This window comes from Synechococcus sp. H55.10 (genome assembly GCF_047502715.1).
In the GTDB taxonomy this organism is placed as follows: domain Bacteria; phylum Cyanobacteriota; class Cyanobacteriia; order Thermostichales; family Thermostichaceae; genus Thermostichus.
The window spans coordinates 1-55,733 of the sequence record NZ_JANSJJ010000306.1 but is presented as its reverse complement, the minus strand read 5'-3'; the positions used below and the strand labels follow the sequence as shown (position 1 = coordinate 55,733).

49 protein-coding genes and 2 tRNA genes (1 of these 51 running past the window's edge) are annotated in these 55,733 nt (G+C 61.4%); 28 read left to right on the top strand and 23 right to left on the bottom strand.

Annotated elements, in window-relative coordinates:
• Together NW858_RS13785 and NW858_RS13780 are read left to right on the top strand one after the other, a co-directional pair.
• Positions 1–1,137, top strand: the 3' portion of a protein-coding gene (locus NW858_RS13785) for a cysteine desulfurase family protein (protein ID WP_414336038.1). The gene continues 84 nt to the left of window position 1, outside the view; only the last 1,137 of its 1,221 coding nucleotides appear in the window; the start codon falls outside the window, past its left edge; its stop codon occupies positions 1,135–1,137.
• Between the two features lie 33 nt (positions 1,138–1,170).
• Complete coding sequence (locus tag NW858_RS13780) at positions 1,171–1,770, top strand: CPP1-like family protein (protein WP_414336036.1); 600 nt, start codon at positions 1,171–1,173, stop codon at positions 1,768–1,770.
• 271 nt (positions 1,771–2,041) lie between these two features.
• On the opposite strand, the gene NW858_RS13775 is transcribed toward NW858_RS13780, so the two are convergent.
• From NW858_RS13775 to lysA, 3 genes are all read right to left on the bottom strand, one after another.
• Positions 2,042–2,788 carry an isoprenyl transferase gene (locus NW858_RS13775; protein ID WP_414348939.1) on the bottom strand — a complete coding sequence of 249 codons (747 nt, stop codon included), beginning with the start codon at positions 2,786–2,788 and terminating at the stop codon, positions 2,042–2,044.
• Positions 2,789–2,793: 5 nt separating this feature from the next.
• Positions 2,794–3,717: a diadenylate cyclase CdaA gene (cdaA, locus tag NW858_RS13770; protein ID WP_414334907.1), complete on the bottom strand. Its 924-nt coding sequence runs from the start codon at positions 3,715–3,717 to the stop codon at positions 2,794–2,796.
• 212 nt (positions 3,718–3,929) lie between these two features.
• On the bottom strand, positions 3,930–5,306 hold the full coding sequence (gene lysA / locus NW858_RS13765; RefSeq protein WP_414334906.1) for a diaminopimelate decarboxylase: 1,377 nt from the start codon (positions 5,304–5,306) through the stop codon (positions 3,930–3,932).
• Between the two features lie 185 nt (positions 5,307–5,491).
• Between lysA and NW858_RS13760 the strand changes: the two genes are divergently transcribed.
• Together NW858_RS13760 and NW858_RS13755 are read left to right on the top strand one after the other, a co-directional pair.
• A tRNA-Tyr gene (locus NW858_RS13760) sits at positions 5,492–5,577 on the top strand.
• 8 nt (positions 5,578–5,585) lie between these two features.
• Positions 5,586–5,657, top strand: a tRNA-Thr gene (locus NW858_RS13755).
• Here the strand turns inward: NW858_RS13755 and miaB are convergent.
• Positions 5,657–7,018: a tRNA (N6-isopentenyl adenosine(37)-C2)-methylthiotransferase MiaB gene (gene miaB, locus NW858_RS13750; RefSeq protein ID WP_414348938.1), complete on the bottom strand. Its 1,362-nt coding sequence runs from the start codon at positions 7,016–7,018 to the stop codon at positions 5,657–5,659. The genes NW858_RS13755 and miaB overlap by 1 nt on opposite strands.
• Positions 7,019–7,130: 112 nt before the next feature.
• On the opposite strand from miaB, the gene NW858_RS13745 reads away from it, so the two are divergent.
• From NW858_RS13745 to NW858_RS13730, 4 genes are all read left to right on the top strand, one after another.
• Positions 7,131–7,565: a BlaI/MecI/CopY family transcriptional regulator gene (locus NW858_RS13745; RefSeq protein WP_414334904.1), complete on the top strand. Its 435-nt coding sequence runs from the start codon at positions 7,131–7,133 to the stop codon at positions 7,563–7,565.
• The gene (locus NW858_RS13740) at positions 7,562–8,440 is read left to right on the top strand and encodes a M56 family metallopeptidase (protein WP_414334903.1); all 879 of its coding nucleotides are present in this window, start codon (positions 7,562–7,564) and stop codon (positions 8,438–8,440) included. Before NW858_RS13745 ends, NW858_RS13740 begins: the two co-directional genes overlap by 4 nt.
• 83 nt (positions 8,441–8,523) lie before the next feature.
• Positions 8,524–9,471: an acetylglutamate kinase gene (gene argB / locus NW858_RS13735; RefSeq protein WP_414334902.1), complete on the top strand. Its 948-nt coding sequence runs from the start codon at positions 8,524–8,526 to the stop codon at positions 9,469–9,471.
• Positions 9,472–9,490: 19 nt separating this feature from the next.
• Positions 9,491–11,335 (top strand): ABC transporter ATP-binding protein, encoded by a 1,845-nt coding sequence (locus tag NW858_RS13730; protein ID WP_414520710.1) that lies wholly within the window; start codon positions 9,491–9,493, stop codon positions 11,333–11,335.
• Here the strand turns inward: NW858_RS13730 and NW858_RS13725 are convergent.
• Positions 11,332–11,538, bottom strand: coding sequence for a hypothetical protein (locus NW858_RS13725; protein ID WP_414334899.1), 207 nt, complete (start codon positions 11,536–11,538; stop codon positions 11,332–11,334). The genes NW858_RS13730 and NW858_RS13725 overlap by 4 nt on opposite strands.
• 179 nt (positions 11,539–11,717) lie before the next feature.
• Here NW858_RS13725 and NW858_RS13720 point away from each other — a divergent pair, with 179 nt between their 5' ends.
• The 3 genes from NW858_RS13720 to NW858_RS13710 all read left to right on the top strand — a co-directional run bounded on the left by NW858_RS13720 (position 11,718) and on the right by NW858_RS13710 (position 14,255).
• Entirely contained in the window at positions 11,718–12,089 is a 372-nt protein-coding gene (locus tag NW858_RS13720) for a hypothetical protein (RefSeq protein ID WP_414334898.1), read from the top strand.
• Between the two features lie 187 nt (positions 12,090–12,276).
• Positions 12,277–13,788, top strand: coding sequence for an AAA family ATPase (locus tag NW858_RS13715; RefSeq protein ID WP_414520709.1), 1,512 nt, complete (start codon positions 12,277–12,279; stop codon positions 13,786–13,788).
• Positions 13,789–13,904: 116 nt separating this feature from the next.
• Positions 13,905–14,255, top strand: a complete 351-nt coding sequence (locus NW858_RS13710) for a DUF1257 domain-containing protein (protein ID WP_414334896.1) — start codon at positions 13,905–13,907, stop codon at positions 14,253–14,255.
• Between the two features lie 120 nt (positions 14,256–14,375).
• Here NW858_RS13710 and NW858_RS13705 read toward each other — a convergent pair whose 3' ends face one another.
• The gene (locus NW858_RS13705; protein WP_414348941.1) at positions 14,376–15,614 is read right to left on the bottom strand and encodes a phosphoglycerate kinase; all 1,239 of its coding nucleotides are present in this window, start codon (positions 15,612–15,614) and stop codon (positions 14,376–14,378) included.
• 178 nt (positions 15,615–15,792) lie between these two features.
• Between NW858_RS13705 and pds the strand changes: the two genes are divergently transcribed.
• The 3 genes from pds to NW858_RS13690 all read left to right on the top strand — a co-directional run bounded on the left by pds (position 15,793) and on the right by NW858_RS13690 (position 19,075).
• Complete coding sequence (pds, locus tag NW858_RS13700) at positions 15,793–17,205, top strand: 15-cis-phytoene desaturase (protein WP_414334909.1); 1,413 nt, start codon at positions 15,793–15,795, stop codon at positions 17,203–17,205.
• A gap of 116 nt (positions 17,206–17,321) precedes the next feature.
• The gene (locus NW858_RS13695; protein ID WP_414334895.1) at positions 17,322–18,200 is read left to right on the top strand and encodes a phytoene synthase; all 879 of its coding nucleotides are present in this window, start codon (positions 17,322–17,324) and stop codon (positions 18,198–18,200) included.
• Positions 18,201–18,274: 74 nt separating this feature from the next.
• Complete coding sequence (locus NW858_RS13690) at positions 18,275–19,075, top strand: ABC transporter permease (protein WP_414334894.1); 801 nt, start codon at positions 18,275–18,277, stop codon at positions 19,073–19,075.
• Here the strand turns inward: NW858_RS13690 and NW858_RS13685 are convergent.
• The 4 genes from NW858_RS13685 to NW858_RS13670 all read right to left on the bottom strand — a co-directional run bounded on the left by NW858_RS13685 (position 19,072) and on the right by NW858_RS13670 (position 32,075).
• Entirely contained in the window at positions 19,072–24,117 is a 5,046-nt protein-coding gene (locus tag NW858_RS13685) for a DEAD/DEAH box helicase (RefSeq protein ID WP_414520708.1), read from the bottom strand. The two genes, NW858_RS13690 and NW858_RS13685, sit on opposite strands and share 4 nt — an antisense overlap.
• A 157-nt stretch (positions 24,118–24,274) precedes the next feature.
• Complete coding sequence (locus NW858_RS13680; protein WP_414520707.1) at positions 24,275–24,463, bottom strand: type II toxin-antitoxin system VapB family antitoxin; 189 nt, start codon at positions 24,461–24,463, stop codon at positions 24,275–24,277.
• Between the two features lie 65 nt (positions 24,464–24,528).
• Positions 24,529–29,193 carry a DUF559 domain-containing protein gene (locus tag NW858_RS13675; protein WP_414520706.1) on the bottom strand — a complete coding sequence of 1,555 codons (4,665 nt, stop codon included), beginning with the start codon at positions 29,191–29,193 and terminating at the stop codon, positions 24,529–24,531.
• Complete coding sequence (locus tag NW858_RS13670) at positions 29,190–32,075, bottom strand: helicase-related protein (RefSeq protein ID WP_414520705.1); 2,886 nt, start codon at positions 32,073–32,075, stop codon at positions 29,190–29,192. The genes NW858_RS13675 and NW858_RS13670 overlap by 4 nt, the downstream gene beginning before the upstream one ends.
• A gap of 613 nt (positions 32,076–32,688) precedes the next feature.
• On the opposite strand from NW858_RS13670, the gene NW858_RS13665 reads away from it, so the two are divergent.
• From NW858_RS13665 to gap, 3 genes are all read left to right on the top strand, one after another.
• Positions 32,689–33,024, top strand: coding sequence for a hypothetical protein (locus NW858_RS13665; RefSeq protein WP_414336710.1), 336 nt, complete (start codon positions 32,689–32,691; stop codon positions 33,022–33,024).
• A gap of 129 nt (positions 33,025–33,153) precedes the next feature.
• A complete protein-coding gene (locus tag NW858_RS13660) occupies positions 33,154–33,669 on the top strand; it encodes a Crp/Fnr family transcriptional regulator (RefSeq protein ID WP_414334241.1) in 516 nt (171 codons plus the stop codon).
• Between the two features lie 179 nt (positions 33,670–33,848).
• Entirely contained in the window at positions 33,849–34,868 is a 1,020-nt protein-coding gene (gap, locus tag NW858_RS13655) for a type I glyceraldehyde-3-phosphate dehydrogenase (RefSeq protein ID WP_414336712.1), read from the top strand.
• Here the strand turns inward: gap and NW858_RS13650 are convergent.
• Positions 34,853–35,455: a 2'-5' RNA ligase family protein gene (locus tag NW858_RS13650; protein ID WP_414520704.1), complete on the bottom strand. Its 603-nt coding sequence runs from the start codon at positions 35,453–35,455 to the stop codon at positions 34,853–34,855. The two genes, gap and NW858_RS13650, sit on opposite strands and share 16 nt — an antisense overlap.
• A gap of 177 nt (positions 35,456–35,632) precedes the next feature.
• Between NW858_RS13650 and NW858_RS13645 the strand changes: the two genes are divergently transcribed.
• On the top strand, positions 35,633–36,064 hold the full coding sequence (locus NW858_RS13645) for a (2Fe-2S) ferredoxin domain-containing protein (RefSeq protein WP_414371711.1): 432 nt from the start codon (positions 35,633–35,635) through the stop codon (positions 36,062–36,064).
• Here the strand turns inward: NW858_RS13645 and NW858_RS13640 are convergent.
• Both NW858_RS13640 and NW858_RS13635 read right to left on the bottom strand, forming a co-directional pair.
• The gene (locus NW858_RS13640) at positions 36,033–36,665 is read right to left on the bottom strand and encodes a lysophospholipid acyltransferase family protein (RefSeq protein WP_414520703.1); all 633 of its coding nucleotides are present in this window, start codon (positions 36,663–36,665) and stop codon (positions 36,033–36,035) included. The genes NW858_RS13645 and NW858_RS13640 overlap by 32 nt on opposite strands.
• Before the next feature lie 133 nt (positions 36,666–36,798).
• Positions 36,799–37,509 (bottom strand): Uma2 family endonuclease, encoded by a 711-nt coding sequence (locus NW858_RS13635; RefSeq protein WP_414334250.1) that lies wholly within the window; start codon positions 37,507–37,509, stop codon positions 36,799–36,801.
• A 151-nt stretch (positions 37,510–37,660) separates the two neighbouring features.
• On the opposite strand from NW858_RS13635, the gene NW858_RS13630 reads away from it, so the two are divergent.
• From NW858_RS13630 to groL, 3 genes are all read left to right on the top strand, one after another.
• Complete coding sequence (locus NW858_RS13630) at positions 37,661–38,782, top strand: NAD(P)/FAD-dependent oxidoreductase (protein ID WP_414520702.1); 1,122 nt, start codon at positions 37,661–37,663, stop codon at positions 38,780–38,782.
• Between the two features lie 77 nt (positions 38,783–38,859).
• Positions 38,860–39,189: a 30S ribosomal protein PSRP-3 gene (locus NW858_RS13625; protein ID WP_414334283.1), complete on the top strand. Its 330-nt coding sequence runs from the start codon at positions 38,860–38,862 to the stop codon at positions 39,187–39,189.
• 185 nt (positions 39,190–39,374) lie between these two features.
• Positions 39,375–41,003: a chaperonin GroEL gene (groL, locus tag NW858_RS13620; RefSeq protein WP_414520701.1), complete on the top strand. Its 1,629-nt coding sequence runs from the start codon at positions 39,375–39,377 to the stop codon at positions 41,001–41,003.
• 37 nt (positions 41,004–41,040) lie between these two features.
• Here the strand turns inward: groL and NW858_RS13615 are convergent, their stop codons facing one another.
• Together NW858_RS13615 and NW858_RS13610 are read right to left on the bottom strand one after the other, a co-directional pair.
• Positions 41,041–41,436, bottom strand: a complete 396-nt coding sequence (locus tag NW858_RS13615; protein WP_414334255.1) for a DUF4346 domain-containing protein — start codon at positions 41,434–41,436, stop codon at positions 41,041–41,043.
• Positions 41,437–41,560: 124 nt separating this feature from the next.
• Positions 41,561–42,193, bottom strand: coding sequence for a DUF4384 domain-containing protein (locus tag NW858_RS13610; RefSeq protein ID WP_414520700.1), 633 nt, complete (start codon positions 42,191–42,193; stop codon positions 41,561–41,563).
• Positions 42,194–42,451: 258 nt separating this feature from the next.
• Here NW858_RS13610 and NW858_RS13605 point away from each other — a divergent pair, with 258 nt between their 5' ends.
• On the top strand, positions 42,452–42,889 hold the full coding sequence (locus tag NW858_RS13605) for a tetratricopeptide repeat protein (protein ID WP_414334259.1): 438 nt from the start codon (positions 42,452–42,454) through the stop codon (positions 42,887–42,889).
• Here NW858_RS13605 and NW858_RS13600 read toward each other — a convergent pair.
• From NW858_RS13600 to NW858_RS13580, 5 genes are all read right to left on the bottom strand, one after another.
• Positions 42,870–43,349: a TerB family tellurite resistance protein gene (locus NW858_RS13600; RefSeq protein WP_414520699.1), complete on the bottom strand. Its 480-nt coding sequence runs from the start codon at positions 43,347–43,349 to the stop codon at positions 42,870–42,872. The two genes, NW858_RS13605 and NW858_RS13600, sit on opposite strands and share 20 nt — an antisense overlap.
• 234 nt (positions 43,350–43,583) lie before the next feature.
• On the bottom strand, positions 43,584–43,919 hold the full coding sequence (locus tag NW858_RS13595; RefSeq protein WP_414510208.1) for a BolA family protein: 336 nt from the start codon (positions 43,917–43,919) through the stop codon (positions 43,584–43,586).
• A gap of 4 nt (positions 43,920–43,923) precedes the next feature.
• Positions 43,924–44,901, bottom strand: a complete 978-nt coding sequence (locus tag NW858_RS13590) for a DNA adenine methylase (RefSeq protein ID WP_414349178.1) — start codon at positions 44,899–44,901, stop codon at positions 43,924–43,926.
• A 282-nt stretch (positions 44,902–45,183) separates the two neighbouring features.
• Positions 45,184–46,596, bottom strand: coding sequence for an aspartate ammonia-lyase (locus NW858_RS13585; RefSeq protein WP_414368911.1), 1,413 nt, complete (start codon positions 46,594–46,596; stop codon positions 45,184–45,186).
• 28 nt (positions 46,597–46,624) lie between these two features.
• Complete coding sequence (locus NW858_RS13580) at positions 46,625–46,864, bottom strand: hypothetical protein (protein WP_414336724.1); 240 nt, start codon at positions 46,862–46,864, stop codon at positions 46,625–46,627.
• 287 nt (positions 46,865–47,151) lie between these two features.
• Here NW858_RS13580 and infC point away from each other — a divergent pair, with 287 nt between their 5' ends.
• The 4 genes from infC to raf1 all read left to right on the top strand — a co-directional run bounded on the left by infC (position 47,152) and on the right by raf1 (position 51,539).
• A complete protein-coding gene (gene infC, locus NW858_RS13575; protein WP_414334268.1) occupies positions 47,152–47,709 on the top strand; it encodes a translation initiation factor IF-3 in 558 nt (185 codons plus the stop codon).
• A gap of 14 nt (positions 47,710–47,723) precedes the next feature.
• Positions 47,724–48,188 (top strand): thioredoxin-dependent thiol peroxidase, encoded by a 465-nt coding sequence (gene bcp, locus NW858_RS13570; RefSeq protein ID WP_414334270.1) that lies wholly within the window; start codon positions 47,724–47,726, stop codon positions 48,186–48,188.
• 121 nt (positions 48,189–48,309) lie between these two features.
• Positions 48,310–50,208, top strand: a complete 1,899-nt coding sequence (locus NW858_RS13565; protein ID WP_414520698.1) for a serine/threonine-protein kinase — start codon at positions 48,310–48,312, stop codon at positions 50,206–50,208.
• A gap of 233 nt (positions 50,209–50,441) precedes the next feature.
• Entirely contained in the window at positions 50,442–51,539 is a 1,098-nt protein-coding gene (raf1, locus tag NW858_RS13560) for a RuBisCO accumulation factor 1 (RefSeq protein ID WP_414334273.1), read from the top strand.
• Between the two features lie 14 nt (positions 51,540–51,553).
• On the opposite strand, the gene proB is transcribed toward raf1, so the two are convergent.
• Positions 51,554–52,669, bottom strand: a complete 1,116-nt coding sequence (gene proB, locus NW858_RS13555) for a glutamate 5-kinase (RefSeq protein WP_414334274.1) — start codon at positions 52,667–52,669, stop codon at positions 51,554–51,556.
• 123 nt (positions 52,670–52,792) lie between these two features.
• On the opposite strand from proB, the gene psb29 reads away from it, so the two are divergent.
• A complete protein-coding gene (gene psb29, locus NW858_RS13550) occupies positions 52,793–53,512 on the top strand; it encodes a photosystem II biogenesis protein Psp29 (RefSeq protein WP_414510211.1) in 720 nt (239 codons plus the stop codon).
• Here the strand turns inward: psb29 and NW858_RS13545 are convergent.
• Both NW858_RS13545 and NW858_RS13540 read right to left on the bottom strand, forming a co-directional pair.
• The gene (locus tag NW858_RS13545) at positions 53,509–54,213 is read right to left on the bottom strand and encodes an esterase/lipase family protein (RefSeq protein ID WP_414334277.1); all 705 of its coding nucleotides are present in this window, start codon (positions 54,211–54,213) and stop codon (positions 53,509–53,511) included. The two genes, psb29 and NW858_RS13545, sit on opposite strands and share 4 nt — an antisense overlap.
• Before the next feature lie 3 nt (positions 54,214–54,216).
• On the bottom strand, positions 54,217–54,741 hold the full coding sequence (locus NW858_RS13540; protein WP_414334279.1) for a GNAT family N-acetyltransferase: 525 nt from the start codon (positions 54,739–54,741) through the stop codon (positions 54,217–54,219).
• Positions 54,742–54,902: 161 nt separating this feature from the next.
• Here NW858_RS13540 and NW858_RS13535 point away from each other — a divergent pair, with 161 nt between their 5' ends.
• The gene (locus tag NW858_RS13535) at positions 54,903–55,622 is read left to right on the top strand and encodes a DUF554 domain-containing protein (protein ID WP_414334281.1); all 720 of its coding nucleotides are present in this window, start codon (positions 54,903–54,905) and stop codon (positions 55,620–55,622) included.
• The last annotated feature ends 111 nt before the right edge of the window (positions 55,623–55,733 follow it).

The following is a 55,733-nucleotide window of genomic DNA, read 5'->3' as shown; positions in this document are numbered from 1 at the left end:
GCGATGCAGGAGAGTTGGGGCAACCCCTCCAGCTTGCATGGGTGGGGAGAACGGGCGGCCATGGCCATGGAACGGGCGCGGCAGCAGGTGGCCGAGCTGCTCAACTGTGAGCCGGAGACGCTGCTGTTTACCTCTGGCGGAACGGAGTCCAACAACCTGGCCCTGTTTGGGGTGGCGCAGCGCTACTCCACTCCCCAGCATCTCATCATCTCCAGCGTCGAGCACGCCTCGGTGGAGAATGCCGCCCGTCGGTTGCAGGCCCAGGGCTGGGAGGTAACCCGTCTGCCGGTGAACTCCGCCGGCCAGGTGGATCCCCAAACCTTGATCCAGGCGTTGCAGCCCAAGACCGTTCTGGTCTCCATCGTCCACGGCCAGAATGAGGTGGGATCCCTGCAGCCCATTGCCGAGCTGGGCCGCCTCTGTCGCCAGGCTGGGGTGCTCTTCCACACCGACGCGGTGCAGACGGCGGGGCGGATCCCCCTGGATCTGGCGCAACTGCCTGTGGATCTGCTCTCCCTGTCTGGGCATAAGCTTTACGGGCCGCAGGGGGTGGGGGCGCTCTATGTGCGCCCAGGGGTGGAGCTGCAACCGTTGCTGCGGGGGGGCGGGCAAGAACGGCGGCTGCGAGCCGGCACCCAAGGGATCCCTGCCATTGTCGGCCTAGGGGTGGCGGCGGCTTTGGCAGCCCAAGAGCTGGAGCGGGAGACGGCCCGCCTGCGGCAGTTGCAACGGCAGCTGGCCCAGTTGCTGGCCTCTGTGCCGGGTTTGCGGCTGATCGGCCCCTCGGATCTGGAGCAACGCCTGCCCCACCACCTCAGCTACTGCACTGCCGCGATCCCGGGGCACGTGCTGGTGAGGGAGATGAGCCGCCAGGGAATCGCCATCAGCGCCGGCTCTGCCTGTAGCAGCGGCCAGCGGATCCCCAGCCGCATCCTTTTGGCCATGGGCTATTCCGAGGTCGAGGCCCTGGGATCTATCCGCCTCAGCCTGGGCAAGGCCACCACCCAAGCCGCGGTTGAGCAGGTGGCCCGCTCCCTGCAGGCTCTCCTCCGCTCTGCTGCTGGATCCCTTGAGGAGAAGGCAACCCAACCCCTGCCGTCGGCTCCTGCCGCTGAATTGGCGGCTGGGTTAAGGTGATAGAGAGTTACAGGGCTGGTCGTCATGGCTGAGATGAGTCCGTATCAGGTCTTAGGGGTCAGCGAAGAAGCCTCCTTTGAGGAGATCCAATCGGCGCGGGCCCGGCTCCTGGCCAGCTTGGGTGCGGATGAACAGCAGCAGGAGCGGGTGGAACAGGCCTACGACGCCATCCTGATGCAGCGCCTGCGCCTGCGCAAGGAGGGCAAGATCGCCGTCCCCGACCGCATTCGCTACGCCGAACAACGGGCTAGCCGTCCAGAGACAGAACCGAGTTTGACCCGTCCTGCTGCCCAAAATCCCCCCTGGATCAGCCGTTGGCTGGATAGCCCTTCTGCCCCGGATGTGCTCTGGCCCGCCGTGTTGCTGGGAGGGCTGGTGGGTTGGGTTGTCTTGGCCCCTGATGAGTATCCCTCCCTGCAACTGGCGCTGGGGCTGATGACCTGCATCTATTTCCTGTACCGCAAGGAGCGCCGCTTCCTGCGCGCTTTTCTCTTGGCGCTGGCAGGACTGAGCCTAGGACTGATGTTGGCCTACGGCATTGCCCTTCCCCTCACCGGCGGCGATGCCCCCGGCGCCCTGTTGGTGGGGATCACGTTTGGGGTGATGTGGCTGATAACCAGCTTTTTGCGCTAGTTGGGGAGCTTCAGGTATACATTTGTGCTGCCTGTTCATTCAAGTCGTCCCAAGCCGGCTTGAGATACAGCCACTTCAAACAGCAACGAAACGGTTCGTTACGTCGTTCCCTAACTCCCCTCTCCCTGAGGGAGAGGGGTTGGGGGTGAGGGCCCTGAGGGAGAGGGGCTGGGGGTGGTCGCGTGAGCGGCGCGGAGCGCTTGGGCTAGCTCCCTGAGGGAGAGGGGTTGGGGGTGAGGGTCTGGTTTGATTGAACCAGGCGGGCATCCTCTCATCTGCCGAAGCGCCGCTGCCGCGACTGATAGCTGAGCAGGGCTTGGTGAAAGGCGGCGCGGTCGAAATCCGGCCAGAGGATGGGGGTGAAGTACTGCTCGGTGTAGGCCATCTGCCAGAGCAGGAAGTTGCTGATGCGCATCTCGCCGCTGGTGCGGATCAACAGGTCGGGATCGGAGAGGCCGGTGGTGTAGAGAAATTGGGAAAAGAGGGCTTCGTCGATCTGATCCGGTTGCAAAAGTCCCTGTTGCACCAGGGTGGCAATCGAGCGGCAAGCCTGCAGGATCTCCTGTCTGCCGCCGTAGTTGAGGGCCACCGTCAGGCAAATGCCCTCGTTGTGCTGGGTGCGTTCCACCGCATGCAGGATCGTGTCCTGCAAAGACTGGGGCAGGGCCGACAACTGGCCGGCAAACTGGATGCGCACCCCCTGCTGCACCATTTCCGCCAGCTCCTGCCACAGCACCTGCTCAAACAAAGTCATGAGAAAATCGACTTCTTCGCGGGCGCGGCCCCAGTTCTCGGTGGAGAAGGCGTAGGCGGTGAGGGCGGGGATCCCCCAATCATCGCAACAGCGCAACAGCTCCTTCAGGGCCGCTACCCCGCGCTGATGCCCGACACTGCGGGGCAAACCCCGTTTTTGCGCCCACCGCCCGTTGCCATCCATGACCACTGCCACATGGCGGGGCAACAACTGCGGATCCAGGTCGGCAGGCAACTGCAGAAGATGGACAGGAGAAAGGGTCATGCGGCTCAGTCTTTGGGAAGGGTTTTCTCGGGTTTGCGAAAGCGTTTGGCCAGATCGAGCAGGGATCCCCACCAGCGCAGCAGTCCATTGCGCAACCACGGGTGGGCCCACAATCCCTGCAGCGGGGCATCTCGTTTTTTAGCATCGCGGGGATTGCGCAACCGCTGCACCAGCAGTTTGTGTAGCTCGGCACTGGTCAGGGGTCGCTCCAGGCGTCCGCCTTCTGCCAGCGAAATGGATCCCGTTTCTTCTGAGACCACAATACACAAGCAGTTGGCTTGTTCGGTGATCCCCATGGCGGCGCGGTGTCGTGTGCCCAGTTGTCGGGAGGCGGCCCGCTCCGAAACCGGCAGGATCACCCCCGCTGCGCGAATGCGATCCCGGTGAATGACAACGGCCCCATCATGGAGCAAAGTTGAAGTCTGGAAAATCGTCTGCAGGATCTCCCGCGACACCCGCGCCTGGAGAGAGACCCCTTTGTCGGTAAACACCCGCGAGTCAATGGGCTGATCTGGCTCGATTACAATCAGCGCCCCTGTCCGGTTTTGGGAAAGCTCTCGCACCGCCTGCACCAATTCTTCCACCAAATCCTCCTCAGGGTCGTCCTCGTCATTGCCTGCGTTGCCCGGCCACTCAACGCGGATGGCCCTCGCCAGTTGCTCCAGCAGCCGCCGAAACTCCGGCTGAAAGAGCACGCCCATGGCTACAGCTGCGGCCAGGAGCAGGCGATCCAAAATCAGGTGCACCAGCGGCAAGGAGGCTGTGGCCAGGTAGAGCACCAGGAGCACCATAAATCCCCGCACCAGCACCCCGGCCCGGCTCTCGCGGGTGTAGTAGAGGGCCAAAGCCAATAGCAAGACAGCCAGAGCCCAGTCCAAGAGGCTGAGAAAGGTAAATTGCTGTAGCCAAGCCCATAAGGCTGCCAGCATGCCAAAAAACCCCGTTCACGCTCCCCTCATTGCAGACCTTCTGCCTGTGCCGCTCTCAGAACCCTTGTTGACTGCGGCCCCCAGACCAGCCTACCACCCACCTCCTATCTGTTTTCCAGTCTCGCCCGCCCAAGACCGATGTGAGTTGCCCTTGCGGGACAAGCGGTACCCCCTTCCTCAACTGAGACGGCTGTGGTCAACCAACCTCCGCCTCACCGCCGCAGCCGCTCCGGTAAAACATCTTGACGAATTAGGTCGGCATAAGTTTCTCGCCGCAGGATCAGCTGGGCCTCTCCCTCATTGACCAGCACCGCGGCTGGTCGAGGAAAGCGATTGTAATTGGAAGCCATGCTGTAGTTATAGGCCCCCGTTGCCAAAACCACCAGCACTTCCCCTGCCATTGGGGCCGGCAGAAGCACATCCTTCAACAGCACATCTCCCGACTCGCAGTGTTTGCCGGCAATTGTGACCCGCTGCGTGGCCTCGGCCTCAGGGCGGTTGGCCAGAAGGGCGGTGTAGCGGGCTCCGTAGGTGATAGGGCGGGGGTTGTCGGACATGCCGCCGTCGATGGTGATGTAGAGACGTCCTTCGGGCAGGCCATCGCCCGGCGGGATCCGCTTTTGCCCCCCCAGGGTATAGGCGGTAACAGCAGCCGGCCCAATCACGGATCGTCCAGGCTCGCAGAGCACCTTGGGCAGCGAGATCCCGGCTTCTGCAAAAGCCTGTTGCACCGCTGTCGCCACTGTTTCCACCCACTCCGGAATGGAGGGGGGATCGTCGGATTCGACATAGCGGATCCCCAGGCCCCCACCCACATTCAGCTCTTGCAGAGGCAGCCCTCGCTCCAGCCCTTGCCGCCAGATCTGAGCCAGCACCCCTGCCAGATCCCGGTGTCCTTGCAGATCAAAAATCTGGGATCCGATGTGGGCGTGCAGCCCGACGCACTCCAACTGGGGATGGGCAGCTATCCGATCCATCGCTTCCGGCAGTTGCCATCGCCCGATGCCGAATTTGCTATCGGTTTGGCCGGTGCGGATGTACTCGTGGGTGTGGACATCGATACCGGGGTTAACCCGCAGCAACAGGCGGGCTGGTCGTTCAGAGGTGGCCAGGGCAGCCACCTGCTGCAGCTCGTAGAGGCTATCCACCACCAAAGTACAGCCCGTTTCCAGAGCCAGGTTCAGCTCCTCAACAGACTTGGCGTTGCCGTGCAGGTAGAGATCTTCGCCTTTGGCTCCTGCCTGCACAGCCGTGTACAGCTCCCCGCCGGAAGCCACATCTAGTCCCAGCCCCTCCTGCAGGGCCAAAGCACAAATGGCCAAGCAATTCCAGGCTTTCGTGGCGTACAAAACCCGGAATTCCCCCGCGTAGCAGCGGGCCCAGGTGTGGCGGTAGAGCCGGCACGCCTGCCGCAGAGTCCACTCGTCCAGGATGTAGAGAGGGGATCCAAACTGGCGCACCAGCTCCACCACGTCGCAGCCGCCAATTTCTAGGTGCCCCCGGCTGTTGATGCGGCTGGTCAGGGGGCGCAAAGACTGGTTGGGAGAAACTTGTTCGACGGGGGTGGGGGTGCCAAGGGTTGAAACCATAGTGACGAGCAAAAAGACTGTCCTACACCCTATCAAGTTTTCTCTCCAGTTTGGCCGAGGAAAGGCCCTCAAGCCCGCGCTTGCCAGGGGGATGGCTGCCTGCCCGGCCCCGCTAGGGCACGTTCCTCACAAGTGGATTCGATCTTGGCTGGCACTTTCTGCTACTATAGAAGGCCAGTGTCTGGGGGTCGATGCCCGAGGGGTTAAAGGGGGCGGACTGTAAATCCGCTGGCTTACGCCTACGTTGGTTCGAATCCAACTCGGCCCACCATCGGGTTTGCCCACGTGGCTCAGTGGTAGAGCACCCCCTTGGTAAGGGGGAGGTCACGAGTTCAATCCTCGTCGTGGGCTTACAGGATGTGGGTGGCCCCTGTTGGCTGGGGCAGAGTCTCGCCTGGCTTGCAGACCTCGCCGCTGAGAGAGAAGGCCCGTGTAGCCGTGATGCGCACCGGCACCAGGGATCCCTTCAGTTGTTCCGGATCCCCTGCGAAGAACACCAAGCGATTGCCGCGGGTGCGCCCCATGGCCTGGCGGGGGTTTTTCGGGTTGGGGCCTTCCACCAGCACCTCCTGCACTTGGCCCAGGAGTCGAGCGCTGCGGGCGGCAGCCACCTCGGCCACCAGTCGGTTCAGCCGTTGCAGGCGATCGCTTTTTTCCTCTTCCGGCACTTGGTCAGGCCACTCCGCCGCAGGGGTGCCGGGACGGGGGGAGTAGGCGGCGGTATTTAACAAGTCAAAGCCGATATCCCGCACCAGTTGCAGGGTTTCTTGGAACTGGGCTTCTGTTTCGCCCGGAAAGCCGACGATGGCATCGGCGCTGATGGCCGCTTCCGGCATGTATTGGCGGATGAGCTGGATGAGTTGGCGATAGCGCTCCTGGGTGTAGCCGCGCCGCATCCGCTTGAGCACGGCGTTGCTGCCTGCCTGGAAGGGGATGTGGAAGTGCTCGCAGACTTTGGGCAGCTCGGCGCAGGTGGCGATCAGCTCCTCGGTGAAGTAGCGCGGGTGGCTGGTGGCAAAGCGGATCCGCTCGATCCCTTCCACCGAATGGACGAAGCGCAACAGGCTGGCCAGGTTGGTCTTGGGATCCAGATCCCGCCCGTAGGCGTCGATGTTCTGGCCCAGCAAGGTCACCTCGCGGTAGCCCGCCCGGGCCACGTCTTCGATCTCGGCGCGAATGGCCTGAGGTTGGCGCGACTGCTCTTGTCCCCGCACCAGCGGCACGATGCAATAGGTGCAGCGTTCGTTGCAGCCGTAGATGACGTTGATCCAAGCGGTTACCTGGCTGTCGCGGCGGGGCTTGGTGATGTCTTCTGGGATCTCGATGGGATCGGTGGCCACCACCTGGTTGCCGGCCTCCACCTGCGCCAGCAGATCCCCAAGGCGGTTCACGTACTGGGGGCCCATGACCAGATCCAACTCGGGGACGCGGCGCAACAACTTTTCTCCCTCTTGCTGGGCCACACAGCCGGCCACGATGAGCTTGATGGCCGGGTTTTTCCGTTTGCGCTGCGCCTGGATGCCCAGGTAGGAATACACCTTCTGCTCAGCATTGTCGCGGATGGTGCAGGTGTTGTAGAGAACCAAATCCGCCTGCGACTCATCTTCGGTGGCCACATACCCCAGCGACTCCAGGATCCCGGCCATGCGCTCGGTGTCGGCGCGGTTCATTTGGCAGCCGAAGGTGATGGTGTGGTAAGTGGGAGCAGCCATGGGAAGAACAGCACCAAAAGCCATCATTTTGAGCTTAGCGGATCCCTGACGGTTACGGAGTTTGCGACTGCATCGGCTAATCTGGAAAGGATCCTTACCCTGGCAAAGGTGCATGTTGCCAAAGCATCGTCCCAAGCAACTGTCGCTGGGCCCTCTGGAATCGGAAATCCTGGATATCCTTTGGGATTTGGGCAGTGCCAGCACCCGGCAAATCCACGAGCGCATCTTGGCCGATCCGGATCGAGAGCTGGCCTATGCGTCGGTAACCACCGTCTTGCAGCGCCTGAGCCAGAAGGGCTGGGTGAGCTGTGAGCGCCGCACCGATGCGCAGGGGCGAAACCTACCGATGCTGTGGCGGCCCCGTCTTTCTCGTCAGGAAGCGGCCAGCCTCAGGGCCTTCACCCACCTGCAACAATTTTTGGCCGTGGGGGATCCGGATACGGTGGCAGCCTTTGCCGACAGCCTGGATCAGGCCAGTGTGTCCCAGTTGCAGGCGATTGCCGAACGGCTGCGGGCAGCTCGTCAAGCTAGGAGGGAGACGCGATGAGCCACTTGGGCATGTTGGCACTGGGCTTAGGCCTCAGTTGGCTGTGGCGGGCGCAAGTGCGTCTGGATAAAGGTGGCGGGTGGGGCCGACGTTGGCAGCGAGCTTGGCTCCATTTCTTGCTGCCGCCGCTGCTTTTGCTGACAACTGCTTTGGCCTTGGCCTGGATGGGGCCATGGGGACAAATGGCCGGGGCGGGGGGCTGGTTCTGCTACGGCTGTGCCCTGCTGCTGCTGGCTGTGGCCGGCGGCGTGGCCTTGCGCTGGATGTGGGAATACTGGTGCTCCTATCGACGCGCCCACCTACAGGCTCTGGCCCAAGTGGATTTGCATGGCTCTCCAGCCTATGTGCTGGACTTGGAGATCCCTTTTGCCGCCCAAGTGGGGGTGTGGAATTCGCGGCTGGTGGTCAGCCGCGGCCTGCTGGAGCAATTGGATGAGGAGCACTTGCGGGCTGTGATCGCCCACGAAGAGGCCCACCGCCACTACCGCGACACCCTCTGGATGTTTGGGGTGGGCTGGCTGCGACGCCTCACCGGCTGGCTGCCCAACACCGAGATCCTCTGGCAGGAATTGCTCACCCTGCGGGAGCTGCGGGCGGATCGCTGGGCGGCCCAACGGGTGGATCCCTTGCTGTTGGGAGAAGCCTTGCTGCAGGTGGTGGGCTATGGGGTGGGGGATCAACTGGCATCAGCTTGGGTTGGCTTTGCAATGGCCGTGAGTTCAGACCCAGGACAACGGCTGCAAGAGCGCATCGATGCCCTGCTGCAGCAGGCAGAGTTAGAGCCTGTCGATCCCTTACCCAGTGCTCCAGTTCAGGGTTGGGCTTGGTTAGGGTTGGCCCTGTTGCCTTTGCTGGCGATTCCGTTCCATAGCTGATTGCGGTAGCGGGACGGAGTCCCAGAATCTGGCAGAATGCGCTACTCTAGGTCAGGCTTTCTGACTTCTACCGACTTACGGCAGTGCAGACCAACTTTTCCCTTTCTGAGGCGACTGGGTCGGCCTGTGATCCCCTGACGCGGGCGCAGATCCTCATTGAGGCTTTGCCCTACATCCAGCAGTACCAGGGTCGCGTCATTGTCATCAAATATGGCGGCGCCGCCATGGTGCATCAGGAACGGCGGGCCGAGGTGTTACGGGACATCGTCTTTCTGGCCTGCGTTGGCATCCGTCCGGTGCTGGTGCATGGAGGAGGCCCGGAGATTAACAGTTGGCTGCAAAAGCTGGACATTCCCTTCAAGTTTGTGGACGGCCTGCGGGTGACCGATGCCGCCACCATGGAGGTGGTGGAGATGGTGCTGGTGGGCAAGGTCAACAAGCAGATTGTACAGCTCATCAGCTTAGCGGGCGGCTCGGCGGTGGGGCTGTGCGGTCGGGATGGCAATTTGATCAAGGCGCGCTCCCAGGGCCGGGCGGAAATCGGCTTTGTGGGAGAAGTCAGCACCATCAACCCCCAGTTGGTGCAAACTCTGTTGGAGGGCGGCCAGATCCCGGTGATCTCCAGCGTGGCCGCCGACGAGACGGGCCAAGCCTACAACATCAATGCCGATACGGTAGCCGGGGAGCTGGCGGCCTCTCTAGGGGCAGAAAAGCTGATCCTTCTCACCGACACCCCCGGCATTCTCAGGGATCCCCAAGATTCTGGATCCCTGATTACGCTTCTGGATATCGAGATGGCCCGCCAGTTAATCCAGAGCGGCGTGGTCAGAGGCGGCATGATCCCCAAGGTGCAGTGCTGCATTCGCGCCTTGGCTCAAGGGGTGCGGGCCGCCCACATCCTAGACGGGGGATCCCCGCATTCCCTGCTCTTGGAACTGCTAACCGATGCCGGCGTGGGCACTAAGCTTGTCCCTTCCCAATTTTCCGCCCAGTTGGAGGGACTGAACAGCGGGCCTGCTAGGCTTCCTTAACGTTTTTGGGTGTCAGTCAGTGAGCCTTGCCACCTCTCCCCCCGCTGCCGATTTAAGTAGGGATCCCCAACCCCGGCGAGAAAGTGACTGGCGACTGCTGCGGCTGCTCTGGCCCTATGCCCGGCGGCACCTGAAGCTGTTGTTGGCCGCCTTGGCCTTTTTGCCGCCCCTGGCCCTAGCCGATGCGGTGCAGCCCTTGATCCTGCAGCGAGCCCTGGACGGCCCCATCGCCCAAGCGCTCGCCCAAGGGAACAGTGGGATCCTCGCCGGCCTCTGGCCCTACGCGGGCCTGTTGATCCTCACCCTGCTGGCCCGCTGGCTTTTTCAAGCCTTGGAAGGGTATACCAGCCAGAAGCTGGGGCAGTTGATGACCCGCGACATCCGCAACGATCTCTTTGCCCACGTGCTGGCCCTGCCGGCTCAATTTTTCGATCGCACCCCGGTGGGCAAGTTGATCACCCGCATCACCAGCGATGTAGAAGCTCTGGGGGATGTGTTTTCCACCGGCGCGGTCGGCATCGTCAGCGACCTCTTTACCCTGGCGGTGATCGCAGTGGTGATGCTCAGCCAGCGCTGGGATCTGGGCCTGCTGCTGATCCTCATTGTCCTGCCGGTTAGCGCTGTGGTCATCGAGCTGCAGCGCCGCTTTCGCGATGCCAACTTCCGCGTGCGGGAAGAGCTCTCCAAGCTCAACGCCTGGATCCAGGAAAACGTCTTGGGCATTGCTGTGGTGCAACTGTTTCGGCGGGAGCGGCTCAACAGCGAGATTTTTCAAACCATCAACCGGCGCTACATCCAAGAGGTGGATCAGACCATCCTCTACGACTCTGCCCTTTCCGCCGTTTTGGAGTGGGTTGCCTGGCTGGCGGTGGCCGCTCTCCTGTGGGTGGGGGGGCAGCAGGTGCTGGCAGCCGGAGGGGGATCCCTGCCTTTGCCCCGAGAACCCCTCACCTTCGGCAGCCTCTACGCCTTCATTCTCTTTTCCCAGCGCTTTTTCAACCCCCTGCGCCAGTTGGCGGAAAAGTTCACCGCCCTGCAGGCGGGGTTCACCGCCGTGGAACGCATCGACCACATCCTCAGCCTGCCCGTCGCCATCCAGGATCCCGTCCAGCCGCGCCACCTGCCCCCAACGGCCAAAGGGGAGGTGCAGTTCGAGCAGGTCTGGTTTGCCTACAACCCCGGCGAGTGGGTGCTCAAAGACCTCAGCTTCACCATCCGCCCCGGCGAAAAGGTCGCCCTGGTGGGGCCCACCGGCGCCGGCAAAAGCTCCATCATCCGCCTACTTTGCCGCCTTTACGAGGTAACTCGCGGCTGCATCCGCATCGACGGCGTGGACATTCGCGATCTGCCCCAGGCCGAGCTGCACCGTCACCTGGGCGTGATCCTGCAGGACGGATTCTTGTTCTCTGGAGATATCCAGCAAAACATCACCCTGGGAGAGAAGGGCGAGCTGGCAGAAGTAGAGCGGGTGGCCCGCCAACTCCACCTGCACGAGTTCATCCGCGAGCTGCCCCAGGGCTACGCCACCCCCGTGCGGGAGCGGGGCAGCAACCTCTCCAGCGGCCAAAAACAGCTCATTAGCTTTGTGCGGGCCCTGTGGCGGGATCCGAAAATCTTGGTCTTGGATGAGGCCACCGCCAGCCTGGATGTGGGCACGGAGGCCCTGATCCAATCCGCCCTGGAAACCCTGCTACGGGATCGCACCGCCCTCATCATCGCCCATCGCCTCTCCACCATCCGCAATGTGGATCGCATCTTGGTTCTGCAGCGGGGGGAACTGAAAGAACAGGGATCCCACGCCGAGCTCATGGCCCGCAACGGCCTCTACGCCAAGCTCTACCGGCTGCAAGGTCTGGGCGGCTAGCGACCGGCACCAAAGCGAGACCCAAGCGCCCGCAGGGTGGTGAAGCTGGCGTCCGCAAGGGCAACTCGAGCTTTGCAGAGCAACAGATTGCCACTGTCCAGGGCAATGTCCTTTAAGCTGGCCAAACCATCGCCGGTTTGCACCAGGGCACGGCGGCCCCAACTGGAGAAATTTTTGCTGAGGGTGTTGATTAAGCGTTCCATAGGGATTGCCCACTCCGCTCCTGAGTCTCCTACTTAGCCTACTCCCCCACCCGCAGATGTCCACAAGCCCAAAAGATATCGAGAAAATTATTACAGATTGTTAAAAGCTTGCCGTCAAAGCGGCAGGCTGGCTATGATGGCCTTCAAGTTTGGCAAGCAACTCAGAAAAGCGGTTAGCCATGAATCATCGGCCAGAAGTAGTGGAAGGCACAGAGGTCAAGCAGAAGGTAACTCTGTATCTCTCACCTGACCTGTACCGGAATCTGAAGATTCGGGCTGCCGTGGAGCAAGAGCCAATGTCAGCGGTGGCAGAGAAGGCCCTCACCTTTTATCTGCTGCACCCAGAAGTTATCGAAGGCGTACAAGGCAGCGCCTACCGCGTCCATCGGTGCCCTGAGTGCGGCCATCGGTTTGTCATCCGCAACGGAGAGGTGGTTTCGCTGCACCAGCCATCGGCTGAGGAAGCCATTCTCGAAGAGGTGGAGCCAGAATACTGGGGATCGGCTGCCGGCTCGGAAGAGCAACGGCAAGATGCGTTGGTGCCCTGCTAAAACGCTTCTAGGTGGGCTCCTTTGGCAACTGAAGCTAGACAGGAGCAAACACCAGCACAAAAGGTTTCTAAGATTCACTCAACAAGGACATCTTCCCAAGCGCGATCCAAGCCCAAGCAACCCAAACTCCGTTTTTCTCCCTTTCTGTCGCTTTCCTTAGATTTCCCCTCTGCAGTTGGTGTTTCCCATGCAAGAGCTCAGCATCCTCATTCAAGCTCAATACCCACTGCTGTACCTGCTTACCCCAGAGGAGGAACGGGCGGAAGCGGCTCTGGCAGCGATTGCCCGCACCCTGAGGCCCCAGCGACGCCTATTCATCTGGACAGTTACCCACGGCATCATCGAATACGGCAACCACCGCAGCCTCACCCAGCACAACACCCAATCTCCCCAGCCGGCCATCCAGTGGGTGATGGAGCAAAAGGATCCCGCCATCTGCGTCTTCAAGGATCTGCACGACTTTTTGGACAACACCGAGGTCAAGCGTTGGCTGCGCGATGCCATCGCCAGCTTGAAGGGATCCCACAAAACCATCTTGCTCATGTCGCCGGTGCAGGTGATCCCCGTCGAGCTGGAGAAAGACATTTGCGTAGTAGACTTTCCCCTGCCGGACATGGCTGCCCTGGAGCGCACCCTCAACCGGCAGTTGGAGCAGCTTCCCCGCGGCGGATCCGTAAGCCCTGAGACGCGAGAAAAGCTGGTCAAAGCGGCCCTGGGCCTGACGCAGGACGAGGCGGAAAAAGTTTACCGCAAGGCGGTGGTGACGCACGGTCGCCTCAGCGAGGCGGAGGTCGATATCGTTCTCTCTGAGAAAAAGCAACTGATCCGCCGCAACGGCATCCTTGAGTTCATCGAAGAAGATGAGACGATCGACGCGGTCGGCGGTCTGGAGGAATTGAAGCGTTGGCTGCTACAGCGCTCTGAGGCCTTTACCGAGCGGGCCCGTGCCTACGGCCTGCCTCAGCCCAAGGGGCTTTTGATTCTGGGGGTGCCCGGCTGCGGCAAGTCCCTGATCGCCAAGACCACCGCCCGTCTCTGGGGTTTGCCGCTGCTGCGCCTAGATATGGGCCGCGTCTATGATGGCTCTATGGTCGGCAAGTCAGAGGCCAACCTGCGCAGCGCCCTGCGCACCGCCGAATCGCTGGCACCGGCCATCCTCTTTATCGACGAGCTGGACAAAGCCTTCGCCGGCTCGGCAGGCTCTAGCGACTCCGATGGCGGCACCTCCAGCCGCATCTTTGGCTCCTTCCTCACCTGGATGCAGGAGAAGCGTTCGCCGGTGTTTGTCATGGCCACGGCCAACCGCGTAGAGCGCCTGCCGGGCGAGTTCCTGCGCAAGGGCCGTTTTGACGAGATTTTCTTCGTGGATCTGCCCAACATCAACGAGCGCATGGAGATCTTCCGGATCCACCTGAAGAAGCGGCGGCGTGACATCAGCCGCTTTGATCTGCGTCAGCTAGCAGCGGCCTGCGAGGGCTTCTCCGGCGCGGAGATCGAACAAGTTTTGATTGCTGCCATGTACGAAGCGTTTGCCCAGAACCGCGAATTTACGCAACTGGACATTTTGGCAGCAACGAAAGCAACTCAACCGCTATCTCGCACCATGACGGAGCAAGTGGTAGCGTTGAGGGAATGGGCCCAGCAGCGGGCTCGGCCTGCAGCAGCCTCTGTAGCCGAGTACCAGCGGCTGGAGTTCTAGGAGGAGTGAGAAGCCAGAGTTGCCTTGGCAGAGGCAAAAATGGCAAAACCTCCAATTTGAACGTTGCCCATTGTTTGTGTTGATGTTCCAAACCCTAAACACAGGAGAGAAACACCATGTCTCATTTTAGCACCTTGCGCACCAAGATCACCGATGGCCAGATTCTGGTTAACTCCCTGCGCGATCTCGGCTACACCGTCAAGATGAACGCCGATGTGCGTGGCTACAACGGCCAGCGTGTTCGTGCCGACATCGTGGCCCAATTGGAAGGCGACTACGATCTGGGCTGGTCCAAGAACCCCGACGGTTCCTACGACCTGATCGCCGATCTGTGGGGCGTGGCCAAGAAGCACAACCAAACCGAGTTGATCAACTCCATCAACCAGAAGTACGCCGTCAACAAGACCTTGGCCGAGGTGAAGCGTCCTGGCTTGAACAACGCCAACGTTAAAGTGGTGATGCACTAAGCCGGATCCAGTCTCGCCATTGCTGCGGCCATCTGCGCCGAGTAGATCACAAAGAGGGGCTGAACTCAGCCCCTACTTTTTTGCTGCTTTTGGGTTGGATGAGCCGAGCAGGAACTTACACTACGCTTCGCTGAGGACGGCAATGCCGGGCAGCTCTTTGCCCTCCAGCAGCTCCAGGCTGGCGCCGCCGCCGGTGGAAATGTGGGTCATTTTGTCGGCCAGGCCGACTTTTTCCACAGCCGCCACCGAGTCGCCGCCGCCAATGATGGTGATGGCCCCGGCCTGGGTGAGGTCGGCCAGGGTGCGGGCAATGGCTTCTGTGCCCGCGGCAAAGCGGTCGAATTCAAATACGCCCATCGGCCCGTTCCAGACTACGGTTTGGCACCCCTGCAGGGCAGCCTGGAAGGCTTTGACCGATTCGGGGCCGATGTCCAAGCCCATCCAGTCGTCGGGAATGGCGTGGATGGAAACCGTCTGGGCGTTGGCGTCTTTGTCAAACTTATCGGCCACCACCACATCCACGGGTAGCAGTAGCTCCACGCCCCGCGCTTTGGCCTTCTCCATCAGAGAGCGGGCCAGCTCCAGCTTGTCAGTTTCCACCAAAGACTTGCCGGTTGGGATCCCTTGGGCTTGGTAGAAGGTGAAGATCATGCCGCCGCCCAGCAGGAGCTTGTCCACTTTTTCCAGCAGCCGCTCAATGACGCCAATCTTAGTAGAGACTTTGGAGCCGCCGATGATGGCCGCCAGAGGTCGCTGGGGGTTCTCGATGGCGCCGGAGAGAAACTGCAGCTCCTTTTCCACCAGGTAGCCGGCCACGGCAGGCTGGAGGTAGGCGGTGACGCCGGCGGTGGAGGCGTGGGCGCGGTGGGCGCTGCCAAAGGCATCGTTGACGAATAGATCAGCCAGGGAGGCCAGCTTGCGAGCAAACTCCGGGTCGTTGGCTTCCTCTTCCGGGTAAAAGCGAACGTTTTCCAAGAGGGCCACCTGTCCGTTTTCCAGGCGGCTGACCACGGCTTCCGCCTCAGGGCCAATGCAGTCGGGGGCAAAGGCCACCGGCTGGCCCAAGAGCTGGGAAAGACGGGTGGCCACAGGGGCGAGGCTATTGCCCTCGCGGGTGATCTGGAGGGCGCCGGTCTCTTTGTCTTTTTTGATGGGGCGGCCCAGGTGGCTGGTGAGGATGACCTTGGCCCCCGCCTGGGCCAGAGCTTGGATGGTGGGCAGCGAGGCGCGGATGCGGGTGTCGTCGGTAATGTTGCCCTGGGGATCCAGAGGGACGTTGAAATCGGCGCGCACCAGCACACGCTTGCCGGTCAGATCAAAGCCGGATGACAGCAGGGATCCCAGTGTTTGTTTGGCCATCGTCGTCCCTCCCCCTGGAACCAAGAGAATCGCTTTTTTACTTTTTCTTCCGTATCCTACCAGGGATCGGATCCCGGCGGGAAACAAGTGCTCTCCGGGTTCTCTCCCCACCGCCGGTGGCTGGAGCGATTGTAACGGTTTGCAAATAGAATAAATAATGTTGCTCATTGTCATCATCATGCGTGTTGCCATTGCTGGAGGGGGGCTGGCGGGGCTGGCCTGTGCCAAGTATCTATGTGATGCCGGGCATCAGCCGCTGCTGTTTGAGCGGCGGGATGTGCTGGGGGGGCTGGTGGCCGCCTGGAAGGATGCCGACGGGGACTGGATTGAGACGGGTTTGCACAACTTTTTCGGCGCCTACCCCAACACCTTGCAACTGTTCCGGGAGCTGGGTATCTCCGATCGCCTGCAGTGGAAGGAACACAGTTTGATCTTCAACCAGCCGGACAAGCCGGGCACCTACTCCCGCTTTGACCTGCCGGACATTCCCGCTCCCTTCAACGCCATTGTCGGCATCCTGCGCAACAACGACATGCTCACCTGGAGCGAAAAGGTGAAATTTGCCCTGGGCCTAGTGCCGGCCATGGTGCGGGGCCAGCGCTACGTGGAGCAGATGGATCGCTACAGCCTCTTAGAATGGCTGCGCCGGCAGGGCATCGATGAGCGGGTCAACACGGATATTTTTATCGCCGTCTCCAAGGCGTTGGCGTTCATCAACCCGGACGAGATCTCGGCCATGGTGCCCCTGACGGCCCTGAACCGCTTTTTGCGCCAAAAGGACGGCTCGAAGATCGCCTACCTGGATGGCGCCCCGCCGGAGCGGCTTTGCCAGCCGATGGTGGACTCCATCGTAGCCCGCGGCGGCCAGGTGCATTTGAATGCGGCGCTGCAGGCCATCGACCTCAACCCCGACGGCAGTGTAGCGGGCTTTCGCTTTCTCACCCCTGCCGGGCCGCTTCAGGTCACCGCCGACGCCTACGTCTCAGCCCTTTCGGTGGATGCACTCAAAGAGCTGCTGCCGGCCCGGTGGTGGGAACTGCCCTATTTTCAGCAACTGCGCGAGCTGGAAGGGGTGCCGGTGATCAGCCTGCAGATTTGGTTTGACCGCAAGCTCACCCACATCGACCACTCGCTGTTTTCCCGCTCGCCGCTCTTGAGCGTGTATGCCGACATGAGCAACACCTGCCGCGGCTATGCGGATCCACAGCGCTCGATGCTGGAGCTGGTGCTGGCCCCGGCTGCCGAGTGGATCGACCGCAGCGACGAGGAGATCTTCGCCGCCACGCTGGAGGAGCTCCAAAAACTCTTTCCCCAGCACCTCACCGGCCCCAACCCGGCGCGGGTGCGCAAATGGGTGGTGGTGAAAACGCCGCGCTCGGTCTATAAGGCCACACCGGGCCGGCAGCAATACCGTCCCACTCAGGTCACCCCCATCCCCAACTTTTTCTTGGCGGGCAGCTACACCCTGCAACCCTTCCTGGGCAGCATGGAGGGGGCCATCCTCTCCGGCAAGTGGGCAGCCGAGGCCATCAGCAAGGGGAGCCCATCCCCGGCGGCTGCGCTCTCAAGGTTGGCAACCGCAGGGGTTTGATTGCCTCATTTGGAGCAACCTGACTGTCGGGGCTATCCAGCCTGTCCGCTTTCCCGTAGTGTTGAGATGTGCCCTCGCTGTCCCCATCTGGCCCCGCGCCCCTGGAGATGAGCCCGATGAGTCCGCTGGAGCAATCTTTTGCCCTCTGCCGCCAGATCACGGCCAAGCACGCCAAGACGTTTTATTTGGGATCCCTGCTCTTGCCTCGACCCAAGCGGCGGGCCATCTGGGCCATCTATGCTTGGCTGCGGCAGACCGATGAGTTGCTGGATGGGCTGGAGGCCAGCCAGACGGCGGTGGAAGTCACCCGCAGCAAGCTGGAGCAGTGGGGATCCCATCTGGAGTCCTTGTTCCAGGGGGGGGAGCCGCAAGCCCCCACCGACCTGGCCTTGATCCACACCATCCACACCTACCGCCTCTCGATTGAGCCCTTCCGCGAGATGCTGCGGGGGCAAAGCATGGATCTGGACACCCGGCGCTACGCCACCTGGGAAGACCTGCGGGTTTACTGCTACCGGGTGGCCGGGGTGGTGGGGCTGATGTGCTCGGAGATCATGGGGTTTGTGCCGGGTCGGGATGGCCGCGAGGAGGCGGTGGCCCTGGGGATCGCCATGCAACTGACCAACATCTTGCGCGATGTGGGGGAAGATGCCCGCCGCGGGCGGATCTATTTGCCTCTGGAGGACTTGCGCCGCTTCAACTACTCAGAGCGGGATTTGTTTAACTATGTCATCGACGAGCGCTGGATGGCCCTGATGGACTACGAGATCCGGCGAGCTCGAGAGCTCTATGCCCAAGCGGAACGAGGGATCCCTACCCTGCAGCCGGACTCCCGCTGGCCGGTGGCCGCTTCTTTGATGCTCTACCGGCAGATCCTCAACGCCATCGAGCGCAACCACTACCAGGTGTTTCGCACTCGGGCCTATGTGTCCACCCTGAGCAAGGCGCTGGCGCTGCCGGTGGCCTGGTGGCGCTCCAACTACTACGGCTATTAGTAGTGACAGCAAGCCGTTTCCCACTGCGGATCCCAGTGGGCAAGCCCCAAACCCGTAAAGAGCGAGGAAAACCTATGGTGATGCCCTATCGGCAAATCTGGGAAGACAGTTTAACCATCTTCTGGCGCGACTGGCTGGATCTGCGCGGGCGGGTCTGGCAGGTGGTGGCTTCGGGGCTGGTGGCCCCCCTCATCTACATCGTTGCTTTTGGGGTGGGGCTGGGCGGATCCCTGCGGGCCGAGGCCCTGGCTGACGTAGGCGGATCGACGGCGGCAGGTTCCTATTTACGTTTTATTTTGCCGGGGATGGTGGCTCTTTCGGCCATGACGATTAGCTTTGCCGGCACTACTTTCTCCATTTGTGGATCGCGGCTGTTTACCAAGAGCTTTGAAGAGCTGCTGCTCTTGCCGGTGCATCCGCTGGCGCTGCATTTGGGTAAGGTGTTGGCGGGCATTGCCCGCGGCCTGCTCACGGCCTTGGGAGTGTTGGCGGTGGGGGTGCTGGGGACAGGGGCCTGGGGCCTTCTTCATCCCCTGGCGCTGTTGGTGCTGCTTTTGGATTGCGCTGTCTTTGCCGGCATCGGGGTAATCGCCGGCTTAAAGGTGCCCAGCTTGGAGAGTGTGGGCGTGCTCACCAACTTTTTGATTACGCCCATGTCCTTTCTGGGGGCCACTTTTTTTGATCCCAGCCAGTTGCCAGGCTACCTACAGGTGCTGGTCTATTGCCTGCCCCTTTCCTACGCCAGCATCGGCATGCGGGCAGCCGCCTACCAGCCCCCTGCCCAGTTCCCCTGGTACACAGTGGCGGTGCTGGCGGGGTTGGCAACCCTTCTGGCCCTGGTGGGTGCCTACCTGTTTTCCCACCAGCAGGATTAGTTGCTCTTGCCAAACACCTCTGGGTAGCGGGCCAGTTGCTCCTGCAGGTCTTGGTCGTAGCGCAGGGCAATTACCCGGTAGCCTTGTCCCAAAAGCTGGGAGCGCACTTGGCGATCCTGGGCAGCCTGGTCGGGCTCGTCATGCACTGCGCCATCGCAGAAAACACAGACGTTGGGCTCGTAGAAGAAGTCGACCACGCAGCGGGGATCAGGGATGGCCTTCTGGGCGTCGTCGGGAAGGCGGTAGCCTTCTTCGGCCAGCAACTCCAGAAAGCGGCGCTCCAGGTGCGAGCGAGGGTCGATGAGCTGGCGCAGCCACTCCAGCTGCTCTTGGCGGGAGCGGCCCAGGGGACGCAGCTCGGTGCGGCTGTGGGCCAGCTTGCCCAGGAGATCCCGAATCTTGTATCGGTCGAGCTCCAGCGCCTCCCGTTGGTTGGCGTAGCTGAGCAGGCACTCGTAGCAGGCGGCGCGGCACTCAGGCCGCAGGTCTTGGATCCCGGCTTCTGAGAGCTGGAAGTGGCAGATCTCCAGGGCTGCTCGCGCCACCTCCGCCATGGCCTCTGGCTCCTCCACCAACCGCTGCAGGACGCCGGCTCCCCCTTCTGCCGTCTCGTAAAACAGCAGGGCCCGATGGGATCCCTGGCCAATGGACTCGGCGGCCAGCTCCGTCTCTTCTAGCTCAAAGGCCTCTTCGATCCCCCGCTTGAGGGCGTAGCGCAGGCTGGTTTCTAAAGGTTGGGGATCCCCTAAGCCGGGCTGCGCCAGGCGCACCAGCAGCAGGTTTTGGGTACTGCGCACCGCCAGGCGGATGGACTGCAAGAAGGCTGGGTTGGACAAGCCCGCCCTGCTCCGCTCAAGCTGAGCTCGCGAGGGGACTTCCCCATTTTCAAAGTTGACCGAGAACCCCCGCCCTCCACTTCCCCGCCAGCCGTGGTTGATGCGCAGCAGGGTAGCTGCCGGGGCATAGCGCAACTGCAGCAGGGGGGTTTGTCCGCTCAGCACATCAGCTTCTTGGACGCGGTAGCCAGAGCTTTCGGGAGCAAACTGGAAGAAGGTCTGCAGCTCGTAGCCCTGTCGCCGCCGCTCCTCTTCGTCAGCCGTGATGCGATCCCGCCGCCGCATGCGCACATTGGGCATTTCCAGAAGCTGGGTCAAGAGGCTATTTTGCCCATCGAACGGGGTGCCGCAGACTGGACAGCGATCTAGGTAGGGATCGGCAAAGGCCCCACAGCTAAAACAGAGCTTGTGGCTACTTTTGCGCTCCTCCAGACCGCCGGGCGGCGCCTGGAACGCCACCGCTTCCCACTGGCAGCCTTCGTGGTAGAGGAAGTTGTGGGGAGCAAACTCGCGGATGGCCAAAAAGCGGGGCCGGGCGATGAACTCCCCCTCGCCGCCGCGGGGCACCCAGGCCCGCACGGGCAAGGCCGGAAAGTTGTAGCCGGGCAGAAAGCCTTCGCTGGCCAAGTAGCGGTAGGGGTAGAAGTCGCTTTCCTCCCGCTGGGTGTCGATTTGGAGCAGCAGATTCCGCTGGCGCAGGGCTTCCCGCTGGCGGCGCTCGGCTTCCTGCTGGTCTTTCTTTTCGCGAGTCGTCTGGAGCTGGCGGTTAGCGGCTTCCAACTGCTGGGTGGCAGCCCGATAGAGTTCTCGCCAGCGGTCGAAAGCTCGGTCAAAAGCCTGGGGCGCCTCTTCGATGACCTGCTGGAGCCAGCGGCGGCTAAACCAGCCGCTCTGATCCAGAACCTCTCGATCAGCGGCCAAGAGCGCCTCCACCCGCTCCATCACCTCTTGCCGGGCCGCTTCCCCTAGCTGGATTTGGGCAGCCACCTCTTCCCGCAGGGGCAGCCCCTCGCGATCCAAATCGAGAACTCTTTCCATGGAGTTACCCAGGGGCAGGCGTACCTGGGCCAGCCAAACGGCGTGGATGTGAGCCCGCAGTAGCGCCTCGTTGGTTAAGTCCAGGCGGGGAGGGCGGACACGACCGGCCACCATCTCGGCGCGGCGGCGGAAGTAGTACTGGTCGTGGCTGTTGAAGGCGCCGCAGTAGCTGAGGATTAGCCCCGCCTGCCCCTGGCGACCTGCCCGACCGCTGCGCTGGGCGTAGTTGGCCGGAGTGGGCGGCACGTTGCGCAGATGCACCAGATCCAAATCGGCAATATCGACCCCCAGCTCCAGGGTTGGCGAGCAGACCAAGTAGGGAAGGCGGCGAGCTTGGTCTTCCCCGCGAAAGCGCTTTTCTCGCCACTCCCGCTCTCCCGCTCGAACCACCTGGGCCGTGTGCTCTCTGGCCTCCAGGGATCCCAGCCCTGCTGCCCCGCTCCGATACAGGCGCTGGAAGAAGAGATTGACGGGGCGAGGGGCGGAAGCGTAGCCCTCCTGCTGAGCGCGGCGGGAGTACAAGGGATCCGCAGGCGGCGGCGAGCCATCGCCCAGGCACCAGCGCAGACAGCCAGCGTTGAGCTGGTAGGCTTCCTGGCCATTCTCCCGCCGCAGCAGGTCGTAGCTGACTAGAAGAGAAAGCAGGGATCCCAAAAGCTGGTCGTAGGTTTCCCGGGTTAGCTCAAGGCGCTTGGCAAGAAAGCGTCCGATGGCGCTGCGGGGGCCTAGGCTGAAAGTTGTCCCGTCTTGTCCGTTGCGGCTTTGGCGGACAAAGCAGGTAGCCGTCCGCAGCTCGTCGTACTCTTCTAGGCCCCAAAACTCGTTGAGGTGTTGCTCGGCGCGTCGGCGCAAGTTTCTCTGGAACTCGGTTCTGAGCACAGGCACATCGATGGCCAGTTTGCGCCGAAACTGATCCAGCAGAGCCCGCAGCAGGCGTTCCCGCTCCTCGACGCTGGCCTGGACAAACCAGGGATTGAGGGGGGCCAGGGCCGAACTCTGGCAAAGCTCCTTGAGGCCGCAGTATTCAATTTTCAACAAGCCCACCTGTTCCAGGTTGGGGTGGGTAACCCGCCAGCCGCGCCGCAGATCCTCGTAGAGGCGGTATTCGGTTAGCTCCGTAAAAGTCCGCCAGACCTCTTGGGCAGCCGGCGACTGGGGATCCAGCAAGGGGTTTTGGGCAATGGCGGCAAGGGTGAGGCCGGCAGCCTGCACCACCTCTGGGGCCACTTCTGCAAAGCCCAGCTCTTGCTTTTTAAGAAGGGCAGCGTAGAGCGAGGCCCGCAAGAGGGCCACGTGGACAAAGTCGTTGAAGTGGCCAGCCTGCAGGGAGGCATCCTGGCGGTTGTCGGTAAAGGTAAGCAGCTTGTCCTGGGCTGCCCCCATTTGAGCAGCATGGCGCAGCAGAGAAGTGGCCAGAATGGTGGTGGCGCTGGAGCGGCCTTCGCTAGAAAGGGAAGCCAGCTTGGCAAACTCCCGCTCCCGTCCACTGTAGTACTCGCCGCAAGCTAGGCAGAGAGAAAAGGGCTGGGGCTGCCACCACAGCTTCTGGGTTCCTGCCTGGGGCACCTCGGAAAAGGAGCCGTCCGGGCGGACCCAGACCGCTTGGGGGACGCGCCTTCTCCAATGGAGCTTGAGCCGGCCTTCAGGGGTGTACCAATCTTCCGGGATCTGTTCCTGCGACCACTCCCCCTCCAGGGGATCCAGACTCAGGTAGCCAGCTTGCTGCTCTTCGCTTTCCTCCACCTCTTCCCCGAGGGGATAGGGCACAAAGCGATCCCCGGACTTGAGGACATGGTAGTAGTCCTGCCCGCACTGGCGGCAGAACTTGACAGGGAAAAAGAGCTTGCCCTCACCGGCCTGCATCTGCCCCTCCAGGGAAAATTGCCGCTTTTCCCGGCTCTCCAGAGTGGCGTAGAGGGTGCGGCCCTGGGAGATAAATTGGTGCAACTTGAAGGCCACCCCCCTGTTGCCGTCTTTGAGGTTGCTGGCGTGGGCGAGGAACTGGCGCAGAGACTCAGCGCAGAACTGGGGATCCCTGTCAACCTGCTTGGCCAGTTGGGCGGCGACCTCAGAAAGCTCCCTGGGCAGACGGCGCCTGAAGCCGCCATCGGGCGTGGGCTCCAGGCCCAGTTCGTACTCCAGCCAGCGCGTCAGGGGGTGGCGGCGCAGGGTGGCCAGGTCGGCGGGAGGGGGAGAGTCGAGGGCGCTTTTTAGCTCCGCTGCACTAGGAGAGTCACCCTCACTAAAGGGATCCAAGGTTTCCTCGATAACGTGCTCTGCTCTGAAGGGATAGCCAAAGAAGCGGCTGGCAAAGTCGGCCACAATCTGGCGGCGCTCCTGGGCGGTGGCTTCTGGCCGGGAGATCATGGTGGCGCTGGTGCCGATGTGGACAAGGTTTTGGGCGGCGCAGCGCTCCTTGAGGCGTCGCACCAGCATGGCCACATCCGCCCCCTGTCGACCGCGGTAGGTGTGTAGCTCGTCAAAGACCAAAAAGCGCAGTCCACCAGGACTTAAGAAGCGCTGATCCTCAGGGCGAACCAACAGCAGCTCCGCCATCATGTAGTTGGTAAGCAGAATCTGGGGCGGCTTCCGCCGCAGCTCTTCCCGATCGCTTTCGGCAGTTTCCCCGGTGTATTTGGCAAAGCGCAGGGGGAAAGGGCGACCATAGCGGCGCTCGTAGCGTTCGCGCAGGTCTTGCAAAGACTGGTATTGGGAGTTCACCAGGGCATTCATGGGATAGACCACCAGGGCCGTCACCTGGTGCTCGGATCCCTTCTGGCGGATCCAGTTGTCGAGGATGGGCAGGAAGTAGCAGAGGCTCTTGCCGGAGCCGGTGCCACTGGTTACCACGAAACTTTCTCCGGCTAGGGCCTTGGTGATGGCCTCCTCCTGGTGGCGGTAGAGGCGAAAGGGCCTGCCATCCTCAAAGCGGAAGATGTGGGCTGTTTCTTGGGCAATCCGTCCGGCTGCAGCCAACTCGTCAACGGTTGAGCCGTCCTTGTAAGAGGGGCTGAGCTGGACAAGCGGCTCTGGCCAGAGGTGGATCCCTTCTTCTAGCGCTTGGTCTACAAAGGCTTGCGCCCGTGGGTCGGCAACCAGAAAAAACGAGCGGACAAAATCGCGATAGTCGGCCAGGACAGCGGCGTGGAGATCAAAGATCGTGGACATCAAAGCTACTCCACAGGGCCCTCCTAGCCAACCTAAACCCAGTCTGGAAGTGCAGCAAGTATTTTTCTCACCTCCAGTCCCTCTGGGGGAGAGACTTCTGCTGGAGTCAAGTCGCCACCAAGATGAGAGTTTGATCCAGAGGGCAATCTAGAGATAGTCATTGGCACACAAGTGTTGCTCGTGCAAATCTCCCTCCCATTTCAACTTGCTTGCCGCGTAAGTTGCGGATCCCAGCCTGCTTGTGGAGTTGAGCTAGGGTGCGCAGCGCTTTGTGAATCACCTTGCGCTTGGTCTTGAGGCCGGTTACCTGGCGGGCCCACTCGATGAGTTCATCGTCCAGAGCCATGTTGGTGCGTATGGGGATCCGCTTGTGTATAAGAACGCAGTCTTATGCGGATCCTGTGCCTAGATTTAGCGGTGCGCCAGCCGCTCCCATGCCTCCAGCACCAAGCGGCGGGTGCGGTATTCGCCAAATTGCCGCATTTCTTTTTCCTTGAGCACGCGGAAGGTCTCGCCGGGGAAGGTGCTGGCAGCCACACGTCTGGCATACCCCGCCGGATCGAGAGGATCTTCCACCTCTTCCCAGGGATTGAGGATGTTTTCTAGCTCACGCTCGGTCAGGTCGGCAGGGTCGAGAATGTAGCGCAGTTGCTTGCGGGTGAGGCCGTAGAGCCGGGCGTAGTAGGCGTCCAGCTCGGCGCGGAGCACAGCGCGGCGGTCTTCATCCCAGCGGAAAGGTGGGCAGGGGATACCCTCTCCCCCTTGATCCCCCTCTCCCCAAGCTTCGGGTGAGGGGGTTGGGGGGTGAGGGCCAACCACCGCTCGCAGCGCCTCAAAGCACTCCGTCTCGCCAAGGCAAACGGCTTCGTTCCAGACATCGTCCGCGAAGGGCTTCATGTCCCAGGCGGTGTAGGTCAATTCCAACACCCGCGGCACGATGAAGGCGAGGTCGGCAGGGGTGTAGGCACTCGGCGGGAGGACGGGGAATTGCTTGACGTAGAAGAAATTCATCGTTGTTCCGCCAATTTTTTGACGTGCTACGTAATCAAACGGAATTGAACAAGTATTTGCTAACAAACAAGCCTGTAAGAGTGAGTTTGGGGTATCGAAAATCAGAAGCGGAATTTTATTCCCTACTCCCACCCTTGGCAGCAGACTGAAAATCGCCGTTCGTTCGTTCGTCGCATTCGTCACATCGCGAAACCCCAGCAACCACCCCCGCCGCCAATTGCCCAGCCGAGCTTCAACTTCTTCTGCCGGCACCCAGTACCAGGGCTGCACGACGAAGTGCGGGTCGGCGTGCTGTGCTGCGTCAGGGGTAGGTAGTTGGGTGCTAGAACGCGAATCCACTCCTTCATACGTGCCGTAGCGGTGGTCGTAGTGCCAGAGCATTTTGGCTTCGTAGAGGGGGAGGTAGAGTCCCTCTCCCCCTTGATCCCCCTCTCCCCAAGCTTCGGGAGAGGGGGTTGGGGGGTGAGGGGTTGGGTGCTCGTAGGAATGAGTAGCGACATAGTCGGCAATTTCTCGGAGGACTTGTTCCGTCTGGTCCAATACCTGGTCATTGGTAAAGCGCAGAACGGCAAAGCCATGTTTGCGCAGGATTTCCTCCCGCAAACGGTCGCGTTCCTGCTGAGTGGGTTCGCGGTGCACGCCCCCATCTATCTCGATGATTAGACGGGCGTCGTCACAGAAAAAGTCGGCGATGAATTGTCCAATCGGGTGTTGACGACGGAACTTCCGGCCTAACAGCCGACGGTCACGCAAAAATTCCCATAGCAAGCGTTCGGCGGTAGTCGCCTCGCGGCGTAACTGCCGTGCTCTGGCAATCAGTTCCCGGCTGGCTTCAGGCAATTTGTACTCCCCTTCTCCTGCTGGGTGGGAGAAGGAATCCGGGGATGAGGGCCATCCCCCCTCTCCTGCAGTGCGGGAGAGGGGGTTAGGGGGTGAGGGCACAAACACATTCCCCACCAGCCGATACCCCTTCGCCTCCAGCTCCGCGCGAGTGCGGAAGAGGCCGGAGTCGTTGGACATGTGAAACATTGCGAGAAAGCGCACGCCCCAGGGGTTGGCCCTCACCCCCGGCCCCTCTCCCCTTGGGGGAGAGGGGGGGGAGTTTTCATTCACTAGCACCGGCACGCGCTGGTAGATAGCCTTTGTCAGCTCGGCATCCTGACGGGTGCGGAAGACGGGCAGGGTGCGGGTGTTGGGATTGATACGGGCAATGTCGTCGGCGGTTAGGGTGAATACACGGCGTGGGTCGCGCAGGTGTTCGGTGCGAGTTGCGAAGAAGCTGAAGGTAGGGGGGCTCACCGACGTGCTTCTCCTGCGGATGGTGAGCAGGCAGAACTTGTAACTGCGATGCACGCCAGAGAAGATAGCTTCGCGGTTTTCAAAATCAAACAGGCTGACCAGTTGCCCCTTTTCCACCAGGTCGGCGAAGAAGAATTGGTTGGTGGCGTCGGTGGCGATGCCGGTTGGCACGATGATGCCGGCCCGCCCGCGAGGGTTGAGCAGGGCGCGGACGCGCTCGGCAAACACAGAGTAGGTGTTGATGTCGCCGCGACCGGTATGGGGATATAGCCCACTGCCACGCAGGAAGCGGCTGGTGCTTTCGGCAGCGTGCAAGGCGCGCTGATAGTCTCGCCAAAGAGTGGGGTTGGTGTCGGCGAGTGCTGCAATTAGCCGCCTGCGCGTCGCTGCGTTAGCCGCACGGGCGATGGCGGTATCGCGGCTGGCAAAGAACTCTTCTTCCTGCAACTTGATGCGTTCCCAGGGTGGGTTGCCGAGGATAACATCGAAGCCGCCCTCACTCCCCCAGCCCCCTTCTCCGGGTGAGGGGGGAAGGTGAAACACCTCCGGGAACTCCAGTGGCCAGTGGAAGAAGCGCTGTTCGCAAGCCAGGGCTACGGCGGTGGCCAGAGCGCGGGAGTTGGCTCGATTTTCCAGCCGCTCGCTGACCGCTTTCGTGGTAATGGCCGCCGAGAAGTCCGAGGTCAAGCGCTGGAAAAAGGCCGCCGTCCAAAGGTTGCAGGCTTCTGTCAGTTTCTGGTGTTCTGGGTTTTGACAGTAGCGGGTGTAGAGCTCCTGCTTGCGGCGTACATTGGCTGGCGAGTCGTCCTGGATAGCTTCGAGCTGCTGCCGCTCCTGGCTGAGCTGGGCCACCACCTGGTCGGCCTCAAGCGGCAGAGAAAGCTGGCCTGTTTCTAAATCCCTGCGCTCGGCGCGATTTCGCCCCTTCAGAGAGCGGGCAGCCTCCCTGGAGTCGGCACTTACCGGCTCGAAAGCAGCATCAGGAAGGCCCTTTTCCAGAACCTTTAGATCCAGCACCCCCACCAGCGAGTCGCCACACTTGATGCGGTGATCGAGGAAGGTAAGCGGTTTGCCGGCGCAATGGGCCTCCAGCCAGAGGGCCACGCGGCAGAGTTCCACCGCCAAGGGGTTTTTGTCCACGCCGTAGAGGCAGTGGGCCACCACGTCGCGGATGGCCTCGCGCACAGTCTCGGGGGCGGGCTCCTCTTCGCCGGTGCGAACCTTGGCCAGCTCCTTGCCCAGATGTCGGGCAGCCGCCAAGAGAAAATGCCCAGAGCCACAGGCGGGATCCAGAACCCGCAGCGATAGGATGGCCCGTTCCTTTTCCTCACGGCCGGCTGCAGACTTCAGCCGCTCCTGCAGCACTGGCTCCAGGGCCGAGCGGACAAGTTCTGCCACCAGCTCCGGCGGGGTGTAGTAGGAGCCGGTACTTCTGCGCTCGGAGCCGTAGCCTAAGTCAAAGCAGGGCACACTGCCTGAGGTGTCAATCTGGGGCCGGTAGTCGAGCAGGCTTTCGTAGACGGATCCCAGCTCCTCTACGTCCAAAGCGGCGTAGTTGACCCGGCGCGGCGGCGAGGTCGCGTTCTCTTGGTAGTAGGCCAGGTGCCAGAAGGCCTGCAGCAGATCCCGGTTGCTCAGGCTGCACCCATCCAGCTCCAAAGGGGCAAACAACTCGCCGTTGAGAGGTGCAGCCCCTAGATGCTCTGCCAGCTCCTCCTGGGAAAGCACTCGCCAGAGCACCCGCAGGCTGCACCAGAGATCCTCATGCTCCGTAAAAGCGCTGCGCCGCTCCAAAAGTCGCCGCAGCCGACTCACGCCGTAGTGATCCCGGTAGAGGGGGCTGGCGCTAATTAGCCCCCGCTCCTCCGAGACTAAGAGAAACAAAAAGCGGTAGACCAGCCGCAGCAGTTGCCGGTAGAACTCCTCCGGGGTAAGGCAGTTCGATCCTGGAGAAGCCAGCCGCTCCCGCAGGTGGGAGTTTTTGGGATGGGCAAGAAAACCCTTGGCCAGGCCCTTGAGGCACTCTTCCACCCCATCCCGCAGCCGCTCGCGGACTCGCCCCCCCTGTTCCAGAGCCTGCTGGTAGTACTTCTCCAGCCAACACTCCCGCGCCTGCTCTGCCTTTTGGGGCAAACGGCTGCGGTGCAGCAGGCGAAACAGGATGGCAAAGTCGTTAAAGCGCTGCTCCTCTAGAATCTGCTGCAGGTCAAACTCCACATAGGCCTGCCGGCGCACAAAGGTGCTGTCCCGCAATAGACGGAGGGTCAGCCCGTTGGTGACGATGCCCCAGAGGTGCTCGCTGCGGTTGAGATACTCCTGCAGCAGTGAGTGAGGGGCTAGACGCGGCCTGCCGGTGGAAGCCAGCCGCCCCAGCTCCTGGCGTACCCCCACAATGTGCACCGGCGGGGCATCCTCTGCTTCGCCGGCGCGGTGCGAAATGGCAAAGGTGGCACCGTCCAGCTCATAGGCCCGTGGGTTGTAGCGCAGCTCGTAGCCCAGAAAGCTAAGAAAGGGAATAACCCAGGCATCGCGGGTAACCGACGTGGCCGGATCCCCTTCCGGCAGACGGGCCAGCCGGCGGCGGAAAACTTCCCACTGGGTGCGGGCCTCGGCAAAGACGCTGGCAATTTCTTCCGTCAGGCTGCGCTTGTCTTCTAGCCCAAAGTCTTTCGGCTTCTGGCCTGACAGCTCGCCAGCCAAAAGCTGCTCCAGAATGTCCGGCCCCAAGAGGCCCCCTTCAAGGCGTACAGCAGGAAATTGGCTCATCTGGACAGCAGAGGTTGTAGGACAAGAATTCCCAGCAGATCGGGGGGAAACTGCGGCTTAACCTCCAGCCCGCGCACGCGCTGGGAGATGGCCTGTCGGATGCGCTTGTGGGCCTCAGCCAGCTCGCCAGCTCGCTGGAAAATGGCCTCCCGGATCCCTTGCTGAAGGGGGTGTTCTAGACCCCAGTTTTCTGCAGTCGGCGGCCAGGGGCTGAGGCTGTCTAGCACCTGCTGCACCAACTCCTGCTTTTCTACAAGCGGCAGGTTGGCATCTGGCTTGGCTGCGGCCAAAAGCTGGAGCGCTGCCCTACTTTCCAGCCAGCGGGCTTCGCCCCTTTCTAGGCCAACCCCTCCCAGCACCAGCACCTCCTCCGCTAGCAGAGGCTGAGCCAGCGGCTGCTCCACTAGGTAGCGTACCCGCAGCAACAAGAGGGTGGTGAGCGCAGCCACAGCCCGCGTCCGAACGACCCCGCAGCGGGAGACGACGGCCTCTTCAGGCTTATCTAAGGCCTTCTCTAACAAAAAGTGGGCCAGGGCAGCGATGAGGCGGTGGTTGCGGCCAACGTATTCCGCTCCTTCCGGCGTGGGGGAGATGAAGCTAATCCGCCACTGTCCACCCTTGGGCTGGGGCAGGACTGAACGAATGGTCTCCGGCAGGGTTGCCGTGCCCTCCTGGCTGAGGTTGACCCGGAAGACTCCAGACTGCCGGTCAGGGATCACAGCCAGGCCTAGGCGCTGGGCAGCAGTTAGAAAAAATTGCTGCACGGCCTGCGGATCCCCCAGCACAGCGTCTGTGGCCTCCAGTTCCCGCTGCACTTCTTCCGGCTTGAGGGATCGCTGGGCAAAACGGGTGCGGTTGCGCCGCTCCTGCTCAGCAGAGCGATCCCACTGGGCGTGAAACTGGCTCACCTCTGCCATCCCCAGATCCAGCGCCAACTGGCGCTCCCCTGAGCCGGATCCCTGGCGCAGAAAAAGGGCCTCCAGCACCGCCTGGGTAACGCTTTCACTCGCTTCGGGCACAGGCACGTGGGTGCCAAGGGTGCGGCGGATTTCCCGCGCCTTGTCCAGCAGCACCTGCAGCACCACACCGTCCACAGGGTTATCCCGCCCGAAAAAGCGGACGACCTTGACCCGTTCGGCCCGTTGGCCATAGCGATCCACCCGCCCCTCCCGCTGTTCCAGCCGGTTGGGGTTCCAGGGCAGGTCGTAGTGGATGACGGCTGTAAACTTTTCCTGCAGGTTGATCCCTTCCGAGAGGCAGTCGGTGGCCACCAGCACCCGTGGCTGGTCAACGGCAATTTCCGCAATCTTGGCCTCCCGTTCCTCGTCGCCCATGCGGCCGGTTACGCAGGCTACCTGAGTTGCGGATCCCAGGTGCTGCCGAAGGTGGTCGGCAAGATACCCTGCTGTGGCCACATAGCGGCACCAGAGAATGGGGTGAAAGCCCTCGGCGAGGAGCCGCTTCACCAGCTCGATGGCCCGCGCCAGCTTGGTGTCTTGGTCTACGCCGTGAAGTTGGTGGGCCAGACGGGCAAGCTCCCGCAACCGGCGGCGGTCGCTGTCGGGCAGAGTTTGCTCTGCAGCTTCAAGAGCTGGCAGCGGTAATTCGTCGTCAGTACGCTCTTGTGCCGACTCGAACACCCAGCGGCTAAAGCTCTCCTCAGCCTCTTCTTCCCGAGAGCCTGCGCTGCGATTGGCCAGCGCCGCCAGAGCCGCTGCCGGACTGGACATGACACAGCGCAAAAGAGCCAGCGCCCCCCAGTAGCGTACGCGCCGCCGCCGCTGCTCCATCTGCTGGCCGGTGCGCACCAGCTCCGAGCAGAAGGCATAGGTGCGCTCAAACAGCTCGCGGTAGCAGCGTGAAAGGTCATAGGTCTCATCTTCAGCTTCCCGGGTTGGGAAGCAGGCGGTTTCTTGCCAGGTCTCCTTGATGTCCCGCCGTGTGCGCTGGACAAAGTGACGGGCCAGCTCGATGCGCTGGTTCTCCTTGAGATCCTGAAGGTCCCACTCCTCGAACTCCGGCCGCAGCAGCCCCAGCAACGACCGGAAGGCCTCTGGGATGCCGCTGTGGGGAGTAGCCGTCAGCAGGATTAGGTGGCGGTTGGGCGCTTGGGCAATAGCTCTCAAAAGAGCATGCCGCTCCTGCTGAGCTCTGCCGGAACTGGCCGCTGCCGCCCCGTGCACTTCGTCGGCAATGATCAGCTCAGGACAAAACTGCAGAAATTGAGGGCGGTTGCGCTCCGTTTTAACAAAATCAATGCTGGCCACCTGCACCGGGAAGTATTCGTAGAGATTTTGTCCCGGCGGGGTTTGCCGCTCCAGTTGCCCTACCGTCCCCGACCGGATAACTACCGGCTCGAGGTTAAACTTTTCCGCCAGCTCCCTGGCCCACTGCTCGCACAAGTAAGGCGGGCAGAGGACACAAAAGCGGCGGATCTCGCCGCGATCCAGAAGTTCTCTGGCTATCAGCAGCGCTTCAATGGTCTTGCCCACTCCCACATCATCGGCAATAAATAGCCGCACCGGATCAAGGCGCAGCGCCATGAGCAACGGCACAAACTGGTAGGTTCGTGGCCGGATGGAGACGCGCCCCAGCGAGCGGAAGGGAGTGGCGCCCTCGCGTAAGATAAGGCGCGCTGCCTGCCAGAGGAGATGGGCGGCTGCAGCATCGGCAACTTGGTCGGCGCGGGGCAGCGGGAAGAAGGCCGGCTCGATGCGCTCAAAGGGCAAGGTGCCGCCTATGAGGTTCATCAGTTGTCGGTGAAGGCAAATCGCGTCCTCTGGCGTGCCAGTAAGGGGCCGCAGCACTACCCCTTCTTCGGAATCAGCGGGGAGCACCACCCACTCGCGCTCGCGGCAGCGGACAATTGAACCAGGCTGCATCGATTGGGATCCCTATGAGCGACTCACCTTCCTTTACCGCATCTTTGCCGCTCTTTGGGGTAACTGCCGAACTTCTTCGGCTTTTTCGGGGGCGCTGACCTTAGATTTGCCTCTTACAGGCCAGGGATCCCATCCCCTTTCCCTGGCCCTCATCAATAAGTTAAGAATGGGCAAGAAGTTAAGAATGGGCAAGTTTGACACTCCCACCGCCTAAAGGCAGGGGATTCTTACGCAGTTCAAAAATGAACTCGTAAAGGCGCTGTCAAGACACCTCTAGACAGAACCTTGAGGCAAAGCCCCAAGGTTCTGCTTACTTTTCTGATCGCATTCTGATCGCATAAGCAGGACGGAGTCCTTGCAGGTTGGCTGAGACGTTAGTATCTCCCGGACGCTTGCCACCGGTCGGGTTTTTCACCGTTTTAGGGGCTCGCCTGGGAACGGCACGTCTCGGTGACAACCATACCATTGATGAGCAACTAAAGTTGCTTACGGGCTTTTCCGCCCCGCACTAAAGTACGGGGCTACCAAGCTATCCCTCTGTGTGTTACGCTTAACTCGCTAGGGAGTATGTTGCGACCTTTCCGGTGCCGGTTCCAAATTCCAGGGTGGGCAGATGAGCGACGAACAGTTGGATGATTTGCAGGAGGCTATGAGCACTGCTGGTCGATCGATCAAAAAAGCGGCCCGACGTGGAGCCTATGAAACTGCCCAGACAGTAGGAGAGGAGCGACGGCGCATCCGTATTCGCACCCTGGATGGCACCGATATTCGCGGCGAGGTATTCCTAGAAGGGACGAAGTTCGAGCGACGGGTTTCCAGCCTGCTCAACGACGAGCGCACGTTTGTCCCCTTAACCGACTCGGAAATGTTCATCAACGGACACCGCGTCGCCCATGCCGACTTTATCTGCGTCAACAAAAACGCCATTTCCTACGTTCTGGAAGAATAGCCTGGCTTGAACCGTCAATCGAGTCGTTTGGGTTGTCCCCCAACCTCTGGGGTGGCTCTCTCCCGATACGATGTCAGCGGCGGTAGGATGAAACAGAGCTGGCCCCAAGCACTTCCAGCCGCTTGCCCGATGAGCAGCACCCGTTATCCGTTTGAGCGTGTTCGCGACCACTTGCTCTTTCAGTCCTTGGCAGATGCTGAGTGGAAGGCATTGACGGCTGCCCTACTGCCCAGTCGATTCTCCCCAGGCCAGGTGATCTTCCAAGAAGGGGATCCCAGTAGCGACCTGTACGTAGTTCTCAGCGGGATCGTGGAGCTGCGGCGCCAGTACATGCGCTATCCCGGCGATTACTGGCTGGCAACACTGCATGCTGGGCGCGTGTTTGGAGAACTTTCCTTGCTGACGGGGCGGCGGCGCTCCTTTACCGCAGTGAGCCTAACCGAGGTGCAAACCCTGCGCCTCTCCAGCGAAGGGCTGCTCCTATTGCCCCTGGAAGTCCAGGTGAAGCTTTACCGCGCCTGGACCCAGATCATCGGCGAGCGCCTCTTTTGGCTCGACAGCATGTTCGCAGATCTCCTGGAACAACGGGGGGCGGAAAATGTCGCCTCGGCTATGGCCCTGCTGCAGCAGCGCTATCCTGCTTGAGGAAAAAGAACCCCTGCCGGCAGGCTGGGATCCCTAGAATCAAGGTTCTGGCGCTCCTACAAAGAAGCCAAAAATCAAGCGGTGGGATCCCAAATTTTATCTTCAGAATAGCCAGGGCTTGCGGTATTATGTGCTAAGCAGCAGCTCCCGAAGCATTTCAAGCAGCGAGGTTAAGAGCAGTGGTCAGGGTAGCCATCAACGGATTCGGTCGCATCGGTCGCAACTTTTTGCGTTGTTGGCTGGGGCGCTCCCAGTCCAACTTGGATATTGTTGCCATCAACGACACCTCAGACGCTCGCACGGCTGCCCATCTGCTCAAGTACGACTCCATCCTCGGGCCACTGCAAGGGGCGGAAGTGGAGGCCGCCGAGGGTGGCCTGCTGGTTAACGGCAAGCATATCCACGCCGTTTCCGATCGCAACCCCAGCAACCTGCCCTGGAAAGAGTGGAAAGTGGATCTTGTTATTGAGGCCACAGGTGTTTTTGTAGACTACCAGGGTGCCTCTAAACACATAGAGGCGGGAGCCAAGAAGGTGGTGATCACGGCTCCGGCCAAGGGGGGAGACATCCCTACCTTTGTGTATGGCGTCAACCAACATACCTACGATCCGGTGCGGCACAACATTGTCAGCAACGCCAGTTGCACCACCAACTGCCTTACCCCCCTCCTCAAAGTGCTGCTGGACAAGTTCGGCGTCCTGCGGGCTACGATGACCACCACCCACAGCTACACCGGCGACCAGCGGATTTTGGATGGTGGCCACCGCGATCTGCGACGGGCGCGGGCGGCGGCGCTGAGCATGGTGCCCACTACCACCGGGGCGGCCAAGGCAGTAGCGCTGGTGATCCCCGAACTGAAGGGCAAGCTGAACGGGGTGGCAGTACGGGTTCCCACGCCCAATGTGTCGCTGGTGGACTTGGTGGTGCAAACAGAGCGGCGTGTGATTGCCGAAGAGGTGAACGCGGCTCTCAAGGAAGCTTCAGAGACCACGATGAAAGGGATCATTGCCTACTCCGATATCCCCTTGGTCTCCATCGACTATCGCGGCCACGACTGCTCGGCGATTGTGGATGCGGAGATGACCAGTGTGCTGGACGGGGATCTGGTGAAGGTGATGGCCTGGTACGACAACGAGTGGGGCTACTCGCAGCGGGTGCTGGATCTGGCTGAATACATGGCTGCTCACTGGGTTGAGTAGGCTGTTGTTTCCTGTCTCAATCCCTCAGAGGCGGAGAGGGAGAATTCGGCAAAAACTTGCCAGCGCTTGCCGTCATGGCTGAGGAGGGTGAGAGCGGAGGCGAGAAAGGATCCCTGGAAAGGGCGAGTTTTGAACTGTGGCCAGGCGGTGCGAAACTGGGCCGGGCTGAGATCCCGAAAGGCCACAGTCATGTGGGGGACAAAGGGACGAGCTGGGGTAGGGGCCGGCTCTGGCTTAAGCAGCAGATTCATGTGGCGCTGTGTCTTGGCCTGGAGCTGTTGCAGCTCAGGGGAGGGCTCGACGTGGATATAGATAACCCGTGGCGCGAAGGCACCGAAGCCGCGGAGCTCAACGGCAACCGGAGCCTGCTCCTTGGCAAACTCTCCCAGGGATCCCGTCAGGGCTGGCAGCTCGGCAGTGGGCCACTCGAAAGGAGGCACCAGGGTAATGTGAGGGGGCGAGCGCAGGGCTGCGCGGCTGGCAAATTGCTCGGCAAACTGTTGTTTGATGGCGGTCACTTGCTCCTGCAGGTCTGCCGGGGGTAGGAGGGCGAGAAACAGCCGCTGTTGGGGAGCGTCGTTCACCATTGCCGGACAGGTGAGGGATCTGTATTATCCAGGCTAGGACAGCCCAGCCCTAGACCTCTACCCCATTCCCTAAGGGTCAGAGGGTTTGTCGGGATGCCCGGCATCTTCTTTAGCCACTCATATTCTCATATAATTATCTAGCGATTATCTAGTAGCAGTAGGCTAGAGGGCTCCTCTATGACCCAGCTTTCCGCTCCCCTTCCCCCGCCGGCAACCGTATCTCCAGAGCCTGAGCCGGATCCGATTCCGTCCTACCATTGGCATCTCTTCCTCTGCGCCGACCAGACCAAGCCCAAGTGCTGCGAGAAAGCGGTGGGACTGGAAGCCTGGGAATACCTGAGGCTGCGGATTCAGCAGTTGAACCTAGAGCTGGCGGGCGTAGGCCCTCTGCGCGTCAACCGCACCAAGGCCAACTGCCTGCGGGCCTGCAACTATGGTGTTCCCGGGCCAGTGCTGTTGGTGTACCCCGGTGGGTTTTGGTACCACTCGGCCACGCCCCCGGTGATAGAGCGGGTGCTGCAAGAGCATATCCTGGGCGGGATCCCGGTGGCCGAGTATCTGGTAGCCCAAGATACCCTCAGCGCCCCTGATCCAAAAGAGCGTGGATAGCCTGCACGTACTCTGCCGTCGCCTGTTGCAAATCAGCCTTATCGCTGGAAGCAGGGGGGGGGATCACCTTGCCGATGCGCACCGTGATGGGGCAGAACAGCCGTGGCCAGCGGGATCCCTTGGGCAGCACCTTCTCGGTACCCCAGAGGGCCACGGGGAGCAGAGGTGTCTGGGTGCGCGCTGCCACCAAGGCAGCCCCCAGGTGAGGCTGGGGAATGCGGCCATCGGGGGTGCGGGTGCCGTTGAGAAAGATCCCCACCGCCCATCCCCGCGCCAGGGCTGCTTCCGTGGCTCGCAAGGCAGCGCGGTCAGAGCCGCCTCTCTTGACCGGGTAGGCCCCGTAGAGCCGGATCACCTGCTTCAGCGCTGGCACCTGAAACAGCTCTTCCTTGGCCATGAAGGCTACAGGGCGGCGCACTGCATTGGCCACCAGCGGCGGATCCAAGTGGCTGGCATGGTTGCTAACAATGATCAGGGATCCCTGGCGAGGCACGTTTTCCTGGCCATAGGTGCGGCCAAAATACAGTCCCCGAAACAGCGGATTGACCACCAGCCACTTGAGCAGCCAGTAGGCCAACCAATCCTGGCGGCGATAGCCCATCTGGACGATTTCCCAACTTAGGGGTAGCTCCCTCTTTGAGTGTAGGGGAAAGCGGGGGATCCCCAGGGACTTTGGAGATAGGTTTTCCTGAGACCTTCACTTAGGGTGGGATGCGGTGAGGGCCAGGAGTATGTCACCTCTCCAGATCAGGATCCTCGCCCAAAGCCCGCAACCTTTCCGCCAGACGCTCAGCCCGTTGGCGCTCCTGTTCGGCTCGTTGGCGCTCCAGCTCAGCCCGCTGGCGCTCCCGCTCGGCCCGCTCATCTCCCGTCAACAGCAACTGCCCTTGGGCGTCGCACCAGCGCAGCCAGCGGGCTTGTTTCCCCTCGAAAACTCCGTCCCACAGCCTCAGGCCCAGCTCCACCTGTTCCAGCCAGGTCTCGGTCATTTCCGCATAGTGGCGGCCTCGCAGCTCGAAAATGCGCAGCTCCTCTGGCCCCAGCTCGTGGTTGGGATCAAAAACCGCGTAGTAGCTGACCCGCATCTGCTCGTAGCGACTGAGTTTGCCCCCTAGCTCGTCGCCTTCGCGGTTGGAGACAATCTCAATCACCACATCCGGCGGCTTGTCAAATTGCCAGAGCAGATAGCACCGGTTCTGCTTCTCCCACCATTGTTCCGGCACCGTGACATCCAGGCTGAGAAAAACATCCGGCACGATGGGAGGTCGGTTAGGGGTGGTGTAGATGCCCACATTGGCTGCTGCCAGGAAGGTTTTGTGGGGCAGAGAGCTGTAGAGTGCCCCCGTCAGGAGACGCTGCTGCTTTTCAGAGGCAAAGTTATCCACCGGGGTATCGTCCTCAGTGACCAGATCAGCGATGTCGGGCAGCAGCAGTTCAGTATCCATGGGCGAAGGCAGTCGGGGATGTCGACATCTTAGCCGTTTCCCCTACTTTTTGCCGCAGAGGACAAGGGCGGCAAAGCTGGCCGCTCTCCAGAAGGGATCCCGCCCGGAGAATGGGGTATCACGGCAAAAGGGATCTCTTTGAGGAGGAACCTTGAACTGTGACGTTTTGGTGATTGGCTGTGGCGTGGTGGGCTGTGCCATCGCCTACGAGCTGTCTTCCGCAGGGCTATCGGTGGTTGGGATCGACGCCAAGGATCCGGCCTCAGGCGCCACGGGCGCGTCGTTGGGGGTGTTGATGGGGGTCTGCAGCCGCCAGCCGGATGGGGAGGTGGTGCAGTTGCGCCTGAAAAGCCTGGAGCAGTTTGATCCCTTGATTGCGCGGCTGGAAGCCGACTTGGGCCGGAATTTGCCCGTCAATCGGCACGGCATCCTCAAGCTGCTCCGGGAGGAGGAAGTGGACGCTTGGCAAGCAACCCTGGCGGCTCGCCGGCAAGCAGGTTACCGCCTGGAGCTTCTCAGCCCTGGCGAAGTGGGATCCCTGCAGCCGGGTTTGTGCAGCGACCTGGGGGGAGCCCTCTACTCGCCCCAGGATCGCCAAGTCCAACCCAAGCTCCTCACTCAGGCCCTCTTGGAAGCAGCCCAGCGCAAGGGATCCCGCTTTTTCTTCCATCAGCCGGTTCAGAAGATCCAGCGCAGCCCGGATCCCCCCTTTCGCCTGCAGGCAATTGATACGCCCGCCCTCACCTTCTCGGCGGGGCACGTCATTCTGGCGGCAGGGCTGGGCAGCTCTCCTCTGGCCAAAGAGCTGGGGTTGCAGATGCCGTTGCAGGCCGTCAAGGGCCAGGCCCTGCGGGTCAAAGCGCCTAGGATCCCCCTGGGGCCGGTGGTCAGCGACGAGGATCTGCATCTGGTCCCCCTGGGCGATGGATCCCTGTGGGTGGGGGCAACCGTGGAGTTTCAGGCCCCCCATCCCCAGCCGACGCTGCTGGCGCTGCAAGATCTGCTGGCCCGCGCCATCCGGCTCTGCCCGGCTTTGGCCGAAGCGACTTTGTTGGAGCACTGGGCCGGCCACCGCCCTCGACCGGTGGGGCAGCGCGCCCCCATCCTGGGGCCGGCTCCCGGCTATGTCAATCTTTTTGTTGCCACTGGCCACTACCGCAATGGAGTGTTGCTGGCCCCGATTAGCGCCGCCGTCCTGAGAGATTTGGTGCTGAAAGGGAAAACAGCCCTCTGCGATCTAAGCGCTTTTGCCCCAAGACCTAAACAGGGCTGAGCGGGCCTATCCCCTGAGGGAGGCGGACTTATGTCAGAATAGAAGGCTGCCCGGCTCAGGCCGGGCCAGCGTGTGACCTGTCGAGTCCTGCAAAGGAGAAGAGAGCCTTGCCGAAGTTCGCCCTAAAAGCCCTGTGGCTAGAAAACGACTTGGCTATTGCTGTGGATCAGGTGGTGGCCAAAAACCGCAGCCCCCTCACCCACTACTTTTTCTGGCCTCGGGATGACGCTTGGGAGCAGCTTAAAGCTGAGCTGGAGAGCAAAACTTGGATCAGCGAGGAAGATCGCATCACTCTGCTCAACCAAGCCACCGAACTCATCAACTACTGGCAAAACGGCGGACGCAACCGCCCCATCAGCGAAGCCCAGGCCCAGTTTCCCGACATCCTGATCGGCGGCAACTCCTAAGCCTCTCGGCCACAACCTGACCCCGGATCTGTCCCACCTTGCTGAGTCTCCCAGTTTTGGGCTAGATTGGCACTCAGGAGTTTAGAGTGCTAACTTTCTGTTGGCTGAGCCGATGGATTCTTCCACTCCGCCCGGCAGCACTCGGCACAGGTAGCCCAGTCGAAATTACGAGGATCGCGGATTTTATGGCAAAACGGATTCTGTTTAGAGAAGAGGCCCGCAAGGCGCTGGAGCAGGGCATCAATCAACTGGCGGATGCGATCAAGGTTACGGTTGGCCCCAAAGGGCGCAACGTGGTCTTGGAGAAGAAGTTTGGTGCCCCCCAGATCGTCAACGATGGGGTCACGATTGCCAAAGAAATCGAGTTGGCGGATCCCTTGGAGAACACCGGTGCCCAGTTGATGCGGGAAGTGGCCTCCAAGACCAACGATGTGGCCGGGGATGGTACCACCACTGCCACCATCTTGGCCCAGAGCATGGTGCGGGAAGGGCTGAAAAACATTTCAGCGGGTGCCAACCCTGTGGCCTTGCGGCGCGGCATTGAAAAGACCACCGCCTACTTAGTGGAGCAAATTGCCGCCCATGCCAAGCCTGTGGAAGGCCGCAAAACCATTGCGGAAGTAGCCACCATCTCTGCCGGCAATGACAGCGAGGTGGGGGAGATGATTGCCAAGGCCATGGATGCCGTGGGGCGAGAGGGGGTGATCACCGTCGAGGAATCCAAGTCCTTGGAGACGGAATTGGAAGTTGTAGAAGGGATGCAGTTCGACCGCGGCTACATTTCCCCCTATTTTGTTACCGACACCGAGCGGATGGTGGCCGAATACGAAAATGCCTATCTGCTCATCACCAGCAACAAGATCTCCAGCCTGCAAGATTTGCTGCCCATCCTGGAGCGGGTGGCCCGTGAAGGTCGGCCTCTTTTGGTCATCGCAGAAGATGTGGAGGGAGAAGCGCTGGCCACTCTGGTGGTCAACAAGCTGCGGGGGGTGCTCAACGCGGTGGCGGTCAAGGCTCCGGCTTTTGGGGATCGGCGCAAGGCCATGCTGGAAGACATTGCCATTCTCACCGGCGGGCAGCTCATCTCCGAGGATCTGGGCATCAAGTTGGAGAGCGTCACCCTGAACATGATGGGGCTGGCCCGCAAGATCACCGTCACCAAAGATAAAACGACAATCGTCACCGATGGCAGCACCAAGGCGGCGGTGGAGAAGCGGGTGGCCCAAATTCGCAAGCAACTGGAAACCACCGATTCCGAGTACGACCGCGAGAAGCTGCAGGAGCGGATTGCCAAGTTGGCCGGTGGGGTGGCGGTGATCAAAGTGGGGGCTGCCACCGAAACAGAGCTCAAAGACCGCAAGCTGCGCATTGAGGATGCCCTGAATGCCACTCGAGCGGCGGTGGAAGAAGGGATCGTTCCCGGCGGTGGGGCGACGCTTTTGCATCTGGCCAAAGGGATCCCGGCTTTCAAGGCAACCTTGAAGTCGGAAGAGCAGGTGGGGGCAGAGATTGTCTACCGGGCTTTGCAGGCTCCGCTCTATCAGATTGCCCACAATGCCGGTCTGGAAGGGTCGGTGGTGGTGGAAAAAGTTCTGGAGAAGGAGATGCCTTTTGGCTTCGATGCCCTGACCGGAACCTATGTGGACATGTTTGCTCAGGGGATCGTGGATCCGGCCAAGGTGGTGCGCTCGGCGTTGCAAAACGCGGCTTCCATAGCCGGAATGTATCTCACGACCGAAGCGATTGTGGTGGAAAAACCTGAGCCCAAACCGGCAGCCTCGACGGCTGGCTCCGGGGGCATGGGTATGATGTAGCCCCTCAAACGTACGCTCCGGCCCTGGGAGAGGCGGCTTAGTCTTGGATGTACTCCGCGCCGGAGAGCAGGGCAGCTTCGGCCTTCTGAAACTCCCGTCCCAGGTAGGCCGCATGGCTGAGCTGAGAGACAACCCTCTCCTGCTCTTTTTCGAAGATCTGCACACACAGTTCTTTGGCCGTGCGTCCAACATACACCCGTTCAGGGGAGCGATTGACGGAGCCCCTGGCCGGGATCACTGCTCCTGTTTCCGGATCGGTGGCCAGCCCCCGCTCGTTAATTACAGTGCGGTAGTACTTGGCGCAAATCAGGTTCTGCTCCCGATCCAGGTAGATGACAAAGTAACCCGCCGGATCCAGCTCCAAGGGCCGGCGGGAGAGATGGTCGTCAAGGCTGCGCATCTGCTCGCTCAGGGGTGTGGAGGAAGGAAGCATAGAACGGCTGACCCAAGACCGCAAGAGAGAAACGTAGCCGAGGCTACGTTTGCCTGCCTTCATTGTGACAGATGAAGCTGCTTTTTGGACAACCTCGGTTCTGGCGGATGGATCCTGTCTTGGGCTAGCGGGGGGCCACTCGATAAAATCGTGTGGTCGTCACCCACTGGTCGGAAGGGATCCCTTCGACGACAATGGCGCGGGCGATGGCACTGCCCAATTGGGATCCCCGCACCCGCACATCGGCAAAGGAGCCACTCTGCTCAAAAGAGGCGATCTCCTGGAAGTTCAGCGGACGGGGAGAGGCTACGGCCAACACCTGGGCTTGGCCGAAAGGTGGAGCGATGGTCAACCGGTAGCTGGCCCCCGGCGGTGGAAAGGTACGCACTTCTCCGGCCCGCAGAAACTCGTTCCCGCCGGAAAAGCGGTTGGGCAAAATCAGATGGGTGCGGCCATCGGCTTGGATGCTGAACAGATAGACGTAGGTATCGCGGTTGGTGCTCAGGGTAATGGCAATCGGTTCTCCAGGCCGGTAGATGGGGTTCGACCCGCGCCGATCCAGCTCCAAATTGACCTGCAAGTCAGAAGGAACGGGGTTGACGATGATGGAGCGGGTGCCAATCTCCAACTGAGCAGTGTCGGCCAGTTGCAGCCTTTGCAAGGGGGGGTAAATGCCCAAGGTTTGCGGAAAAACAGCGGTGGCCGGAGCTACAGACAACCCCAGAGCCAAGGGTAGGAAAAGCAGTTTGGCGTTCATTGTTCAACACCGGATCAAGGGTTATGTTCATCCTAGGAACGGGCCCAGGTGGAGCGGCTCAGGCTTTGCGCAATCTCCAATCTCCTGCCGCGGCAGTTTCTCCTACTGCAGATGGCATCACCGAGGGGAAAAAAACGCTGCAGCGGCGAGGGCACGGCTCCCTTCTCGGCATCTGGAGGAACGTAGCTGAGAAGGGCTAAGCTGCAAATAAGGGATCCCTTCCTCGCGCCAGATTCCAAGTCAACCCCCAACCGGCTTATGGCTCACGACAGCTACCAAGAGGGCATCGCGGCGGTACAAGCGGGAGATTTCCAGTCGGCCATGCGGGCGTTTCGGCAAGCAGTTGCTGCCGACCCAACCCACACCGAAGCTCGGTACAAACTGGCCTGGGTGCTGGGTATGAGCGGCTACCTGGATCCGGCCTTGGCAGAGCTGGAAGCCGTTTTGGCGGCAGATCCCAACCATGTGGCAGCCCATTACAATCGAGGGGCCCTCCTGTTGCAAAAGGCCCAACTGGAAGCAGATGAGGATGGCCAAATCGAGCTATCCGTTCTGCAGCAGGCGGAAGCAGCCTTTCAAGCGGTGATGCGCTTGGATCCCACCGATCAGCGAGCCTTTGCTTTTCTCAATTTGGTCAGGCGGGCCATTCGCAACCACCAGCCGCCCACCCAGGTCTCTAGCGGCAGTGGCGGGTAAACCCCTGCACCAAGGCTTCAATCGGCGCAATGCTGGGATCCCCGAGTTCGGCCTCTGCTTCTTGAGAGACCTGTCGTACCACTTCTGGGGGCAACTGCAGCCTATCCACCAACTGCCGAAAGGCGTCCAGCTCTTCCACATTCACCACGGGTTCTTCCGGGCTGCGGGCGCTGGCCGCAATCACCAGGTAGCCCAACTTGAGGATGAGACGCTTCTCGGCCTCATCGTTGACTTTGGACAGCACCTCTGCCAACGGGACTTGCTGCACCAAATACTGGCGGATCTCCTGCGCTAAGCTGGCCTGCTGGCCGGGATGCGAAGCAAAATGCCGCGAGAGTTGCTGGGCGATGAGCTCCACTTCCGCAACCTCCAGCGCGCCATCAGACCAGGCCATCGCGGTGACAGCTCGCAGCAGATTCATTTGCTTGGGGGTAATGCCGGGCGGGGATGGAGTGGGCATATATCCTCCTGGGGTGGCTCATCTGCCAGTTTAGAAGCGGATCCCAGACCATTTCGGTTAAGTTTGGTGTCTGCTCGATGGCTCTTTCCAACCCGATTCAGACACTCACTTCCTGCTTCACCCCGGCCCCTCTCCCCAAGAGAGAGGGAAGCGCTTGGGCGTCCTACCAGTCGCATGCTCTGTGTAGCCCAAGGCGCAGGGGCAACGCATCGGAGAATGAGTCTCTTGGCTCAATCAGCCTAGCCCGCGGAACTGCTCCCACTGAGCGGGGGTAAAGGTGCGCAGAGCCAAAGCATGGAGGCGGCCATCCTGTAAATAGGTTTTCAAGGCCTCATTCACCAGCCGATGCTGCTTGATCAGGGGCAGGCCCTGAAATTGCTCGGCCACTACAATGGCCTGAAAGTGGCTGCCATCGCCGACAGTGTCTTCCACCTGCACCCTTGCGCCGGGCAGGGCAGCCTGTAGCAACGCCTCGATTTCTCGTGGATCCATGCGCTGTTGTCCCCATGGTCTGTTCAAATGTGTGCCGGAGCTCAAGATCCCGTTTCGGATCTCAACCTGCTCATCCATCACCCTAGACGCTTCTGGGGTAAAACGGGATCCCTTCCTCTGCTCTGCAGGTGGGATGGCTCAGAACCAGAACCTCGGTGATGGGACCGCGTTTGTGGCCCTGGCAGTTGATGGCACGGCTGGCAACGATGGTTTGGATGGGGTAATCCCGGTACAGCTCCCGCACAAAGGGGCAATCGGAATTGGAGAGCAGCACCTGCACCCCTCGGTCGGCCAACGTCCCAAATACCTCTCGCAGGCGGATTTGTTCGGTTTCGCCAAACGCAAACCGGCTGTAGGCGGTGAAGCTGCTGCTGGCAGACAGCGGATGGTAAGGAGGATCCAGATAGACAAAATCTCCGGGTTCGGCCCGTTCCAGCACCTGCCAAAACGGCTGCACCGCGATCTCTACGCCCTGTAAAACTCGTGCCACGGCCCGCAGGTTCTCCGCGTCGCAAATGCGGGGATGACGGTAACGGCCCAGAGGGACATTAAACTCTCCCCGCGAGTTTTCCCGGTAGAGGCCGTTGAAACAGGTTTTGTTTAGGTAAATCAGCCGTGCCGCCCGTTGCACCGGATCCGCAAAACGAGTTGCGCGGATCGTGTAGTAGTGCTCCCGGCTGTGGTGGGCTTGGTGGTGGCTGAGCAGGGCAATGATCTCCTCCACTCGATCCCGCAGGCAGCAATATACATTCACCAGCTCAGGGTTGATATCCGACAACACAAAGCGCCGCGGGATCCCTTGGGCCAGATGAAAAAAGACCGCTCCACCCCCCAAAAAGGGCTCGTGATAGGTGTTCCAGTTGCGCGGGAAAAAGGGTTCGTATTGGCTGAGCAGTTGCCCTTTCCCCCCTGCCCATTTTAGGAAGGGACGCGCTCGAACGGCTGGTGCTGCCGGGGCGGGGTTTGGACTCCCGCGTTCTTCCCAACGCAAAGCCCCGCCTTTGCTCGGGCTGAGGCCGTGAACGGGCGGACAAGGGTAGGAAGGTATCTGGCCGTTCATTGGTGTTTACTTTTTTACCTTCTAAGTGCTCCGCGCTGCTAGCGCCCTCACCCCCGGCCCCTCTCCCGGAGGGAGTCAGCCCTCACCCCCGGCCCCTCTCCCGGAGGGAGAGGGGAGTTAGGGGTAGCGCTCCACCTCGCCAGTGCGTTCGCGGCGGCGTTGCGTAGCAATAACGACGTAGAGAAACGTTTCATTGACTACAAAACCTGAGGTGTTGGGCAAATGATGCTGGGCGGGGGGTAACGGTTCTGGGAGCAGTATTCCCTCTCTGCAGTGAATGGGCTAGGACTGCATTTGGCTCATCGCCTCTAGGTCCAACACTTTGGCCACCTGTTCCGGGCTCATCAAGTTGCGCTCCAACAGGATTTGGCGGATGGGTTTGCCGGTTTCCAGGGAGAGCTTGGCTATCTCTGCCGCCTGCAAATAGCCAATGTAGGGGTTGAGGGCGGTCACCAGAGCGAGGGTTCCTTCCGCATAGCTGCGGCACCGCTCCGGGTAGGGGATGATGCCTTGAATGCAGCGCTCGGCGAAGACCCGCAGGCTGTTGTTCAAGATCTGCAGGCTGTGCAGAAGGTCGTAGGCGATGAGGGGCATCATCACGTTCAGCTCAAATTGCCCCGCCTGAGCACAGAGGGTGATGGCGGTGTCCAGCCCGATCACCTGGAAGCAGACCATGTTCAGCATCTCGGCCAGCACCGGGTTGTACTTGCCGGGCATGATGGAGGAGCCGGGCTGCACCGGCGGCAGTTGAATCTCCTTGAGGCCGGTCTTGGGGCCGGAATCCATCAGCCGCAGGTCATTGGCCAGTTTGATGCCGTCCTGGGCCAGGTTGCGCAGGGATCCCGACAGGTGCACAAAGGGGGCCATGCTCTGCATCGCTGCCATGGGATGGGGAGCCGGGGTGAGGGGCAACTGGGTGTAATCCGCCAGCCGCTGCACCACCTGTTGTCGGTACTGGGGGGGGGTGTTGAGGCCGGTGCCGACCGCGCTGCCCCCCAACCCTAAGCTGCACAGAGCCTGGCTGGCCTCCTCGATCCAGCGGCGGTGCTGGGCAAAGATGGCCGCATAGGCCCCAAAGCTGTCCCCCAGCCTTACAGGGACAGCATCCTGTAAATGGGTGCGACCGGCTTTGAGGATGCCGCGAAACTCTTGGGCCTTCTGCTCCAGTGCCGCCACCAGGTTGTCCAGTGTGACCAACAGATCCCGCCGCACCCGCGACAGGGCGGCCAGGCGGATGGCGGTGGGGATCACGTCGTTGGTGGACTGGCCGTAGTTGACGTGGTCGTTGGGGCTGACCCGCTCGTAGCGTCCCTTGGGCTCCCCCAGGATCTCCAAAGCCCGGTTGGCCAGCACCTCGTTCACATTCATGTGGTGAGAGGTGCCCGCCCCCGCCTGGTACACATCCACCACAAATTGATCCCGCAGAGATCCCTGGAGGATCTCGTCTGCTGCTTGGACAATCGCCTTGGCCACCTCTGCCGGAATGCAGCCCAGCTCGCCGTTGACTTCAGCCGCCGCCTTTTTGATCAGCACACAGGCTTCCACGTACTCTGGCAGAGGCCTGAGGCCGCTGATGGGAAAGTTCTCCAGGGCGCGGGCGGTTTGGATGCCGTAGTAAACCGATTGGGGCAGTTGTCGCTCCCCCATCGAGTCTCGTTCGCTGCGCACTTGCGGCGGAGTAGTCTCTGGAACCATGGCCGGATGATGTTTGGGGGCCGCCGCTTCAGCCGGCAGGCAGGGATCCCTTTTCCTGGAGGGCGGCCAACTGTTGGCCGATGCGCTCGTTGTTTTCCGCCAAAACCAGTACCATGGCCGCGCAGGCCAGATGGACTCCGGCCCGAAATTCCGCCGAAGACTTGTACTGGATCAGCGCCTCGCTATCCCCCTCCCGCGGGCTCAAGATGAGCTGAACCGACTTCTGGGCCAGGTCTTTTAGTTCCCGTTCCGTTAAACCCAGTTGCACCGCTTTTGCCCTCCCTGCTGGCCGACAAACAACCCTCGATCCCGTCCGGATCGCTGCTTTGGTTATCCTACCGCGGAACCTGACCGGATCCCAGGTGAGCGAGCCTTGACAACTCTTGACAGCTCTAGAAGGAGATAGAAAATGCCAGCTAGTATAGGTGCAGCATGCCTTGGCCGGCGGGCCGACAGCCGCTTGGAGAGTTCAAGTCTGTGGGTCGGCGCCGCCCAAAAGGCGTCTGCTTCTTTTGGCATTTGTCTTTGTCCTGCGTTCCGTTCAGAGAGGAAAACTTGTCCGTAGAGCGTCCACTTGACCGCTTTCCCCGCAAGCAGCGTGCAGAGCTGCCGGCCATCAACGAGCGCATCCGCTTCCCCAAAATCCGCCTCATCGATACCGACGGCACCCAGTTGGGGATCATGAGCCCGCGCGAAGCCCTGCGCCTGGCCGAAGAAAAAGACCTAGACCTGGTCTTGGTGAGCGACAAAGCGGATCCCCCCGTCTGCCGCATCATGGACTACGGCAAGTTCAAGTTTGAGAAGGAGAAAAAAGAGCGGGAGGCCCGCAAAAAACAACACACTGCCGAGATCAAGGAAGTGAAGTTTCGCTATAACATCGGCGAGCACGACTACCACGTGCGCCTGCGCAGCGCCCAACAGTTCTTGGGGGATGGAGACAAGGTGAAAGCCACGGTGATGTTTCGCGGTCGCGAGGCCCAGCACGCCGAGTTGGGGGAAGAACTGCTGCAGCGCTTGTTCAAAGACCTAGAAGGCGTAGCGGAAATGCAGCAGCCTCCCCAAAAGGAAGGGCGCAACATCACGATGATCCTCTCCCCGAAAAAATCCACCTGAGGAGGGATCCCGCCATGCCTCTTGCTGTTGGGGATCCCGCGCCGGAGTTCACCTTGCCCGATGCCGAGGGCAACTTGATCAGCTTGAGCCAGTTGCGGGGCCGGCGGGTGGTGCTCTATTTTTACCCGCGGGACAACACCCCCGGCTGCACCCAAGAAGCCTGTGGCTTTCGGGATGCCTACGCCGAGTATCAGGCCCAGGGGATCCACATCTTGGGGGTGAGCGCCGACGATGCCCGTTCCCACCAAAAATTTGCCCAGAAACTGCAGCTCCCTTTTCCGCTGTTGGTGGACGAGGGGGCCAAGGTGGCCACCGCCTACGGCGTCTATGGCCCGAAAAAGTTCATGGGCAAAGTCTATAACGGCATCCACCGCACCACCTTTGTCATCGATCCGGAGGGGAAGATCGAGGCCGTCATCACCAAGGTTAAGGTGGAGACTCACGCGGCGGAGCTGCTCCAGCAGTTGACCGGCTCCTAGTCTCTCCATTGGTGGGTGCAGGGGGAGCAGCCCTGTCGGCAAAGGTGCCGAGATTAGGACAAGAAGAGAGCGGGCAGGGGATATAACGATACAAAGTGCCGGTATGGATTCCCCTGGGGCCGTGTCCCGACGCACCCGTACCACCAAGTCCATTCACGACAGCTACCAAGTTTTGGGTTTGGCTGGCCAAGGGCAGTATGGGCGCGTGTTTTGCGCCCGGCCCCGCCAAGGGGGGGAGCTGGTGGCCCTCAAGGAGCTGCCGGCGGAGCGTTTCCCCACCCCCAACCTGCTGCGGGAGCTGCGCTACTTGCTGACGTTGAACCACCCCAATATCACCCGCTGCTACGCCCTCGAACATGCCCGCGAGGGGCGGTATTTGGTGTTGGAGTACTGCGAGGGGGGCACGCTGCGGGAGCTGATCGACCAGGTGGAGCGGGGGCTGTGGCTGCCGGTCAAGCAGGTTTTGGGCTTTGTGGATCAGATCTTGGCCGGGCTGGATCATGCCCATCGCCAGGGGGTGATCCACTGCGATGTGAAGCCGGAGAACATTTTGCTCAAGCCCACACCCCAGGGCTGGCAACTGAAGCTGACGGACTTTGGCATCGCCCGCCACCCCCAACCTGCCCCCGGCGAGATCGCCGCCACCGGCTCGCCGGCCTACATGGCGCCAGAGCGGTTCTACGGCCAGTTTGGCCCCGCTTCTGACCTCTACGCGGTGGGGATCATCCTCCTGGAGCTGTTGACGGGTCAGCGGCCCTTTTCCGGCTCCCCCAGCCAGTTGATGCACGCCCACCTCAACCAGCCGTTTGTCTGCCCAGAAGGGATCCCGGCCCCGCTGCAGGAACTGCTGGAGATCACGTTGCGCAAATTGCCCTTGCGGCGGTTTCGCACGGCGGCGCAGATGCGCTCAGCTCTGGCGGTGTTTGCTCAGGAGTGGCAGGAGCCAGCCAGTTGTTGGGTTGGCCCGCACCTGTCCAGGCGATCCCCCCCCGGCCTGCAGGTCTGGGATCTGCCGGATCCGGGTTTTGTGGGCGGTGGCGGGATGGAGTCCCCGCCTGAGCAAAAGTTCTACATCTGCGAGGATCCCAGTGGCTGCCGTTCCCCGCTGCTGTTGCGAGTGACCTCCCAGAAGCTGGAGTGGCTGGAGCTGCAGACCCTTGCCTCAGGAGCGCCGCCTCTGGCCTGTTTCTCCTTGGCCGAACCGTTGCGGCAAGTGCTGCCTTTGCCGAGCTTCCCGGAGGCTTTGGCTTTTTCCAAAAGCAGCCTTTTGCACCTGAGTCCCGCGCGCATCCGTACCCTGCTGAGTTTTGCGGAGGATTGGCAGGCCACCTGGCTGGCAAAGCGGCAGGAGTTGGTCTGGGCCACCGCCCAAGAGCTGGGGGCTGTGCAGTGGCAGCCGACCGGGCCCCAGCCTTTCCCCGATTCCCATCGCTACTTTCGTTGGCCTGGCCCGCAGCCGGCTGGGACGGGATCCCTGCCCCGCTTGCTGGCCCTCTCGGATTATCTGGTTTTGCTGACCGGTGCGGGGCGGCAGTGGGTGCAGATGAGCCTTGTGCCTTATCCCACCGGCTTGCCTTTGCAGCCGGGATCCCAGCCGCTGCGCTATCGCCTACCCCTGGATCCCCAAGGGATGGCGGTCAGCCTGGGGGAACGGCTGCTCTTTGCGGCCCAGCAGGGTTGCTGCCCCTACCTCGACTCGGTGCAGGTGAATCCGCTGCGGGTGCGCCGCTGGTTTTTGAGAGGGTGGCCTGTCCAGATGGTCCAAGCCCCTTGGGGTCTGCTGCTGCTGTGTCGGGAGGGAGAAGAGTTCTCGTCCCTCTGGCTGTACGGCGAAGGGGGGGATCCCTTGGCCCAGGTGGCCGTGCCCGTCGGATCTGAAGTGTTGCAGGTGGGGCAAAAGGGGCTGGTCTGGCTGCAGGTGCTGACAGCCGGGCAGTCACAGCGCTTCCAGCTTTGGCAATTGGATCTCAACCAGTTGCCTGTGGATGGCCATACTGCCGAGGTGATCCCCTTGGAGTGAACGACTCCCGACACTCATCTTCGTTGAGTAAACACAATTCACCAATACAGTGCCGGGCTTCCCGCCGATTAAGCTAAAGACAGGACAGCCAACCCGGCACAAGGAAAATTCTTAAAAAAATTCTTGAGGTCGTCTTTTAGATCGTATTTTGGCCTCGGCCTGCCCAACTCCCGACGGTAGTGAGTTTTGTATTGCGCTGATCGTGTTGATGTTGTTGTGGAGGACGTCTTGCCATGGGTCAACATCTGCCAGAACCCTCTGCCCTGGGGGAGGATCCCAGCTTGTTGGTGGAGCGGCTGCGACGCAAAGAGGGCCGTTGGCTGGATTGGGCCAAGGCCTGCCAAAGCTTGCAGCAACAGAAAATGACTCCCCAGGCCATCTTTGAGGCGACTGGGCTTGAGCCCGCCCAGCAAAATCAGATCATCGTCGCCGCCCAGGTTTACGAGGGGATGGCCAAAGCCGGCGCCAGCCCGGCGGTTCTGGAGCATTTTGCCCACCGAGGCAGCGATATCCTCTACGAGCTGCGCATCCTCTCGCCACAGGATCGGGTTCGGGTGGCGGAATTCGTCCTCAACCGCCATTTGAATGTCGATGAAGCTCATGAGATCGCCCGTGCCGTGAAAAATTACGCCCAACTGCAACGGCTTCCGGACGGGTTTACGGATCACCCCGGCGATGCGGTGGCCTATCAAGCCTGGAGAACGGCCCAGCAAACCCGCGATCTGCAGGAGCGCACTCGGGCTATCGGTCGAGCGTTTCGGTATGTCCATAGCGATACAGCCCGCCAGCAGGTGGAGCAGCTCCTATCCACGGTTGCTGCCAGCTCCCGACCCCAACGCAGCGTTTTGCCCAAGCTGTCTGTGTTTCGCCTGGAAGAAGATCTGCCGCGCCTGCTGCCGGTGGCCGGATCCCTGCCCCTGGCGACCGACATCTGGGAACAGATCCCTGCCGGCGAGCCCCAAGGGCCTTTTGGCTGGGTCACCAGCCCGGCGGAGCAGACTTGGATGGCCTTGCCCGCTTGGCCGGTGATGCAAAAGGCCGGGGATCCGGTCGTCCTACCAGTAGAAAACGGGCTGCTGGGATCCCTGTTGGGCTTGCCGGTAGCCCCTGAGGAAGAACGGGATCCGGTCTTGCTGGTGGTGGATCGCGCTGTTCGGGTTTGGGAAGGAACGGCGGGATTTTTCCTGCTGGATCGGGCTGGACTGGTGGCAGTGGAGTGGATTGAGGATTCACCCTCCTCTCCCCTGTTGGGCCAGGTGCTGCTGGCCGTGCGCCCACCGCGGGTTTTCGATGAGGAGCTGGCTCAGGATCCCTGGCAGTTGGAAGAATAGGCCATCGCAGTGGCCTAGTTGAGCAGAGCCAAGTTATCCCGATGCACAGCGGTATCGACCCCCTCGTAGCCCAGAATGTGAGGGATCTCGGCAGTTTTTTTGCCCTTGATCTGCCGCAGTTCTGCGGCGCTGTAGTTCACCAGACCCCGTGCCACCTCCTGACCGCTGGGATCGCACAGGCGCACGGCGGCCCCCGCCTCAAATTCCCCAGAAACGGCCGTGATCCCTGCCGGCAGCAGCGAACGTCCTTGCTGGCACACCGCCCGTACCGCCCCCTCATCCAAAGTCAAAGATCCCTCGGGGATGAGGCCATAGGCAATCCATCGCTTGCGGGCGCTGGCGGGCTGGGGAGCCGGATCAAAGCGGGTGCCGATGGCCTCGCCGGCCAGAATGGCCGGGATCTGCTCAGGCCGTTTGCCGTTGGTGATCACCACCGTGACGCCTGCGGCTGTAGCAATTTGAGCAGCGGTTAGCTTGGTGGCCATGCCGCCGGTGCCCCAGCCGCTTTTTCCCTGGGCTTCGGCCTTCACCTGGAGAGGGATCCCGGGCAACACCCGCTCGATGGGCTCAGCAGACGGATCCCGGTTGGGGTCAGCCGAATAGAGCTTGTCCACATCGGTGAGCAAGATGAGCCACTTGGCCTGCACCATGCTGGCCACCAACGCCGAAAGCGAGTCGTTGTCGCCGAATTTCAGCTCCTCCACTGCCACGGTGTCGTTTTCGTTGACGATGGGGATAACCCCCATCTGCAGCAGTTGGGCAAACGTGCGATTGGCGTTCACGTAGCGGCTGCGCTCTACCAGATCGCCGCGGGTGAGCAAAACTTGGGCAATCGGCTGGTTGAGAGCCGAGAAGAGGTCATCGTAAAGGCGGATCAGCCGTCCCTGCCCCACCGCAGCCACCGCCTGCTTTTCGGCAATGGCCGTCGGTCGTTGCCGCCAGCCCAGGCGAGCACAACCTACCCCCACCGCTCCGGAGGAGACCAAGATCACCGCGTACCCCTGCCTGCGCAAGTGGGTTAGTACCTCCACCAGCGGCCCCAGCACCGAAAGGCGCAACAGGCCGGTTTGCGTGTCCGTCAGGCTGGAGGTGCCGATCTTCACCACCACCGTCACGTCTGTTGTTGCCATCCCCCTCCTCAACCCATCCCTATCTCACCATAGCGGAGGGCCATCGCTTGCCCTCAGAGTCACCACAGGCGAGAATAAAAACAGTCGAGAAAGCCATCCTCAAGCTCATCTTTCTGTCTGCCTGTGAATCCTGTTCGCACCCTCGCCGCCACCAAAGCGACCTTTTTCAGCGCCTACCCTCGCCCGATCAACGCCGTCTATCGGCGGGTGGTGGAAGAGTTGCTGGTGGAGCTGCACCTGACCACCGTCAACAGTGCCTTCACCTACGACCCGTTTTTTGCTTTGGGGCTGGTCACCCTCTACGAGGGGCTGATGGAAGCTTACCACCCCCCTGAACAGCGAGAGGCCATTTTCAACGCCCTCTGTAAGGCTCTCCACCTCAAGCCGGAGGTGTTGCGCAAGAATGCCGGCGATCTGCTCGAGTTGATGCGCAGCGGGGATCCACGCCAAAGACTGGATCTCCTTTGTCTCAAACCGGGGGCGGAAGATGTGGGCGGGTTGAAAGCCATTTTGGAGCGCATGACCCAGCCTCCCTATGCCTACAGCCGGGTTTTGGCGGTTGGCCTTTACACAGCCTATGAAGTTGTAGCCAAGTCCCTTTTCAAAGAACCGGAAGAGCGCACCCGTCGCTTTTTGGAGGATGTGGTGGGCAAGCTGCCCTTCTCGGCAGAGCGGGTGAAAAAAGATCTGGAGCTCTACCGCAGCAGCTTGGATCGCATGAAGCAGGCGCGGGCCATTGTCGAAGAAATGGTGAAAGCCGCCCGACGCCAGCAGGAACGTCGCCAATCGACCGCCTCTTTGCCCGAGACTTCCGTTGCCGATCCCAAAGAACCCAGCAGCTAGGCCAAGTAGCCAGCCCAGGCTTCCACCACCTCGGGGGAACCGTACCAGCGCCGCCCACCTCGACCCGAATGGTAACAGTTGGGCAGGGTTAGGTTGACAGCCCCCTGTAAGTGGGCAGCCTGGATGGGGGTAATGCCGTCGCCCCACAGCTCTCCTTGGCCGGCGGTGAGCCAATAGCTGTTGTAGGCCAGCCAAGCCAGATAATGCTCTTGCCGCCACAGGGATCCCAGCTTCAACCTCTGCCCTTGGATAGCCTTGCCCGCCACACACACGTATTTGATCTGCGGCCAAAAGGCCCCCGGATAGTGGGTGTTGACAAAGTCCAAATTGCGCCTTGTCCAGCGCTCGCGGCTGGTGTGAGGGGATCCGAGGCTGATCAAGGTCGAGACGTGCTCCCGCCCCTGCCACACCTGTCCCCCATAGGGCACGGATCCCAGGTAGATGCGGGCAATCCAGCCGCCGGCGGAGTGGGCCACCAGGTTAACCCGCTCAACCCCAAACTCGGCCTGGGTGCGCCGAATGGTGGCCTGCAGAGCCCGTAAGATGGGCGTGACGGGCCTTCCCCCCAGTGTGGGAAACCAACTGCGCACCTGCAACGGCACCACCCGCGCCGCATAGCCGCGGGCCTCCAGCGCTTGGCGCAAAGGCTCGTATTCCGCCGCGCCCGCCAGATAACCGGGCAGGATCACCAGGGGAGCCATGGGCTAGCGGGGATACCAAAACATGCCTTTGATCCCCTCGGGGTCGGGGGTAAAGCCCAGCCGTTCGTAAAAGCTGACCACCCCCTGATCGGCAAAAAGGGTGATGTTGCTGATGTCTTGGGCGCGCAGCTCGTGGATTACCTTTTCCATCAGCCGTCTGCCCAGACCCCTGCCCTGGAAATCGGGATGCACCACCACATCCCAGATGGTGGCATTGAAGGCATGGTCAGATGTCGCGCGGGCAAAGCCGATGAGGCGACGATAGCTGCCCCGCTGCAGCCACATCGACACCACCAAGAAGCTGTGCTGCAGGGCTTTTTTCACTTTGTGCATGGGGCGACGCGACCAACCCACTGCATCGCAGAGTTCCTCCAGCTCGTACAGATCCAAGTTGGGATCCAAGCTGAAGAGGATAGTCTCCCCTCGGACCACTACTGTTTCCTGGCGACGGTCGGCCTTGGCTGTTTGCGCCGGCTCTTTGGTTGTAGCAGCCCCTGTTGACCCGAACAGGCCCTTCCAAAAGCTCATGTGAATCGCTGCGGAGTGAAAGCCCACCGCTGGGTTTGGGTGAGCGTGTCCCCAGTATAGCCAGGATCGGCAGCGAAAATGGCCGATCTGCCTAGGTGCTTCCGCGCAGGTTTGGGACGAGCCTTTGTTGGAGACTGAGAATGGAAAGTCTGGGCAAACCTATGGCTCCTCCCGGCACTGGCACCCTCGTCAATGCCCTGGCCATCCTGGTGGGCAGCGGCCTCGGCTGGGGCATGGGCAGCCGCCTGCCCGAACGCATGAGCCAAACCCTCTTGCAAGCGATGGGAGCCCTGGTGTTGGTCTTGGGGATCCAAATGGCTCTGACCCTCAGCAGTGCCGCCCAAACGCTAACGGTTTTGGTGGCCCTGGTGTCAGGAGCGGTGCTGGGGGAGTGGATCGACATCGAGGCCGCCTTCGAGCGGGTTGGCCAGGCCCTGGAGAAGCAGGTAAGCCGCCGGCTGGGTCCCAGCCCCATTACCCGCGCCTTTGTTGCCACCAGCATTCTGTTTGTGGTCGGCCCCATGACGTTGCTGGGATCCATCCGGGATGGCTTAGGGGATCCCTCGCTGTTGTTGGTGAAAGCGGCGTTGGATGGGATCGCCACCCTCGCCTTCGCCGCCAGCCTGGGCTGGGGCACCCTATTTTCGGCGCTGCCGGTGCTCTTGGTGCAGGGGGGAGTGGCCTTGTTGGCGCGGCAGTTGCAGCCGCTGTTGCGCCCAGACCTGATGGCGGCCCTAGAGGCCACCGGTGGGATCCTGATCTTGAGCATTGGCCTGAACCTGCTCGGCCTGGCCCGCCTGCGGGTGGCCAACCTGCTACCGGCTCTGTTGATCGTGGAGCTGCTGGTGGGGTTTTTCCCCGTTTGGGATCTCCGTTTCTAGTTTTCCCGGTCGGCGCTATTCCTACGCAACGCTGTCGCGAACGCGCCGCTCTAACTCCCCTCTCCCTCAGGGAGATGGGAGTTAGCTGTCTCTTATCAAAAGCTGACGCGG

Excerpts from the sequence above, each read along its gene's own strand:
- NW858_RS13780 (WP_414336036.1), top strand. The coding sequence starts at position 1,171 with ATGAGTCCGTATCAGGTCTTAGGGGTCAGCGAAGAAGCCTCCTTTGAG.
- NW858_RS13775 (WP_414348939.1), bottom strand. The coding sequence starts at position 2,788 with ATGACCCTTTCTCCTGTCCATCTTCTGCAGTTGCCTGCCGACCTGGAT.
- cdaA (WP_414334907.1), bottom strand. The coding sequence starts at position 3,717 with ATGCTGGCAGCCTTATGGGCTTGGCTACAGCAATTTACCTTTCTCAGC.
- lysA (WP_414334906.1), bottom strand. The coding sequence starts at position 5,306 with ATGGTTTCAACCCTTGGCACCCCCACCCCCGTCGAACAAGTTTCTCCC.
- miaB (WP_414348938.1), bottom strand. The coding sequence starts at position 7,018 with ATGGCTGCTCCCACTTACCACACCATCACCTTCGGCTGCCAAATGAAC.
- NW858_RS13745 (WP_414334904.1), top strand. The coding sequence starts at position 7,131 with ATGTTGCCAAAGCATCGTCCCAAGCAACTGTCGCTGGGCCCTCTGGAA.
- NW858_RS13740 (WP_414334903.1), top strand. The coding sequence starts at position 7,562 with ATGAGCCACTTGGGCATGTTGGCACTGGGCTTAGGCCTCAGTTGGCTG.
- NW858_RS13725 (WP_414334899.1), bottom strand. The coding sequence starts at position 11,538 with ATGGAACGCTTAATCAACACCCTCAGCAAAAATTTCTCCAGTTGGGGC.
- NW858_RS13720 (WP_414334898.1), top strand. The coding sequence starts at position 11,718 with ATGAATCATCGGCCAGAAGTAGTGGAAGGCACAGAGGTCAAGCAGAAG.
- NW858_RS13715 (WP_414520709.1), top strand. The coding sequence starts at position 12,277 with ATGCAAGAGCTCAGCATCCTCATTCAAGCTCAATACCCACTGCTGTAC.
- NW858_RS13710 (WP_414334896.1), top strand. The coding sequence starts at position 13,905 with ATGTCTCATTTTAGCACCTTGCGCACCAAGATCACCGATGGCCAGATT.
- NW858_RS13705 (WP_414348941.1), bottom strand. The coding sequence starts at position 15,614 with ATGGCCAAACAAACACTGGGATCCCTGCTGTCATCCGGCTTTGATCTG.
- pds (WP_414334909.1), top strand. The coding sequence starts at position 15,793 with ATGCGTGTTGCCATTGCTGGAGGGGGGCTGGCGGGGCTGGCCTGTGCC.
- NW858_RS13695 (WP_414334895.1), top strand. The coding sequence starts at position 17,322 with ATGAGTCCGCTGGAGCAATCTTTTGCCCTCTGCCGCCAGATCACGGCC.
- NW858_RS13690 (WP_414334894.1), top strand. The coding sequence starts at position 18,275 with ATGGTGATGCCCTATCGGCAAATCTGGGAAGACAGTTTAACCATCTTC.
- NW858_RS13685 (WP_414520708.1), bottom strand. The coding sequence starts at position 24,117 with ATGTCCACGATCTTTGATCTCCACGCCGCTGTCCTGGCCGACTATCGC.
- NW858_RS13680 (WP_414520707.1), bottom strand. The coding sequence starts at position 24,463 with ATGGCTCTGGACGATGAACTCATCGAGTGGGCCCGCCAGGTAACCGGC.
- NW858_RS13675 (WP_414520706.1), bottom strand. The coding sequence starts at position 29,193 with ATGAGCCAATTTCCTGCTGTACGCCTTGAAGGGGGCCTCTTGGGGCCG.
- NW858_RS13670 (WP_414520705.1), bottom strand. The coding sequence starts at position 32,075 with ATGCAGCCTGGTTCAATTGTCCGCTGCCGCGAGCGCGAGTGGGTGGTG.
- NW858_RS13665 (WP_414336710.1), top strand. The coding sequence starts at position 32,689 with ATGAGCGACGAACAGTTGGATGATTTGCAGGAGGCTATGAGCACTGCT.
- NW858_RS13660 (WP_414334241.1), top strand. The coding sequence starts at position 33,154 with ATGAGCAGCACCCGTTATCCGTTTGAGCGTGTTCGCGACCACTTGCTC.
- NW858_RS13650 (WP_414520704.1), bottom strand. The coding sequence starts at position 35,455 with ATGGTGAACGACGCTCCCCAACAGCGGCTGTTTCTCGCCCTCCTACCC.
- NW858_RS13645 (WP_414371711.1), top strand. The coding sequence starts at position 35,633 with ATGACCCAGCTTTCCGCTCCCCTTCCCCCGCCGGCAACCGTATCTCCA.
- NW858_RS13640 (WP_414520703.1), bottom strand. The coding sequence starts at position 36,665 with ATGGGCTATCGCCGCCAGGATTGGTTGGCCTACTGGCTGCTCAAGTGG.
- NW858_RS13635 (WP_414334250.1), bottom strand. The coding sequence starts at position 37,509 with ATGGATACTGAACTGCTGCTGCCCGACATCGCTGATCTGGTCACTGAG.
- groL (WP_414520701.1), top strand. The coding sequence starts at position 39,375 with ATGGCAAAACGGATTCTGTTTAGAGAAGAGGCCCGCAAGGCGCTGGAG.
- NW858_RS13615 (WP_414334255.1), bottom strand. The coding sequence starts at position 41,436 with ATGCTTCCTTCCTCCACACCCCTGAGCGAGCAGATGCGCAGCCTTGAC.
- NW858_RS13610 (WP_414520700.1), bottom strand. The coding sequence starts at position 42,193 with ATGAACGCCAAACTGCTTTTCCTACCCTTGGCTCTGGGGTTGTCTGTA.
- NW858_RS13605 (WP_414334259.1), top strand. The coding sequence starts at position 42,452 with ATGGCTCACGACAGCTACCAAGAGGGCATCGCGGCGGTACAAGCGGGA.
- NW858_RS13600 (WP_414520699.1), bottom strand. The coding sequence starts at position 43,349 with ATGCCCACTCCATCCCCGCCCGGCATTACCCCCAAGCAAATGAATCTG.
- NW858_RS13595 (WP_414510208.1), bottom strand. The coding sequence starts at position 43,919 with ATGGATGAGCAGGTTGAGATCCGAAACGGGATCTTGAGCTCCGGCACA.
- NW858_RS13590 (WP_414349178.1), bottom strand. The coding sequence starts at position 44,901 with ATGAACGGCCAGATACCTTCCTACCCTTGTCCGCCCGTTCACGGCCTC.
- NW858_RS13585 (WP_414368911.1), bottom strand. The coding sequence starts at position 46,596 with ATGGTTCCAGAGACTACTCCGCCGCAAGTGCGCAGCGAACGAGACTCG.
- bcp (WP_414334270.1), top strand. The coding sequence starts at position 47,724 with ATGCCTCTTGCTGTTGGGGATCCCGCGCCGGAGTTCACCTTGCCCGAT.
- raf1 (WP_414334273.1), top strand. The coding sequence starts at position 50,442 with ATGGGTCAACATCTGCCAGAACCCTCTGCCCTGGGGGAGGATCCCAGC.
- proB (WP_414334274.1), bottom strand. The coding sequence starts at position 52,669 with ATGGCAACAACAGACGTGACGGTGGTGGTGAAGATCGGCACCTCCAGC.
- NW858_RS13545 (WP_414334277.1), bottom strand. The coding sequence starts at position 54,213 with ATGGCTCCCCTGGTGATCCTGCCCGGTTATCTGGCGGGCGCGGCGGAA.
- NW858_RS13540 (WP_414334279.1), bottom strand. The coding sequence starts at position 54,741 with ATGAGCTTTTGGAAGGGCCTGTTCGGGTCAACAGGGGCTGCTACAACC.
- NW858_RS13535 (WP_414334281.1), top strand. The coding sequence starts at position 54,903 with ATGGCTCCTCCCGGCACTGGCACCCTCGTCAATGCCCTGGCCATCCTG.